The organism is Methanothrix sp. (assembly GCF_030055635.1).
GTDB lineage: Archaea > Halobacteriota > Methanosarcinia > Methanotrichales > Methanotrichaceae > Methanothrix_B.
In genome coordinates, this window is the sequence record NZ_JASFYM010000007.1 from 1 (window position 1) to 56,628 (window position 56,628).

At 55.6% G+C, this 56,628-nt stretch carries 60 protein-coding genes and 1 tRNA gene; 39 read left to right on the plus strand and 22 right to left on the minus strand.

The window, feature by feature from the left end; genetic code table 11:
• Positions 1 to 159: 159 nt before the first annotated feature.
• The 4 genes from truD to QFX31_RS04075 all read right to left on the minus strand — a co-directional run bounded on the left by truD (position 160) and on the right by QFX31_RS04075 (position 5,871).
• Positions 160 to 1,458 carry a tRNA pseudouridine(13) synthase TruD gene (truD, locus tag QFX31_RS04060; protein WP_348530852.1) on the minus strand — a complete coding sequence of 433 codons (1,299 nt, stop codon included), beginning with the start codon at positions 1,456 to 1,458 and terminating at the stop codon, positions 160 to 162.
• Complete coding sequence (locus tag QFX31_RS04065; RefSeq protein WP_348530853.1) at positions 1,459 to 3,105, minus strand: NAD-binding protein; 1,647 nt, start codon at positions 3,103 to 3,105, stop codon at positions 1,459 to 1,461.
• A 12-nt stretch (positions 3,106 to 3,117) separates the two neighbouring features.
• Positions 3,118 to 4,545: an NAD-dependent succinate-semialdehyde dehydrogenase gene (locus QFX31_RS04070; RefSeq protein ID WP_348530854.1), complete on the minus strand. Its 1,428-nt coding sequence runs from the start codon at positions 4,543 to 4,545 to the stop codon at positions 3,118 to 3,120.
• Positions 4,546 to 4,902: 357 nt separating this feature from the next.
• The gene (locus QFX31_RS04075) at positions 4,903 to 5,871 is read right to left on the minus strand and encodes a radical SAM protein (protein WP_348530855.1); all 969 of its coding nucleotides are present in this window, start codon (positions 5,869 to 5,871) and stop codon (positions 4,903 to 4,905) included.
• Between the two features lie 135 nt (positions 5,872 to 6,006).
• Between QFX31_RS04075 and QFX31_RS04080 the strand changes: the two genes are divergently transcribed.
• Genes QFX31_RS04080 through QFX31_RS04095 form a run of 4 tightly spaced genes read left to right on the plus strand, consistent with a single transcriptional unit; the run spans position 6,007 to position 8,992 of the window.
• A complete protein-coding gene (locus tag QFX31_RS04080) occupies positions 6,007 to 6,894 on the plus strand; it encodes a hypothetical protein (RefSeq protein ID WP_348530856.1) in 888 nt (295 codons plus the stop codon).
• Positions 6,872 to 7,120: a hypothetical protein gene (locus QFX31_RS04085; RefSeq protein ID WP_348530857.1), complete on the plus strand. Its 249-nt coding sequence runs from the start codon at positions 6,872 to 6,874 to the stop codon at positions 7,118 to 7,120. Before QFX31_RS04080 ends, QFX31_RS04085 begins: the two co-directional genes overlap by 23 nt.
• 56 nt (positions 7,121 to 7,176) lie before the next feature.
• A complete protein-coding gene (locus tag QFX31_RS04090; RefSeq protein ID WP_297760162.1) occupies positions 7,177 to 7,659 on the plus strand; it encodes an adenosine-specific kinase in 483 nt (160 codons plus the stop codon).
• A 34-nt stretch (positions 7,660 to 7,693) separates the two neighbouring features.
• Entirely contained in the window at positions 7,694 to 8,992 is a 1,299-nt protein-coding gene (locus tag QFX31_RS04095) for a dihydroorotase (RefSeq protein WP_348530858.1), read from the plus strand.
• An 83-nt stretch (positions 8,993 to 9,075) separates the two neighbouring features.
• Here the strand turns inward: QFX31_RS04095 and QFX31_RS04100 are convergent.
• A tRNA-Leu gene (locus tag QFX31_RS04100) sits at positions 9,076 to 9,160 on the minus strand.
• 439 nt (positions 9,161 to 9,599) lie between these two features.
• On the opposite strand from QFX31_RS04100, the gene QFX31_RS04105 reads away from it, so the two are divergent.
• Positions 9,600 to 10,346: a hypothetical protein gene (locus QFX31_RS04105; RefSeq protein WP_348530935.1), complete on the plus strand. Its 747-nt coding sequence runs from the start codon at positions 9,600 to 9,602 to the stop codon at positions 10,344 to 10,346.
• Between the two features lie 98 nt (positions 10,347 to 10,444).
• On the opposite strand, the gene QFX31_RS04110 is transcribed toward QFX31_RS04105, so the two are convergent.
• On the minus strand, positions 10,445 to 10,963 hold the full coding sequence (locus QFX31_RS04110) for a ferritin (RefSeq protein WP_348530859.1): 519 nt from the start codon (positions 10,961 to 10,963) through the stop codon (positions 10,445 to 10,447).
• 2 nt (positions 10,964 to 10,965) lie between these two features.
• Positions 10,966 to 11,124 (minus strand): rubredoxin, encoded by a 159-nt coding sequence (gene rd / locus QFX31_RS04115; RefSeq protein ID WP_348530860.1) that lies wholly within the window; start codon positions 11,122 to 11,124, stop codon positions 10,966 to 10,968.
• 488 nt (positions 11,125 to 11,612) lie between these two features.
• On the opposite strand from rd, the gene QFX31_RS04120 reads away from it, so the two are divergent.
• From QFX31_RS04120 to QFX31_RS04135, 4 genes are all read left to right on the plus strand, one after another.
• Positions 11,613 to 12,536, plus strand: a complete 924-nt coding sequence (locus QFX31_RS04120) for a hypothetical protein (protein ID WP_348530861.1) — start codon at positions 11,613 to 11,615, stop codon at positions 12,534 to 12,536.
• A complete protein-coding gene (locus QFX31_RS04125; RefSeq protein ID WP_348530862.1) occupies positions 12,529 to 12,978 on the plus strand; it encodes a hypothetical protein in 450 nt (149 codons plus the stop codon). The genes QFX31_RS04120 and QFX31_RS04125 overlap by 8 nt, the downstream gene beginning before the upstream one ends.
• Positions 12,979 to 13,087: 109 nt before the next feature.
• Positions 13,088 to 13,777: a cobalt transporter CbiM gene (cbiM, locus tag QFX31_RS04130; protein WP_348530863.1), complete on the plus strand. Its 690-nt coding sequence runs from the start codon at positions 13,088 to 13,090 to the stop codon at positions 13,775 to 13,777.
• Between the two features lie 12 nt (positions 13,778 to 13,789).
• Positions 13,790 to 14,110, plus strand: coding sequence for a PDGLE domain-containing protein (locus tag QFX31_RS04135; RefSeq protein WP_348530864.1), 321 nt, complete (start codon positions 13,790 to 13,792; stop codon positions 14,108 to 14,110).
• A gap of 99 nt (positions 14,111 to 14,209) precedes the next feature.
• Here QFX31_RS04135 and ilvC read toward each other — a convergent pair whose 3' ends face one another.
• From ilvC to QFX31_RS04155, 4 genes are read right to left on the minus strand one after another with little or no spacing between them, the layout of a single operon-like run.
• On the minus strand, positions 14,210 to 15,208 hold the full coding sequence (ilvC, locus tag QFX31_RS04140; protein WP_348530865.1) for a ketol-acid reductoisomerase: 999 nt from the start codon (positions 15,206 to 15,208) through the stop codon (positions 14,210 to 14,212).
• 12 nt (positions 15,209 to 15,220) lie between these two features.
• Positions 15,221 to 15,718: an acetolactate synthase small subunit gene (ilvN, locus tag QFX31_RS04145; RefSeq protein WP_287262453.1), complete on the minus strand. Its 498-nt coding sequence runs from the start codon at positions 15,716 to 15,718 to the stop codon at positions 15,221 to 15,223.
• Positions 15,715 to 17,388, minus strand: coding sequence for an acetolactate synthase large subunit (locus QFX31_RS04150; RefSeq protein ID WP_348530866.1), 1,674 nt, complete (start codon positions 17,386 to 17,388; stop codon positions 15,715 to 15,717). The genes ilvN and QFX31_RS04150 overlap by 4 nt, the downstream gene beginning before the upstream one ends.
• A complete protein-coding gene (locus tag QFX31_RS04155) occupies positions 17,385 to 18,857 on the minus strand; it encodes a (R)-citramalate synthase (RefSeq protein WP_348530936.1) in 1,473 nt (490 codons plus the stop codon). The genes QFX31_RS04150 and QFX31_RS04155 overlap by 4 nt, the downstream gene beginning before the upstream one ends.
• A 220-nt stretch (positions 18,858 to 19,077) precedes the next feature.
• Between QFX31_RS04155 and QFX31_RS04160 the strand changes: the two genes are divergently transcribed.
• Positions 19,078 to 19,965 (plus strand): radical SAM protein, encoded by an 888-nt coding sequence (locus QFX31_RS04160; protein WP_348530867.1) that lies wholly within the window; start codon positions 19,078 to 19,080, stop codon positions 19,963 to 19,965.
• 154 nt (positions 19,966 to 20,119) lie between these two features.
• Positions 20,120 to 20,419: a YunC family protein gene (locus QFX31_RS04165; RefSeq protein ID WP_348530868.1), complete on the plus strand. Its 300-nt coding sequence runs from the start codon at positions 20,120 to 20,122 to the stop codon at positions 20,417 to 20,419.
• A 154-nt stretch (positions 20,420 to 20,573) separates the two neighbouring features.
• Here QFX31_RS04165 and cfbD read toward each other — a convergent pair whose 3' ends face one another.
• Genes cfbD through cfbA form a run of 3 tightly spaced genes read right to left on the minus strand, consistent with a single transcriptional unit; the run spans position 20,574 to position 23,288 of the window.
• Positions 20,574 to 21,683: a Ni-sirohydrochlorin a,c-diamide reductive cyclase catalytic subunit gene (cfbD, locus tag QFX31_RS04170; RefSeq protein ID WP_348530869.1), complete on the minus strand. Its 1,110-nt coding sequence runs from the start codon at positions 21,681 to 21,683 to the stop codon at positions 20,574 to 20,576.
• Positions 21,684 to 21,687: 4 nt separating this feature from the next.
• The gene (gene cfbE / locus QFX31_RS04175) at positions 21,688 to 22,893 is read right to left on the minus strand and encodes a coenzyme F430 synthase (RefSeq protein ID WP_348530870.1); all 1,206 of its coding nucleotides are present in this window, start codon (positions 22,891 to 22,893) and stop codon (positions 21,688 to 21,690) included.
• A gap of 5 nt (positions 22,894 to 22,898) precedes the next feature.
• Positions 22,899 to 23,288 carry a sirohydrochlorin nickelochelatase gene (cfbA, locus tag QFX31_RS04180; RefSeq protein WP_348530871.1) on the minus strand — a complete coding sequence of 130 codons (390 nt, stop codon included), beginning with the start codon at positions 23,286 to 23,288 and terminating at the stop codon, positions 22,899 to 22,901.
• 133 nt (positions 23,289 to 23,421) lie between these two features.
• Here cfbA and QFX31_RS04185 point away from each other — a divergent pair, with 133 nt between their 5' ends.
• Positions 23,422 to 23,688, plus strand: coding sequence for a hypothetical protein (locus tag QFX31_RS04185; RefSeq protein WP_348530872.1), 267 nt, complete (start codon positions 23,422 to 23,424; stop codon positions 23,686 to 23,688).
• A gap of 21 nt (positions 23,689 to 23,709) precedes the next feature.
• Here QFX31_RS04185 and pscS read toward each other — a convergent pair whose 3' ends face one another.
• Positions 23,710 to 24,876 carry an O-phospho-L-seryl-tRNA:Cys-tRNA synthase gene (gene pscS / locus QFX31_RS04190; protein WP_348530873.1) on the minus strand — a complete coding sequence of 389 codons (1,167 nt, stop codon included), beginning with the start codon at positions 24,874 to 24,876 and terminating at the stop codon, positions 23,710 to 23,712.
• Between the two features lie 147 nt (positions 24,877 to 25,023).
• Here pscS and QFX31_RS04195 point away from each other — a divergent pair, with 147 nt between their 5' ends.
• The 8 genes from QFX31_RS04195 (at position 25,024) to QFX31_RS04230 (ending at position 32,539) form a co-directional block, all read left to right on the plus strand.
• Positions 25,024 to 26,013: a glycerophosphodiester phosphodiesterase family protein gene (locus QFX31_RS04195; protein ID WP_348530874.1), complete on the plus strand. Its 990-nt coding sequence runs from the start codon at positions 25,024 to 25,026 to the stop codon at positions 26,011 to 26,013.
• A 256-nt stretch (positions 26,014 to 26,269) separates the two neighbouring features.
• Positions 26,270 to 26,683 (plus strand): hypothetical protein, encoded by a 414-nt coding sequence (locus QFX31_RS04200; RefSeq protein WP_348530875.1) that lies wholly within the window; start codon positions 26,270 to 26,272, stop codon positions 26,681 to 26,683.
• A gap of 277 nt (positions 26,684 to 26,960) precedes the next feature.
• Positions 26,961 to 29,267 carry a phosphoribosylformylglycinamidine synthase subunit PurL gene (purL, locus tag QFX31_RS04205; protein ID WP_348530876.1) on the plus strand — a complete coding sequence of 769 codons (2,307 nt, stop codon included), beginning with the start codon at positions 26,961 to 26,963 and terminating at the stop codon, positions 29,265 to 29,267.
• On the plus strand, positions 29,264 to 30,052 hold the full coding sequence (gene purQ / locus QFX31_RS04210) for a phosphoribosylformylglycinamidine synthase I (RefSeq protein ID WP_348530877.1): 789 nt from the start codon (positions 29,264 to 29,266) through the stop codon (positions 30,050 to 30,052). The genes purL and purQ overlap by 4 nt, the downstream gene beginning before the upstream one ends.
• The gene (locus tag QFX31_RS04215; protein ID WP_348530878.1) at positions 30,049 to 30,525 is read left to right on the plus strand and encodes a hypothetical protein; all 477 of its coding nucleotides are present in this window, start codon (positions 30,049 to 30,051) and stop codon (positions 30,523 to 30,525) included. The genes purQ and QFX31_RS04215 overlap by 4 nt, the downstream gene beginning before the upstream one ends.
• Before the next feature lie 426 nt (positions 30,526 to 30,951).
• Positions 30,952 to 31,689 carry a TIGR04255 family protein gene (locus QFX31_RS04220; RefSeq protein ID WP_348530879.1) on the plus strand — a complete coding sequence of 246 codons (738 nt, stop codon included), beginning with the start codon at positions 30,952 to 30,954 and terminating at the stop codon, positions 31,687 to 31,689.
• Positions 31,690 to 32,163, plus strand: coding sequence for a hypothetical protein (locus QFX31_RS04225; RefSeq protein ID WP_348530880.1), 474 nt, complete (start codon positions 31,690 to 31,692; stop codon positions 32,161 to 32,163).
• 7 nt (positions 32,164 to 32,170) lie between these two features.
• Entirely contained in the window at positions 32,171 to 32,539 is a 369-nt protein-coding gene (locus QFX31_RS04230; RefSeq protein ID WP_348530881.1) for a HEPN domain-containing protein, read from the plus strand.
• Positions 32,540 to 32,557: 18 nt separating this feature from the next.
• On the opposite strand, the gene QFX31_RS04235 is transcribed toward QFX31_RS04230, so the two are convergent.
• Entirely contained in the window at positions 32,558 to 32,743 is a 186-nt protein-coding gene (locus QFX31_RS04235; protein ID WP_348530882.1) for a hypothetical protein, read from the minus strand.
• A gap of 275 nt (positions 32,744 to 33,018) precedes the next feature.
• Here QFX31_RS04235 and QFX31_RS04240 point away from each other — a divergent pair, with 275 nt between their 5' ends.
• From QFX31_RS04240 to QFX31_RS04280, 9 genes are all read left to right on the plus strand, one after another.
• Positions 33,019 to 34,227, plus strand: a complete 1,209-nt coding sequence (locus QFX31_RS04240) for an isocitrate/isopropylmalate family dehydrogenase (RefSeq protein WP_348530883.1) — start codon at positions 33,019 to 33,021, stop codon at positions 34,225 to 34,227.
• Positions 34,228 to 34,250: 23 nt separating this feature from the next.
• Entirely contained in the window at positions 34,251 to 35,114 is an 864-nt protein-coding gene (locus QFX31_RS04245) for an RIO1 family regulatory kinase/ATPase (RefSeq protein WP_348530884.1), read from the plus strand.
• A complete protein-coding gene (locus QFX31_RS04250; RefSeq protein WP_348530885.1) occupies positions 35,104 to 37,074 on the plus strand; it encodes a DUF460 domain-containing protein in 1,971 nt (656 codons plus the stop codon). The genes QFX31_RS04245 and QFX31_RS04250 overlap by 11 nt, the downstream gene beginning before the upstream one ends.
• 259 nt (positions 37,075 to 37,333) lie before the next feature.
• Positions 37,334 to 37,963, plus strand: coding sequence for a methyl-coenzyme M reductase I operon protein C (gene mcrC / locus QFX31_RS04255; protein ID WP_348530886.1), 630 nt, complete (start codon positions 37,334 to 37,336; stop codon positions 37,961 to 37,963).
• Positions 37,964 to 37,969: 6 nt separating this feature from the next.
• Positions 37,970 to 39,148 (plus strand): cofactor-independent phosphoglycerate mutase, encoded by a 1,179-nt coding sequence (locus QFX31_RS04260; protein ID WP_348530887.1) that lies wholly within the window; start codon positions 37,970 to 37,972, stop codon positions 39,146 to 39,148.
• A gap of 364 nt (positions 39,149 to 39,512) precedes the next feature.
• Positions 39,513 to 39,824 carry a translation initiation factor eIF-1A gene (eif1A, locus tag QFX31_RS04265; RefSeq protein ID WP_296609517.1) on the plus strand — a complete coding sequence of 104 codons (312 nt, stop codon included), beginning with the start codon at positions 39,513 to 39,515 and terminating at the stop codon, positions 39,822 to 39,824.
• A complete protein-coding gene (locus QFX31_RS04270; protein WP_348530888.1) occupies positions 39,821 to 40,594 on the plus strand; it encodes a serine protein kinase RIO in 774 nt (257 codons plus the stop codon). Before eif1A ends, QFX31_RS04270 begins: the two co-directional genes overlap by 4 nt.
• Positions 40,595 to 40,607: 13 nt before the next feature.
• A complete protein-coding gene (locus QFX31_RS04275; RefSeq protein WP_297758088.1) occupies positions 40,608 to 41,132 on the plus strand; it encodes a KH domain-containing protein in 525 nt (174 codons plus the stop codon).
• Entirely contained in the window at positions 41,132 to 42,688 is a 1,557-nt protein-coding gene (locus tag QFX31_RS04280) for a site-2 protease family protein (protein ID WP_348530889.1), read from the plus strand. The genes QFX31_RS04275 and QFX31_RS04280 overlap by 1 nt, the downstream gene beginning before the upstream one ends.
• Here QFX31_RS04280 and QFX31_RS04285 read toward each other — a convergent pair.
• Entirely contained in the window at positions 42,665 to 43,642 is a 978-nt protein-coding gene (locus tag QFX31_RS04285; protein WP_348530890.1) for a hydantoinase/oxoprolinase family protein, read from the minus strand. The genes QFX31_RS04280 and QFX31_RS04285 overlap by 24 nt on opposite strands.
• Before the next feature lie 69 nt (positions 43,643 to 43,711).
• On the opposite strand from QFX31_RS04285, the gene QFX31_RS04290 reads away from it, so the two are divergent.
• From QFX31_RS04290 to QFX31_RS04330, 9 genes are all read left to right on the plus strand, one after another.
• Positions 43,712 to 44,800, plus strand: a complete 1,089-nt coding sequence (locus QFX31_RS04290) for a Coenzyme F420 hydrogenase/dehydrogenase, beta subunit C-terminal domain (protein ID WP_348530891.1) — start codon at positions 43,712 to 43,714, stop codon at positions 44,798 to 44,800.
• A gap of 53 nt (positions 44,801 to 44,853) precedes the next feature.
• A complete protein-coding gene (locus QFX31_RS04295) occupies positions 44,854 to 46,026 on the plus strand; it encodes a redox-regulated ATPase YchF (RefSeq protein ID WP_348530892.1) in 1,173 nt (390 codons plus the stop codon).
• Positions 46,027 to 46,165: 139 nt separating this feature from the next.
• Positions 46,166 to 47,629 carry an argininosuccinate lyase gene (argH, locus tag QFX31_RS04300; protein WP_348530893.1) on the plus strand — a complete coding sequence of 488 codons (1,464 nt, stop codon included), beginning with the start codon at positions 46,166 to 46,168 and terminating at the stop codon, positions 47,627 to 47,629.
• A gap of 182 nt (positions 47,630 to 47,811) precedes the next feature.
• Positions 47,812 to 48,855 carry a transposase gene (locus QFX31_RS04305; protein ID WP_348530894.1) on the plus strand — a complete coding sequence of 348 codons (1,044 nt, stop codon included), beginning with the start codon at positions 47,812 to 47,814 and terminating at the stop codon, positions 48,853 to 48,855.
• A gap of 62 nt (positions 48,856 to 48,917) precedes the next feature.
• The gene (locus QFX31_RS04310) at positions 48,918 to 49,079 is read left to right on the plus strand and encodes a hypothetical protein (RefSeq protein ID WP_348530939.1); all 162 of its coding nucleotides are present in this window, start codon (positions 48,918 to 48,920) and stop codon (positions 49,077 to 49,079) included.
• A 253-nt stretch (positions 49,080 to 49,332) separates the two neighbouring features.
• Positions 49,333 to 49,932 carry an acetate uptake transporter gene (locus QFX31_RS04315; protein ID WP_348530895.1) on the plus strand — a complete coding sequence of 200 codons (600 nt, stop codon included), beginning with the start codon at positions 49,333 to 49,335 and terminating at the stop codon, positions 49,930 to 49,932.
• A 169-nt stretch (positions 49,933 to 50,101) separates the two neighbouring features.
• Complete coding sequence (locus QFX31_RS04320; RefSeq protein ID WP_348530896.1) at positions 50,102 to 50,296, plus strand: antitoxin VapB family protein; 195 nt, start codon at positions 50,102 to 50,104, stop codon at positions 50,294 to 50,296.
• A complete protein-coding gene (locus tag QFX31_RS04325) occupies positions 50,289 to 50,660 on the plus strand; it encodes a type II toxin-antitoxin system VapC family toxin (RefSeq protein WP_348530897.1) in 372 nt (123 codons plus the stop codon). The genes QFX31_RS04320 and QFX31_RS04325 overlap by 8 nt, the downstream gene beginning before the upstream one ends.
• Before the next feature lie 151 nt (positions 50,661 to 50,811).
• Positions 50,812 to 51,783: a replication factor C small subunit gene (locus QFX31_RS04330; protein WP_348530937.1), complete on the plus strand. Its 972-nt coding sequence runs from the start codon at positions 50,812 to 50,814 to the stop codon at positions 51,781 to 51,783.
• A 167-nt stretch (positions 51,784 to 51,950) separates the two neighbouring features.
• Here the strand turns inward: QFX31_RS04330 and QFX31_RS04335 are convergent, their stop codons facing one another.
• The 4 genes from QFX31_RS04335 to QFX31_RS04350 all read right to left on the minus strand — a co-directional run bounded on the left by QFX31_RS04335 (position 51,951) and on the right by QFX31_RS04350 (position 55,227).
• Positions 51,951 to 52,385 carry an ACT domain-containing protein gene (locus QFX31_RS04335; protein WP_348530898.1) on the minus strand — a complete coding sequence of 145 codons (435 nt, stop codon included), beginning with the start codon at positions 52,383 to 52,385 and terminating at the stop codon, positions 51,951 to 51,953.
• A 13-nt stretch (positions 52,386 to 52,398) separates the two neighbouring features.
• Entirely contained in the window at positions 52,399 to 53,703 is a 1,305-nt protein-coding gene (locus QFX31_RS04340) for a phenylacetate--CoA ligase (RefSeq protein WP_348530899.1), read from the minus strand.
• Between the two features lie 265 nt (positions 53,704 to 53,968).
• Positions 53,969 to 54,982, minus strand: coding sequence for a transcription initiation factor IIB (locus QFX31_RS04345; RefSeq protein WP_296610238.1), 1,014 nt, complete (start codon positions 54,980 to 54,982; stop codon positions 53,969 to 53,971).
• Positions 54,970 to 55,227, minus strand: a complete 258-nt coding sequence (locus QFX31_RS04350) for a Gar1/Naf1 family protein (protein ID WP_348530900.1) — start codon at positions 55,225 to 55,227, stop codon at positions 54,970 to 54,972. Before QFX31_RS04350 ends, QFX31_RS04345 begins: the two co-directional genes overlap by 13 nt.
• 89 nt (positions 55,228 to 55,316) lie before the next feature.
• Between QFX31_RS04350 and QFX31_RS04355 the strand changes: the two genes are divergently transcribed.
• Positions 55,317 to 56,240, plus strand: a complete 924-nt coding sequence (locus QFX31_RS04355) for an NOG1 family protein (RefSeq protein WP_348530901.1) — start codon at positions 55,317 to 55,319, stop codon at positions 56,238 to 56,240.
• On the opposite strand, the gene QFX31_RS04360 is transcribed toward QFX31_RS04355, so the two are convergent.
• Positions 56,212 to 56,619, minus strand: coding sequence for a DUF1699 family protein (locus QFX31_RS04360; protein ID WP_348530902.1), 408 nt, complete (start codon positions 56,617 to 56,619; stop codon positions 56,212 to 56,214). The genes QFX31_RS04355 and QFX31_RS04360 overlap by 29 nt on opposite strands.
• Positions 56,620 to 56,628 lie beyond the last annotated feature (9 nt).

The following is a 56,628-nucleotide window of genomic DNA, read 5'->3' on the forward strand; positions in this document are numbered from 1 at the left end:
AGCTGCCTGCAGGTCTCCAGCGTATCCTCTAGCTTTTTGATCTGAGCCTCAGTCGGATACAACCGGAACCTGTAAGCAGATCTCATCTCGATCGTTGCTCCTTCTATATTGCGTACGGGCTTACTCCAAAGATTGGAGTTTGCGCCCTGCTATTCTCTATCAGTTGCTCTCCCCGCTATCCTTCATGTACTCCCTCAGCACCACAGTTGCATAGGAGCCGGGCGGCAGGGAGAACTGGATGCAGGCGTTTCCCTCTAGAAGATCGACCCGCGGATCAACAGCCAGAAGAGCTGGCCTTCTCGCGCCGCGTGAGCCCAGATCCGGACAGATCTTCACAGAGAAGCTCTCTCTCGATATCCCCTCGGATTCCAGGATCTGGCGCTCGATCTCGCCCTGCTCGCCAGCAGCGAGCTCGGACTCGTATCCGATCAGAGGAAGGGTGACAAAAGCGCGCCCTCTCTCGGACAATCTCCTCACGGCCTCGATGTTCTCAGCTCTCACCCTCTCCGTCCTGCTCACATCCGGCATCCCGCTCCTGGAGAAGCAGACGATATCTCCCTCAACCGGCTCGAACGTGAGACATCTTCGCAGACGCATGCTGAGCATCCTGTTGAAGAGATACGACTGGTATGCGTGAACGAACATCCTTCTCAGGTTCTCGGGGAGCACCATAAGAGCGCCCGCATGATCCCCTGGATTTGAGACAAGATGGTTCAGCATCGCCAGCTCGTATGTGAGATGTCTCGGGTATCTCCTGAGCGCGGATCTCACATCCCGTGACTCCCAGAGCTCCTCCCGCGCTGCTCTCGTCTCCTCAGGCTCATCGGGGAATGGCATCGCGAGGTACGTGAAAACCGCGCGCTCCAGATCTCCTCTTACGATAGCCTCGCCGACAAGATGTGTCACAGGCCGGATCTCTCCGAACCGCTGAACTCCGAAGTAGTTCGGGACACCACCGATCTCCAGGATCTCATGGGTTATGCGCTCCAGGCGCTCCTTCGCGGAATCTGTATCAACCAGAAGATCTCTTATCACAATACTGAAGCGGTTGCCCTTCAGATCGCCAAGACCAAGAGGCCTGTTCGTTCTCCCGAGAACAGAGATCCTGAGATCCGGGATCCTCAGATCTCTCAGTGCATCCTCCTCGAGGTTCATGATCGCCATTCTCTGCCTTGTGACAGCTCTCCTGTCCTTGGTGCCCGCGAAGCTGATCCTCCTCTGGCTTATCCTGAGAGCCCTTGCGATCTCTCTTATCAGCCGGTGCGTATCCCAGTCCCGCTTCTCAACCTCGATGACGAGATACCTTCCTCCCTCGTAATGAGCATCATCGAAGATCTCCTCGACGACGAAATCATCTGGAGTTTTGCGTATGACCCCGCCGATGCCCGGAGTTCTGGTGATGTAGACATCCATCCCCAGAGCCCTGTCGCGCTCAGGCGCTGGAAGGAGGCCCTCCATCTAACCACTCCCGAAGACCCTGCTGAATCTGTCCATGGATCCCGGCGGCCCGAGGAGGATGAGCACGTCTCCAGGCAGTATCTCAGTATCTTCTGAGAGGCTCAGTACCGCATCACCTGCACGATCTATGGCCACAACACTACATCCGAAGCGCTCTATGAGCGCCAGCTCTCTCAGAGCCCTGTGGGCCATCGGCGATCTCCTGCGAACCGAATACCTCCTGAGCTCCAATCCCTCGTAGAGTATCGTCAGATCCTCGCTCTCAGGGGTGACGATGTTCAGGAGCATCTTGCTCGCGACCAGCGGCACCGATGCCACATAGTCTGCTCCCGCCCGGTAAAGCTTCTCTGTGGATATGAGATGATTTGCTCTGGATATTATGAAAGCATCAGGGTTCAGGTTCCTGGCGACAAGTGTCGAGTATATGGCGTCGTGATCGTTGTTCAGCATGACCATTATGCATGAAGCTTCCCTTATGCCGGCTTTGACAAGCACATCCTCTGAGTACCCGTCGCCTCTGATGTGCTCGAACCTGTCTGTGGCCAGATCCCGTCTGTCTACGACCACAGGCCTGATCCCGTGCTCGCAGAGGAGCCTGACCAGCCTCTGCCCCACGTCACCGTATCCTATGACGAGAAACCTCCTCTCATCTCCAGCGCCCAGCAGCCTGAGGCGCATGAGCTGCTCGGAATCCCCCACCGCAAGAACGACCGTGCCGCTGGACAGTAAAACATCCCCCGGTGGTCTGGGTGTGAACTCGCCCCGCTTCCAAATTCCGGCAACCACAGCGCCTGTCTCGATCAGGAGAGGATCTGAGACGGCCCTTCCAGCAAGGGAGCTTCCGGGAAACACGGGCACCTCAGCCAGGCTCAGGGTGCCGAAGAGCTGGACCGCTCCGGGAAAGACGCACTCGCCGCAGGATGGAGCTGAGATCTGTGCGACGAACGTACCCAGCATCGTCTTTGGCGAGAGGACCCTGGAGGCACCGGCATAGCTCAGAAACCTGGAGTGCCTCAGGTCCTCCACCATCGCGATTATCTCTACGCCTGACACCTCTCTGACCGTCAGAACTATGTCCGCATTAACTTCATCTGTGTAGTTGACCATGACCATCCTGGCAGTTGATATGTTTGCGTTTCTCAAAACCTGCACATCCGAGGGGTCGCCCCAGACGGTCGTGTACTTTTTGAAAATGCTCCTTGCAACAGACTCTCTGCTCTCAATTATCGCGAACTGTATTCCCATCTCATCGAGCCTCTCGGTCAGTCTTTCCACCATCGGCCCGTAGCCGCAGATCAAAATATGATCGCTCAGCCACTCCGGCACTCTTTCAGGAAGCTCTCGCCCCAGATGCTCAAACCATGGCGTCACAAGGCCGGGCAGAACGAAGGCGAAGACCATGACTATGCCGCTCAGGCTCACGACGATGCTGAAGATGTGCCCCACAGGGCTTCTGAAGACTATGTCCCCGTAGCCGACGGTCGTCATGGTCATTATGACCCAGTAGACCGCATTCACCGGATCTGCAAGCTCCGCCCTGCCCTCGTACCGCATCAGAATCATGTAGATGGCGCTGTATACGGCCACTATCAAGATTGCTAGTACGACAGCTCTTGCGGCGCTCCTGGCGTCGATGCTATCGGCCATTGATAAGACATTTCAGAGCCCAAGCCTTATGTGCTTTATCTCCATGTACTCGTCAAGGCCTCTGTGAGACAGCTCCCTCCCGATGCCGCTCTGCTTCCAGCCGCCGAAGGGGGCATGGTGGTCTATAACGCTTCCGACATTCACACCGACGCTTCCGGCCTCGAGCCTCTCTGCCGTTCGAACCGCTCTCCGCAGGCTGTTCGTGTAGATGTAAGCTGCAAGGCCGTATTGCGTATCGTTCGCGAGCCTTACAGCATCCTCCTCGCCACAGAACCGCATGATCGGAGCGACAGGCCCGAATGTCTCCTCTCTCATTATCCGCATCGTGTGATCGACATCTTTGAGCACCGTGGGCAGGAAGTAATAGCCCCTGGCGAATCCATCAGGCTCGCGGCCGCCGCAGAGGATCTGAGCGCCTTTATTAACAGCGTCCTCTATGTGCTCCCTCGTCTTTCTCCGCTGGGCCTCGCTCACCATCGGGCCCAGGTCCACTTCGGGATCGAGCGGGTCGCCGATCCTGAGCCCGAGCGTTCTCCTGATAACTTTCTCTGTGAAATCCTCCGCGATCGCATCATCAACATAAACCCTGTTCACGGATATGCAGACCTGGCCCATGTTCCCGAAGGCCCTTCTCACGCATGCGCTTGCGGCTGCATCGATATCCGCATCATCGAAGACGATCATGGGCGCGTGCCCGCCGAGCTCCAGGGACACCCTCTTCAGATTCCTGGCAGCAGCCTCCATGATCCATATCCCTGTGGATGTCTCTCCTGTGAAGGAGATCTTTCTCGATATCGGATTCGTCACAAGCTCAGCGCCGACTGTATCTCCCGATCCGTGGACGATGTTCAGCACACCTGGCGGAAGTCCGGCGTCGTTGATCGCCATGACGAACTCGGTGGCTGCGACCGGCGCCAGGCTGGAGGGCTTCGCCACAGCTGTGCAGCCAGCGGCGAGCGCCGGGCCGGCCTTCCAGGCGAGCAGCTCCACAGGGTAGTTCCAGGGTGTTATGAGGGAGACAACGCCGACGGGCTGCTTTATCACTATGCTCCTCGTATCGCCTGTGCTGATCCAGTCTCCGATGTTTCTCAGCCCCTCCTCTGCGAAGTAGTCCAGGGAATCAGCAGCCGAGAGAACCTCCCTCCTGGAGTCCCTGATTGGCTTCCCCATCTCCACTGTGAGAAGCTCTGCGATGCGATCCGCTCTCTCCCTCACAAGATCAGCTGCATCGTGCAGCAGGTCGCATCTTCTTTTTGGGGATACGGATGACCATCCTGGAAATGCATGCTGGGCAGCCTCAAGCGCTTTGACGGCATCGATGACATCGCCGATCGCAACCTCAGCCACAGGCTCCTGGTTCGCTGGATTATGGATTACATCAAATCTTCCGGAAGCGCCCTCAACACGCTCCCCGTTTATCAGCATCATCGAACGGTACATGAGAGGATCTCAGAGGACAACATAGAAATCATTTGGGCTCATGCCAGCTGTACCTAAGCGCAATTTTCTTTTGCGATATGGTCCATCATAAAAATCAGTGAAGCACGATGCCCCAAGACCAAATCCGGCGATTCTTCGTACATTCAGATGCTGCACATCGTGAACACACGGCGCGATGATGAGAGGGCCTGCCTGATACGGTGATGAGGATTTTGAGTCCTGAGCGCCACATATGGGATCTCATCCACCCAGTGGCCGGTCGAGTTCTGATTCCTGCGCTTGAATAGTGACGAAGCTGCCCCTCTCACATGCTGCTCATTGCAACCGCAGGAGCTTCTGCGATCAATTCCACAATCTTCACACATCGCGGTGGGGTATGAGATCGCAGCCTGTGCACGGGTAGCACATGGTCTGGGGCACATCCCCTCTGAGTCCGTTCCTGTCCAGAGCCCTCCTCAGATGCTCTGCAAGTCTGAGAATTCTTTCCGCGGATGGCCGGCGCATCTCCAGGTCGGCCAGGCGCAGAGGATGGGGGTAGACAGCGCGAAGCACAGGCATCACTCCCATCTCTGTGAGCTCATCTATTCCCTGAAGAAGAACCCTGTCGGACTCGCCCAGTCCCACTATCACATTCGTGAAGACCCTGTTTCTGCCGAAGACTTCCACAGCATCTGCGAGGGCACTCTTTATGCCCTCAAATGAAAGCCCCGGGCACACCGCCTGGAATATATCGGGATCAAGCGTCTCGAGGTTGTACTTGACCTCAATGGCGCCTGCTCTCCTCAGAATCCCGTTCGAGCGCTCCGTCGGGCAGACGGAAATGCCGATGGGAACGCCGAATGTTTTTAGGGACTGCGCTATATCTGCAATCCTCTCGACCTCATGCTCCGGCGATACCTCTACCCCGCTCGTTAGCGATATAGCCTTGAGCCTGCCGGTCATGGCCGCGTGCCTGACCATCTCGATGATCCTTTCTTTGGACTTCGTCGGGCCCATGAGCTTCGGGACCGCGCAGAACCTGCAATCGTAAATGCAGCTCTCAGACACAGTTATGTACGCCTGATCAGGGCAGTGGAGCAGCGGCTCGACGAGATGACCGCGGGCCACAACCCTGTCTCCTTCGAGTATGACATCCTCCTCTCCTTCACGCACAAGCCTGAGTGGGCTTGGAGCGATCGTGAGCCGGACGATCCTCCCGCCTGATCTGAAGAAGACCGATCCCTCGCCCGCGCTCGGTCCAGCCGTGGATGCAGGACCCTGAGGCGTCAAACCCTGAAGCTCCACAGTTCCCACGGATATCAGGTATGCCTTTGTGGCTGGATCCATCACCAGTCTTCAGCGATGTATTCGTATATAAATCCGGATGCATCAGAGGGGACGCCGCGCAGAATACACGAAGATGCTCATACTGCGCCACGCCCAGAACATGCAATTTAATAGGATGAGGTCCGTGTGTCAAACATGTACGAGGAAATCGGAGCGATTATAGGAAGGGGGTTCTCCACTTGGAGACACAATCTGGGCATATGCGTCCCCTTTGTGCTTGATGTTATCGCCATCGGGTTGCTGGTCATGATCCTCTTCGTCTCCATCATTGGAACCGTGCCCGAGGCCTTCACAAACATCGAGAATGTGCCTCCGGAAGATCTCATTCAAGCGTTCGAGCAGAAAGGGATGGTCGTAGGAGCATACATCATATTGTTCTTTGTACTTGCGCTGCTAGTCAGCTCGTTCTTTACGGCAGGAGCGACTGGCATGGCAAGGAGCGCGAACGCAACCGGCTTCTCCTCCCTTGGGGAGATGTGGTCAGCGGGAAAGAGATACTGCATCAGGCTCTTCTCAGTTTCCCTGCTGAGCCTTATCATCTACGCCATTGCAGTTCTGGTCGTCAGCGCGCTCTTCGTGCCGTTCGTATCCATGGAGTCCCTTTCGAAAATCGCTCAGGCCCCTGAGCAGGTGGACCCAGGGCTCGTAGCTCTCGTGATCGCCTGGATCCTGGCAGTGTGCCTGATACTCATAGTGATCTCCCTGGCCCTCGCTGTTGTCTCTCCCGCAATTGTGGTCGATTCCCTCGGCGCCATCTCAGGGATCAGGGCAAGCATGAGATTCTTCAGAGAGAACATCTTCGATGTGTTCCTCCTCTGGCTTGTGACCCTTGGATTATCGATGGCGTTCAGCATAATCGGGATCTTCTTTGAGGGCACCGGTCTTGAGGGGCTGTGGTCCACAGCCGGCGGCATCTTCAGCGTTCTCGTCATAGCACCCCTGACCACGATCTGGTGGACCAGGCTTTATATGAGCAGAACTGGAAAGGATCTCCACAGATATGATAGAGCATATACTGTTTAGGTTCAGGGCGCTGGCTCTTCCGTTCCAGACCCTGCTGATCGGGGCGGTCTTCTTCACCATCTACGATCTCTTCACATACTTCGGCCACGGGCTGGGCGCCGTCGAGTCCGCGATCGAGGCGCTGGTTGCGTCGCTGATATTCATGACCGCGTACTACTTCACGTCAGTTGCATTGAGATCGAGGAGCTCCGAAAGGCGCGGGAAGGGTCTGCGGAAGAAGCGTTAGTACAGGTTCCGCAACCGATAAGTCATTGGTTGAGATCTATGGTAGTGGTGATCGAAATGGAGCTGAAGACTGTGAGAATGGAGATACCCGATGGCTCAAACCTCATACTGGGCCAGAGCCACTTCATAAAGACGGCTGAGGATCTATACGAGGCGATAGCGGGAAGCGTGCCAGGCGCACGGTTCGGAATAGCATTCTCAGAGGCGAGCGGCGACTGTCTGGTAAGGCTTGAGGGGAATGATGATGCTCTGAAGGACGCTGCCAGGAGAAACTCGCTGGCGCTGGGATGCGGACACACATTTGTCATCCTGATACAGGGCGCATTCCCGATAAACGTTCTCAATGCCATCAAGAGCGTCCAGGAGGTCTGCAGCATCTTCTGCGCCACAGCAAATCCTGTGGAGGTTGTGGTGGCGACGACAGAGCAGGGCAGCGGCATACTCGGGGTGATAGACGGAAGCTCGCCAAAGGGCGTCGAGGGGCCTGAGAAGGTCGCGGAGCGGAGGAGCCTTCTCAGGAGATTCGGATACAAGCTATGAGACCGGCACGCATTCCGGTGCTGGAGAATGCTGCATGATGGATCTCCTCATAAAAGACGGCAGGGTTTACACAGGCGGCAGGCTGCTGAGCACGGATATATGGATTAAAGACGGGAGGATCGCGGCCCTCGGAGGGTACAACAAGGCCGCGGATAGGATCGACGCCAGAGGTATGATCGTAATACCGGGGGCCATCGACATGCATGTCCACTTCAGAGAGCCGGGGTACACGCACAAGGAGGACTGGGAGAGCGGCTCGATCTCCGCAGCTGCTGGCGGCGTGACGACTGTGGTCGATCAGCCCAACACGGATCCACCGGTCATGGACGCGGAGTCGTACAGGGAGAAGCTGAACCTGGCGAAGCGCAGCTCTCTCGTCGACTTCTGCCTGAACGGCGGGCCCGGAGATGTAGAATCCCTCATCAGGGCAGGGGCATCTGCGATCGGCGAGATCTTCATGTACGAGATGGGCGAGGAGCGGCTGGCCAGTGTTCTGGAGGATGTCGGGCGGCTCGGCGCGCTCGCGACGGTGCACGCGGAGGATGGAGAGGTCATACGGAGATACTCGGAGCCGCTGATGGAGAACAGAGATCCAGATGTTCATTCCAGGGCAAGACCGCCGATCGCTGAGGTCTCTGCGATAGACCGGGCCCTGAGCATATCCAGATTCAGGCTCCATATCTGTCACATCTCGACGGCCGATGGCCTGGAGCTCGTGCGGAGGAGAAGGAACAGAAGGGTGAGCTGTGAGGTCGCTCCGCACCACCTCTTTCTGAGCAGAAGGGACTACAGGAGGCTCGGAACATTTCTCAAGGTGAATCCTCCCCTGCGGAATCCTGCAGATTGCGATGCCCTCTGGGAGGGCCTGAGAAGAGGGGATATAGATGTCATAGCCTCGGATCACGCGCCCCATCTACCTGAGGAGAAGAGGGACGACATATGGCATGCACCTCCTGGCATCCCTGGAGTGGAGACAATGCTCCCCCTCATGCTCTACGCTGTGAAGAGCAACATGATAACTCTTGAGAGAGCTGTGGATGCGCTCTCAGCGAGGCCGGCATCCATACTCGGATTGAGCTCCAAGGGGGAGATAGCCATTGGAAAAGATGCGGATCTGGTGATCTTCGATCCTAAAAGGCAGGAGAAGATCGACGTCCAGAGGCTTCACAGCAGGGCAGACTGGACGCCGTATGAGGGAAAGAAAGCGATCTTTCCGGTGATGACCCTGGTCAGGGGGAGCGTTGTGTTCGATGGGGATATCGAGGTGAATCCCGGCTACGGCAGAAATATCGATATGCACAGGGATAAAAAGCTCGAGGAGCGATCCGATTAGCCGTCCTTTGCGGGCAGTCACATGGATCGACTTGAGATCAGAGCCTACGAGCAGAACACGATCTCGCTGAACGTAGATATGAGTGCGGGGGATGGGATTCGAACCCACGAACTCCTGCGAGACTGGACCCTGAATCCAGCGCCTTTGACCTGACTTGGCAACCCCCGCGTCATTCTTTATGCGAGCACATACCGCACCCGAAGGGCGGACCTCGCGGTCAGGCATCACCCTTGGTGAATCGCACGTTCTGTGCTCATCTGAAAGCAATGCATGCCACTCCGATCCACGCTCCACAGGAGTGGTGGCATGCCACAGAGAGCGTGTCTGGATGCTTTCCTGCCCGACAGCGAAGTTGACTCGCGATCAAAGAATAAAAGGATTACGCATAACAGGTCGTGTACTCGCACCACCGAATGATCCTGCTGAAATTGACAGCTCTGGAAGAGCGATCCCATGAGATGCAGCCGGGCACAAGCTTAAAATACGGATCTGTTCTATCAAGCATCGTGGATGATGGGGGAAAGGATGGCTTGGCCTGGCCTGCTGGGAGATTCAGGATGTAGGAGGTCGTGTGATCAGGCCTAAAAGCGAAAGGATCGGTATAGAGATGAGAAAAAAGCTGGTATCCCTGTTGCTGCTCCTTGTGCTTCTCACCGGATTCTGCAGTGCTGCAAACTACATGTACGAGAAGTCGGTGGTGAAGGGCGTGGGATACAGGAACCTGGAGATCGTGATATCCACGCAGTACGGGTACAGCGGAGCAAAGCTCGTCGAGAAGCAGTCGGGAAGCGGCAACGTGAACTCGAGGATAGAACTCGAGGCAGAGAGGCAGCTTAGCAGAAGCTACGATCCACTATACACTTCCTGTGACTACCCGACCGGCAGCGATTACCCGATGGACTACATCAACTTCACATCAGAGCAGGATCTCGAGTACATGCCGGTGAGCTACCAGACGGGCACATACGATCAGAAATGGATCGACAAGCTTTGCGTCCAGAACTACAGGATCGGCGCTGTTGTGACAGAGATGTATACACATGCGGAGCATCTGCAGAAGAGCACGGAGATCAAGACTAGAGCATACGGATTCGCTAACGGATACGCTGATAATCTGGACAACTGCTGCACTGGAGTGCTTGAGGCCAACATCAACAGCAACGTGATCGGCGTCGCTCACATCGGATGGATGTCAAGAGAGCCAGAGGCACAGGATATAGTCAAGGGCAGGCACGTCGAGTACGGAAGGAGCATTGAGGATCTGACAGGAGTCTTCTCGATCGAGAAGTTCATCCAGCTCTGGGGCAACTCGACATGCGGCGCGATAAGCGTCGACTGGCTGCCGTGCATCTAAAAAAGATCCCGCTTCCGCGGGGTCATGGCTTTTTCTGCTTCTGCAGCGCGAAAAAATACATGGCCAAGAGGTTTGCCGCTTCTTAGTGAGCCGCGTCATCACTCCTTCTCAGCAGGTGGTGTGAAGACCCTCTGTCCCAGCTCCTTATCGAGCATGTAAAGCAGCCCAACGCCCCTCTCGCCCTGTATGAGCCTGAGCTTCTGGACGATCTCCTCCGCGTTTGCCTCCTCCTCGACCTGCTCGTTGACGAACCACTGCAGCATGCTCTGCGTCGGATAATCCTTCACCTCGATTGCCAGGTCCAGGAGCGCATGGATGAGACCTGTGACCTTCTGCTCATGCGCATGTACCTCCTCAAATACCTTCAGCGGCGACTCCCACTCGCTCGGAGGCTCATCTATCTTCATAAGCTTCACCCTGCCGCCCCTGCTGATTATGTAGTCGTAGAACTTCATCGCATGGAAGAGCTCCTCCTGGGCCTGTGCTCTCATCCAGTTCGCAAAACCCTTCAACCCTGTGGACTCGAAGTACCCCGACATCGAGAGGTAGAAGTAGGATGAGTACAGCTCCCAGTTGACCTGTTTATTGAGAGCTTCGAGCAGCCTCTCGTTTATCATGATCACACCCTCTCAAATGCATCCTTTGTCGCCCCACACTCCGGGCAGACCCAGTCATCAGGCAGCTTCTCAAATGGCGTTCCAGGCTCCACACCGTTATCCGGATCCCCCTTCTCAGGATCGTAGACGTAACCGCAGATAGTGCATCTGTATCTGTCCAAAACAATACCTCCACGAATTTTAGCGCATGCAAACTATTTGTGGTTTCCGGCAGCGATGAATTACACCTGGAGGTTCATCTCCGCGAATTACCGGCGGTCTGGATTGAGTTGAGTTTTTGTGATCGTTATAGACCCTTTTTCCCATCAATCCACTAATTCGACGGGCTGTGACCCTCATCTATCAGACAGCCTGCACGCAGGGTGTGCCGGTTTGGCCCCGTATGATTGGTGCGATACAACCTGCCTGCATGGCGCTGAGCTGCAAGATATCCAATAGCAAGCATCAGCAGATCCAGCACTCCAGTCCGAGGTCCAGATTCCCATACCTTCGATCACAATCTGTTTATCTTCATAAGTTCAGATTGGCTCCAGCAGCAGAGGTCGTGTGTGATAAAGCGCTGAAGACCGATGGCACTTGCAGAGCATGCAGGCGGTGCCATCTCATTTACAGCACACGAGCTGCGCTGTGAAGATAAAAAGGTGTGCGCATGAAGATCATCACCAAGATACTTCTGGCTTTCACGCTTGTGGCTCTTTCAGGCTGCATCGGCCCATCTGGCGGGCCTGGAGCAGCTCCGAACTCGACCGCACTGATGGAAGATCTCCTTATGGCATCTGGTAACATCACCTCGTACAGGTTTGAGTCGTCGAAGATGACCACCGCGGAGTTTCTGAACCTGACAGAGGGACGGGCCCTGGAGGACAGGCTCTCGTATCAGCTTAAAGAGAAAGGAGAGATATCAATCGAGAAGAACTCCTCACAGAGCATGCTCAGGGTATCGCAGGAGAGCTCGATGAGCTCTGAGAAGTACAGAAACCTGAGCATGTCGGCATCCAGGGAGTACTACATAGTAAACAGCACAAGATACGAGAGGGCCAATGGCAACTGGACGCGCCTGTTCATGCCGTACCCGGAGTACGAGCTGCTGCGTGAGAACAGGCTCTATCTGCAGCTGGACATCCTAAACAGATCACGTGCAGAGGTGATCGGCTCGGAGGCTGTGGACGGAACAGACTGCTGGAAGCTGAAGGTATCTCCTGAGAACAGCACAATCCGTGCTGCCGTGATCGCTCTTGAGGTCAGCGAGGTCCTGGGGCTGCCTGCTCAGATCCTTTTGGCGATGTTCAACACCACCGAGCTGGAGAGAAACAGCAGCATAGACTGGACCGCATGGGTCTCGAAGGAAGAAAAACATCTTGTAAAAAGAGAGGGTACTGTGAAGGCCAGCATCACCCCTGAGGTGCTGGGCATATCGTCTCCAGGTGTCAGGTTCGTGATAAACGTCAATGTGGAGGAGAGCATGAGGTTCTTCGATTACGACAGACCTCTTGAGATAGAGCTTCCTGATGAGGCGAGGAGCGCGGTGATGCTGATACCTGTGGTCAACATCTCCGGTGTCTCGAATGGATGAGACCGAGAGGCTTCTCCTCAAGGAGAAGCCCTGCCAGGCTCTCCTCGCGATCCTCGAGCTCGATCAGGCCTATGCATCTCTCATCTCCAAGAGGATCGACTCGACGTTCGCCCACACGCTGCGGATACTCTCGCAGCTCGAGCAGGCAGGGCTTGTCTCCACCCGGACCGAGGGCAGGGTGAGGTACGTGGAGCTGACCGGCCCTGGAAGAAGGGCCGCTGAGGCGATCAGGATGCTCAGAGATGCGATAGAGGATGCATCAGACGTGAAGAAGCGCATCAGAAGGATACAAGAGCTCATAGATGAAGCTGAAAGAGCTCAGGGCGACAGAGAGCTCCTTGCAGGACCGCTGCGCCGCGACCTCGCTCTGCTCAGATCAAGGTCATCCAAAGCTGAAATAGATCTCCTGGAGTCGAGGATACGCAGGATCGTCTCCAGGTGAGGAAGCGGTATGAGGATTTTTGTAATATTATAAATTATTTTCATATTAGTTAGTATATCCATGCGAAATCAATTTATAACTAAAGGCGATATGACCATCTGGTGATTATATGCACATACCGGATGGCTATCTCGGGCCATACACGATCGTGGCCACATGGCTCATAATGATCCCCATCTGGGTCTACTCTGCAAGGCGGCTTGGCAGGGAGCTGAGATCCAGACAGGTCCCGTTACTGGCACTATCCGCTGCATTCTCATTTGTGATAATGATGTTCAATGTTCCCATACCCGGAGGCAGCACAGGACATGCTGTCGGCGGTGCGATAATCGGCATAGTCCTCGGTCCGTGGGCTGCTGTGATATCGATATCTGTAGCGCTTGTGCTTCAGGCACTTATGTTCGGGGACGGTGGGATAACAGCGATAGCTGCGAACTGCTTCAACATGGCTGTGCTGATGCCCTTCTCGGCGTACTATGTTTATAAGATAGTCAGTGGCAGCTCTGAAGTGACATCCGGAAGAAGGACGATCGCCGCAGCAATCGCGGGATACGTCTCGCTGACGCTGGCGGCTGCGATGACCGGATTCATGTTTGGCATACAGCCGCTTCTGCACAGGGACGCGGCAGGCTATCCGCTCTACATGCCATACGGTCTCAACGTGGCGCTTCCTGCAATGATAATAGAGCACGTTTTCGGTTTCAGCTTCCTCGAGGCGATCGTGACCGCACTGATCTTCGCCTACGTCCAGAAAGCAGACCCATCCCTGCTCTCATATGGCAGGCCCTCAAGAGCATAGGAGGAGATGATCATGGACAGGACCATAAAAAAGATGATAGCAGCGCTTGCGGTTCTCACAGTGCTGGTGCCGCTTGGGCTGCTCGCCACCGGCGAGACCTTCGGCGAGTGGGGTCCGGATGAGGTCAGGGAGAAGCTCGGCTATGTCCCGCGCGGCATCGAGTCGCTGGGCTCCCTCTGGTCTGCGCCAATACCCGACTACTCATTCCCAGGCGCTGAGACATTCGCAGAATCCGCTCTGGCTTACATCGCATCCGCGATAATAGGCGTTGTGATATGCGCAGGGCTGCTCTACATGATCGGCAAAAAGCTCACTGCAGGAAGATCTGATTGAGGCCCGAGAAATCAGCTTGATCCGGCAGTTATTTCAGCCCCAACTGCCGGCGCAGCCCAATTTTTGTTAAAAATAAAATCCCTGGCGGGATCGGTGTGTCTATTTCTTCTCGCCCAGCCAGGGCATCATAGCTCTGAGCTCTGCTCCGACCTTCTCGATCAGATGCTCCGACTCCTGCTGCTCCAGAGCCTTCTTCACAGGCAGTCCAGCCTGGGACTCGAGTATCCACTCGCGGGCGAATTTCCCTGACTGAATCTCCTCGAGTATCTCCCACATCGCCTCCCTGGACTGCTCGTTGATTATCCTGTCTCCCCTGGTCAGACCGCCGTACTCTGCTGTGTTCGATACCGAGTTCCACATCTTCATGAGGCCTCCCTCATGGATGAGATCCGTTATGAGCTTGAGCTCATGGCATGCCTCGAAGTATGCGATCTCCGGCTGGTACCCAGCCTGCACCATGATCTCGAAGGCCGCCTTTATCATCGCTGTGACTCCGCCGCAGAGATCGACCTGCTCCCCGAAGAGATCTGTCTCCGTCTCCTCTGCAAATGTGGTCTCCAAGACTCCTGCGCGTGTTCCGCCGATCCCCTTCGCATACGCCAGCGCGATCCTCTTCGCGCTCTTGGAGTAATCCTGCTTCACCGCGATGAGGCACGGAACACCCTTGCCCTCCAGGAACTGGCGGCGCACGAGATCGCCCGGGCCTTTCGGCGCGACCATCACGACATCCACATACTCAGGGGGTATGATCTGGTTGAAGTGTATGTTAAAGCCATGAGAGAATCCCAGTATGTTGCCCTCCTCGAGGTATGGCGCTATCTGCTCCCTGTAGATCTTCGGCTGGAGCTCGTCAGGAAGCAGTATCTGTATGAAATCCGCCTCCTTCGCCGCCTCTGGCACGGTCATGACCCTGATGCCATCTTTCTCAGCCCTCTTCCACGCGGGCGAGTCCTTCAGATCCGCGGCTATGACATCTAGCCCGGAATCCTTGAGATTTGCTCCCTGTGCATGCCCCTGATTGCCGTAGCCTATTATGGCTATCGTCTTGTCCTTCAGGACTCTAAGATCCGCATCCTTATCACGATATATTGTTGCCAAAACAACTCCTCCTTATGGTCCAGCCTGGACCACCTTGCTTCCTCTGACCATGGAGACCTTGCCTGTCCTGGCCATCTCCTTGATCCCGAACTGGCGGAGCATCTGCTGCAGCGCATCGACCTTCTTCTCGTCCCCCGTGACCTCTATGATGAGGGATCTCGGGGAGACATCGATTATTCTGGCTCTGAATACAGAGACGATCTGCATTATCTCCGATCGCGTATCCTTGTTCGCGCTGACCTTTATGATCGCAAGCTCGCGCTCCACCGACTCCTCAGGATCGAGCCTGCTCACCCTTATGACATTGATCAGCTTGCTGAGCTGCTTCACGACCTGCTCCAGAACGACATCATCGCCCTCGACGGAGATGGTCATCCTGGAGTAGGCGGGATTGTCAGTGGCACCAACCGAGAGGCTCTCTATGTTGAAGCCCCTCCTGCTGAACAGCCCGGAGATTCTGGTGAGAACCCCGGGCTTGTTCTCGACGATGACTGCGATGGTGTGCTTCATGAATCCAGCTCCAGTATCTCGCTAAGTGATGCTCCCGCCGGCACCATCGGCGATACCTTCTCGTCCCTGTGGACTATGAAGTCCATGACCGTGGGCCTGTCCGACGCAAGCCCCTCTTTGAGCACATCCTCGACCTCAGAGGGTTTCGTGGCTCGGAGACCGAGAGCGCCATATGCCTCAGCGACCTTGACGAAGTCGGGCACATCGCCGAGCGTCGTGTGCGAGTATCTCTTTCCGAAGAAGAGGGTCTGCCACTGCCTGACCATGCCCAGCACGCCGTTGTTCAGTATCGCGATCTTCACAGGTATATCATTGACAACAGCGGTCGCGAGCTCCTGGATGTTCATCTGGAAGCTCCCATCTCCGGCGATGTCGATAACCTCGCACTCCGGCCTCCCGATCTTCGCGCCGATCGCAGCCGGGAACCCGTAACCCATCGTGCCAAGCCCGCCGGAGGTTATGAACTTCCTGGGATCCCTGTGTTTGAAGAACTGCGCTGCCCACATCTGGTTCTGCCCGACCTCTGTAACTATTATCGCATCCGGGCACAGCTCGCATATCTTCTCGACAACAAACTGCGGCTTTATAACATTCTCGTCCCTGGTGTACCGCAGCGGGTACTCTCGCTTCCACATGAGGATCTTCTCGTTCCACTCCCCCCAGGGTTTCTGCTGAACATGCTTCAGAAGCTCTGCAAGAGCGATCCTGGCATCGCCGACTACCGGTATATCAACCCTCACGTTCTTGCCGATCTCAGCCGCATCCACATCGATGTGTATTATCCTGGCCTTTGGTGCGAAGCTGGCGATCTTACCTGTGACGCGATCATCGAACCGTGCCCCAACCGCCAGAAGAACATCTGCCTCCTGGACTGCGAGGTTCGCGTACTTTGTGCCGTGCATCCCGAGCATTCCCAGGGATAGAGGATGATCCGTCGGGAAGCATCCCAGGCCCATGAGTGTTGTTGTAACAGGAGCGTTCAGGCGCGTGGCGAGCTGGAAGAGCTCCTCGTGCGCGTTCGCATACCTCACGCCCCCTCCGGCGTATATCACAGGCCGCTCCGCAGCCATCAGCGCCTCTGCGGCCCTTCTTATCTGGAGCTGGTGGACTTTCGTTGAGGGATTGTAGCCTGGAAGGTTTATCTCCGGATAATCGAACTCCAGCTCATCCACTGTTATGTCTCTTGGCAGATCTATCAGGACCGGCCCCGGCCTGCCGGTCCTCGCTATGTAGAATGCCTCTCTGAATACTCTTGGTATATCCCTGGAGCTCTTGATCAGGTAGTTGTGCTTTGTTATCGGCATGGTTATGCCGGTGATATCCGCCTCCTGGAACGCATCCTTTCCGATGAGGCCTGTGTTCACCTGTCCGGTCATTGCGACGATCGGCACCGAGTCCATGTAGGCTGTGGCTATGCCTGTGACGAGGTTGGTTGCGCCAGGACCAGAGGTGGCCAGGCATACGCCTACCCTGCCAGTAGCCCTAGCGTACCCATCAGCTGCATGCGCAGCTGCCTGCTCATGCCTGACCAGTATGTGTCTCAGATCTGAGCTGTACAGCGCATCGTACAGCGGAAGCAGAACTCCGCCGGGAAGGCCGAATATCACCTCTACGCCCTCCCGCCTGAGACACTCTATTATCGCCTCTGCTCCTGTCATCCTGACCATCATCTATCCTCCAAAAGCATCAGCCTGTTTATACCTTCCAGAACAGCCTCGACAGAGGCCATTATTATATCGGCCCCCGCGCCCCTGGCTGTTATGCTCCTATCTCCTATAGCCATCGTCACCCATACCTCGACCAGGGCATTTGTTCCGCCTGTTATGGCATCCACATGGTACTCCTCAAGCCGAATATCTGTTACGCCCGATATAGCCCTTCTGACGGCATTCACAGCAGCGTCCACAGGCCCGACCCCTGCGCCAGCCTCCAGCGTCTCCCTTCCATCCAGGATGAGCTTCACGCTCGCTGTGGGCGTCACCCTGTTCCCGCTGACCACTGTCAGCTCCTCCAGGATGACCCTGGGCTTCAGCTCTCTTGAGAGCACCGTATCGGCTATCGACTGCAGATCCGCATCCGAGACCCGCTTGCCCTTATCGCCCAGCTCCTTGACCCTGCTCACGATCTCGTTCAGCTGGTCCTCGTTCACTGCGATCCCGAACTCCCGGAGGGCAAGCTCGACCGCTGCTCTTCCGGACATCTTCCCGAGGACGATCCTCCTCTTCCTGCCGACCTGCTCCGGGCGCATCGGCTCATATGTGGATGTGTCCGCGATCAGACCGTGGACGTGTATGCCTGCCTCGTGCGTGAATGCGTTCTCCCCGACGATTGCCTTGTTCGGCGCCACAGGTATGCCGGTCTTCTTCGAGACAACTCTGGAGATCTGATATAAAAGATTGCACTTTATGCCCGTCCTTATACCGTAAAGGTTCTCCAGGCACATCACGACCTCCTCCAGGCTGGTGTTGCCCGCGCGCTCGCCGATGCCGTTGATGGTGACATGCGCCTGCGCAGCGCCGTTCCTTAGAGCTGCCACAGTGTTCGCGGTGGCCATCCCGAAGTCGTCGTGGCAGTGGATGCTTATGGGTTTGCCCAGAGACCTCAGGCGCTGAAATATCTCAGCAGTTCTCTCAGGGAGAAGCACTCCCACAGTGTCGCAGAAGCAAAGCCTGTCTGCTCCAGCCTCGATTGTGGCTCTGTAAATTGACTCAAGGTAATCGAGATCGGCTCTGCTCGCGTCCTCGCCGCTGAGCTCGACGATCAGTCCATGTGCCTTCGCGTACTCGGTGGCCTCAACAGCCTTTCTGAGCACTGATTCCCTGTCGGATCTCAGCTTCCTCTCGATGTGAAGATCCGATACCGGAACGACAAGGTGCAGGGAATCGATATCGCAATCAAGCGCAGCGTCGATGTCCTTTTGGTTTGCACGCGCAAAAGAGCAGATCTCGGCTTTAAGCCCTGCAGACGCGATGGCACGGATCGATTCGCGCTCCCCATCAGAGGTTATTGCGGATCCTGCCTCGATCACATCAACGCCCAGTTCGTCCAAAAGCTGCGCGATGTGAAGCTTGTCATCTGCGCTCAGGGAGACCCCAGGTGTCTGTTCGCCATCACGCAGTGTGGTGTCGAGGAATCTTATCTCACCAGATAAAGCGATCCCACGCGTTCATCTCTTTCACCCTCAAGTGCGGTTCAGCTACGTTGATGATGCACATTGATAAATCTGACGGTTTAGGTGGTCCCGGATATGGAGGCGCATCGATGGACCCGCTGAGGAACTCTGAGCCGCGGTTGGAGCCGTCTGAGAAGGCGATCCTCTCAAAACATAGATATAATGAGATCCGCATCTCCCTTACGGGATGCGGTACATCTTCGGGCCTGTCCTCTCAAGGAGGCTCGGCCTCTCGATGGGCGTGGATCTTCTGCCCCTCAAGACGTGCAGCATGGACTGCTGCTACTGCGAGATAGGCGCCACGACATGTCTCACAATGAGGAGGGATCGCTACGTCCCTGAGGAGGTTGTTATCAGGGAGATCTCCAGGGTATCAGATATCGATTTTGACTACCTGACTTTCGCGGGATCGGGAGAGCCGACGCTGCACTCGGGCCTTGGGGAGATCATACGTGCTGCGAGGAAGCTGATCGACAGGCCGATCGCGGTCATCACGAACAGCAGTCTGTTCTCCGAAAGGCACGTCAGGGAGGAGGTGGCCCAGGCGGATCTTGTCCTTCCCTCTCTGGATGCGGCAACGCAGGAGACCTTCGAGAGGATCAACAGGCCGGCTGCAGGGTTGAGGATAGATGATATCATCGAGGGGCTGCGGGCCTTCAGATCAGAGTTCGGAGGAGAGATATGGCTCGAGGTGATGCTTGTCCGGGGCATAAACGAGATCGATGCACCGATGATAGCCAGGGCTGCGGAGGAGATCGAGCCGGACAGGATACAGCTCAACACCGTGGTCAGGCCGCCAGCAGAGCCCGTGCTGCCGCTGAGCAGGGATGAGATGCTCAGGATGCTCCGGATCTTCAAGGGCGCCGAGCTGATACCGGACTGGGACTGGAGGGTTCCGGATGATGCTGAGGAGAGGATCGCAGAGCTGCTTCACGAGCCCATGACACTGGAGGATCTGCAGAGCGAATCAGGCCTGCGCTACGAGGATGCTGTGAAGTACCTGAAGATACTTGAGGATGATGGCAGGATTGCACGCAGCGTCCGCGATGGGAAGATATACTTTCAGAGATGTTAGGGATGGAGGTCATGGGCCCGAATCAACGATGGGGGTGTCGGGAATCCGCATCATCTGGCATGACACAAACCCTCATGTCTGGGGGTCGATTGCTGTTATCTTAACGATAGGTGCTGCTCAAAGTCAAAATGGAAAATGAAGGAGGCAGGGTCGATTGATTCATGAGATCATACAGCTGAGCAGGAAGGTTGCAGACGGTTACGTGATAAGTCTTGGATATCTCAAGCTTGTCTGCGCGGTCACCGACCGTGGGATGGTGGGATGCGGCGCATATGATGTCGGCGCCCTCGATCGGCACGGCTATCCGGCAGCGAGGGTGAGGTCGAGCACCGGCGGGCTGATAACAACAGTGGATGACCTCCTAAGGGGAGAGGTGTTTGAGGCGAACAGCGCGGCCAGAAGGCTCGGCATAAAGGAGGGCATGTCCGGACGCGAGGCTCTGGAGCTTCTGTAGCGCATGCTCCGAGAACGCTTAAGGCCCGGTAGATCAGCTCTGAAGGGCGGATCAGCTGTTCAACACGACGAACCATATGAGCGCATGAAGTGATGTGGCCTGATGGTATCAAACCATGCGCATACAAACCGTACATCCAGATGCGGCTCTGCCTTTACAGTATATTTCTCCTCCTTGCGACCTCCCTGAGAGTGGCGCCGAACTCCGACTCGACGATTGTGCTGACGCCCATGGTCTTGGGATGGAGATCTATCTCCACAACAACGTGATGATGGCCCATATCCCTCAGGGGCCTGACCTGGCGGGGGCCGTTGGTTATCGAGAAGAGCTCCATTCCGCGCAGCGCATCGATCGGTATCGCATGCGGAACGCCTGATATCAAGGCGAAGTCGTACTTCTCCCCTTCAATCATATCTGCAATGCGCTCTCCCGCCACAGGATATTCATCAAGACCTCCCGTGAGCTCGAACTTCACGCCCTTCTCCTTCAGAGCATCTGCTATGTTCCTCGCATCCCCTCTCACCTTTGGCAGGCCCACATTGGAGTCGAGGTTCGCAAGCGTTCTTATTTTATCCTCACAGCCGAGAGCCCTGGCAACCTCTATGAGGGAGAGGTTGATGTCTGCGAACATGTAGGCCGTCTCCTTCTTCGCGTTGAGTATGTTGAGACCCCGTTTGCCGTCCATGAGAAACTCAAGGAGCCTTGAGGCCACAACGAACTTGACATCCCCCCTCTCCGGCGGCAGGTACTCGCTGCTCGCGGCACCGTAGAGCCGCTCGATCTCGGTCGCCTTTTCCAGGAGCCTCTTCTGTCGATTGAGCTCGAGATCATCTATTATGCCGGCATCCCTCGCAGCCTCGAGCGTTATGATCACACCCTTTGTGTTGTCCCTGTACCCGGCATGGACCTCAGCCTCGATGACAGGAACCTCGATGCTCGCTTCCACCACGGCCTTGTGCAGATCCTCTCCTATGATCATGCTGCTGCACGTTCCAGCGACAGCTATGATCTTCGGATCGAAGAGCTCCACAGCTCTTCTCAGGAGCCTCACAAGCTGCTCCTGCCCTCCGAAGACGAAGCCCTTCTCATCGAGGCCTGTGGTCAGAACCCTTACGCCATCCTCCTCCAGGAGCCTCGCGTGCTTGAAGCAGCATCCGCTGGGGCCGTGGAGTATGATCACATCCACGCCGAGATCCCGCAGAGTGTAAAGGGCAGCCACTATCGAGCTGGGGCGTGGGTGAATAACCTGAACCTCTGTACTCATGATATCACCTGAAGCATTTAACACATAAAACCAAACAATCTCCTGCGGAGGTGTGCCTGCGGGCAACCTCGAGCCCATCCTGGAAGTTGTTCGCCACATACCCCCTGAGCCGCTGTGCATACGGCTCGAGCCTCCTCCCGACCAGGATGAGCTCATCTATCTCACCCCTTCTGGACTCGATCATCTTCACAAGCGCATCGATATCAAGACCCTCGCAGACGCTCTCCGCGTCCTCTCCCGCAACGAGACATATGCGACCACCAGAGGCGAGATCGAGCGCTCTCTCGATGCCGGATACCTTCAGCCCCGAGTTCGAGTTGTCGATGACACTCACACCATCAATCTGATATCTCGACATCCTGCCCTGGAAGCCCCCGAAGCCCTCGAGCGCCTCCAGAGCATCCTGAACATCCACACCCATCGAGGTGGCGGCTGCCAGCGCACCTGCGATCCCATCGAAATATGTGGGGTCCAGCGCTTCGTCCAGGAAGAGAGGAAACGATTCTCCCATGATCTCAACAGATCTCCCGGAGAGCCTCACGTCACCGCCATCGCCAAATGTGATATCAGCGGATAGCTTCGCATCTGTGTTCGCCACTATCCTGGCATTCGTTTTCGAGAGAGCGAGCATCTGGAGCTTGGCAGTGCTCGCCCACATCGATCCACCTGCTATGAGGTAGTCTCCTGCGAGACTTGTTATCACGCCCACATCAAACGCTCCGGTGCCGCCGAGCGAGACCTCTGAGACGAGGACATCGGCTCTTTCATGTGATGCAACCTGATGAGCGGCTATGAGATTTCCAGGCGTGATGCTCATGCCGGATCTGATGAGCGATCTCCTCCCGCAGTCCCAGAGCTCGATGCCGCTGGTGGTGTGTGAGACCACGCGCATATCATGCGAGAGCATCAGCGCCAGCAGGAGGGCTGTGGTCGTCTTCCCTCTCGTCCCCGTAATCTCGACAGCCCTGAACTCCCTCTCGCCCAGGATGATCCCCACGGCTCTGTGATGAGATATCACCCTCTTTCCGAGCCGCCTGGCATCTGAGAGTGATCTGTTCTGCGGAGAGAGGTGCACAGGGGCCACAACCAGCGAGAACCTCTCCATCTCGTGATTATTGTGGTAGACCTCGAGCGCCTCTGCATCGATGCCGAGCTCTCCCAGCCTCGCTGCTATGATCCCTGCGCCATGGATCGAGTCGAGGACGGCCACCGGCCCTAGAAGCTCTCCCGGGCCCTCCGATAGGCGAGATCCGCAATGCATTCATCGACGCCGAGCGGCTCGGCGCATGTCACCTCCACATCCCTGCCATCTATTTTGACAAAACCAACGCGCTCGCCCTTCGGGATCCCCAGCTCCCTGGGGATGTCCTCCAGGGTGTGCACCCCGGCTGCGAGGAAGAGCGGGATTGCCACGATTCTCCTCACGTTGGTGCCGGCGAAGCTCATGAGACCCTCAGGTATCTTCGGATCGTTGGCGTTGAGATAAGCAGTTCTCACCGGACCAGGATGCCTTCTTTTTATCATCCCTGCCAGCTCCTCCACCAGCGCCTTGTTGTAGGGCAACGTGCTGCCGTGCCCGAGCACAAGAAGTCCTATGTCCTCCATCCTCAAAGCTCCATTTGTTACTTTTAGCTGTTTCAGTGTTAATGCAGCTCTATCTCATGTGTAATAAATCTACCCCATGGTATTCTACCGAAAAAATTATGGGTTGTGGCGTTGATACGTGGCTGGCTGAGCTATGGGGGAATTCAGTTCAAGGGTCGCTGAAAGGGCGCTGATGCACCTTAAGGCGATCGAGTGCGCACATGGTTTGACGATCACAAACAAGAGCGAGATCGCTTCAGAGATAGCTTCCAGGATCGCTGATGGGAGATCTGTTCTCACGATATGCACATCGCTCAACACATGGGTCGCCATGAACAGGATCGGCAAGAGCATTTTCATACCGAGAGATGTGCTGGAGCCGCTCATCGAGCTCGCCGAGATAAGGGAGAGGTGTGCGTGAAGATGCACCGCCTTGCTTGGTTTATTCCGCCTGCACCTTTGAGCCCATGTTGACGATATCCTGAAATGCTGAGATCACACGCTCCAGATCCTCCCTCGGGATGAGGTACGTGCTCAGCTTGAACTGCCTTGTGAGGCCGGGCTTGATCCCGCATATCCCGCGATCCTTGAGCTCATGGTACAGGAAGTAGCGGCCCTTCCTGGCGCTCTTCGAGATCTCGTAGAGCCTCTCGGATTTGAAGAACATCAGGTCGTGGTTGTGAGGCTTCTCGCCCTGCTGCTCTATTCCCAGATCCTCGAGCTGTGATGAGAACCAGCGCGCCTTATCGACCTCCTCCTGCCATCTTCCGATGCGCTCCACGACATGCGGGAAGCTCGCCATCATGGTCAGAAGCCCGGCGCCGCGGACGGTGCACCCGAGGAGCTCGACCTCCTTGTTCTTCTTGCTCTTCGAGCGCCTGAATATGATATCCGCATACTCCTGCTTCGCGCCCAGGACCCCTATTGGACCTGAGGATGCCATGGACTTGTGGCCGCTCCCCACGACTATATCAGCGTTGAGATCTCGGGCGCTCACAGGCATCCTTCCTATGGAGTACGCGCCGTTCAGGAGGAGCGGCACGCCCTCCTCGTGGCATATCTCCGCAACCCTTCTCGCATCCACAAGATTCCCGTAGTTGCCATCGGGGTATGTGAGCACCGCCATGCTCACCCTGTAACCCTGGTCTGTGACATCCCTTATGGCGCCCCTGTATCCCTCTGGGTTTATGGTGTACTCAGGCTCCCCGCTGTTTTCGACATATGATATCTCGAGGCCTGCACGCTCTGCCGCGAGAACTGTGGTGTAGTGCGCATTCCCATCTGCCACGATGTAATCGCCTGCGTCGCAGAGTGAATGCATCGCAGCGTACATACCCTCCCTGGCTCCGTGGGTTATGCGCACCTCATCCACATCCAGAAACTGTGGGAGGATCTCATGAACGAACTCCTCCACGGGAGGATTCCTCACCCTGTCGAGCATACCCTCGCAGAAGTCGCAGACCGAGTAACCATCGCCCCACTCGACGAGAGCCGCCCGTGCCTCCGGGGTGAGAATACCGCCCCTCTGGAGCGGGTCGAGGTTTATCTCCGAGATGCTCCTCTTCATGCACCTGAACTTATCGAGCTTTGATGTGATACTGGATGGCATCAGAGTTCTGCTCATTTGCATTCATGATAACTTTTTCCATCTCCTCAATGAAAACACCTCTCCATTAGGATGCTCACCTCTCCATTAGGATGCTGAGCGTGCTCCTCTCCAAAAATGGAATATACATGTCTCCACCATACTCGATCGATGGCCGCGCTTATAGGGCATCGTGGTGCTCCTGCTCTGGCTCCCGAGAACACGCTGCAGGGGATAAGAGTGGCGCATTCATGCGGAGCCGAGATGGTCGAGATGGACGTGCGTCTCTCCTCGGACGGCGTTCTGGTCCTGATGCACGATGAGACCGTCGACAGGACAACAAACGGCTCAGGCATGGTCGAGGATCTGAGCATCCGGGAGCTCAGGTGCCTGGACGCAGGCGGCGAGCCTGTGCCGACGCTGCGGGAGGCTCTGAGGCTCGTGGAGTCATTAGGAATCCAGCCGGTCGTTGAGATGAAGGAGGAGGGCCTGGAGGAGCTTGTTCTCGAGGAGCTCGTTGGATATAAAGCCATAGTGACATCGTTTTACCACAGAAGTGTGCTTGAGCTCGGCGAGCTTCTCAGGGAGAGGGAGGACGCGGATGGGATAAAAACCGGCATCATAATATCGTCACTGCCTGTTAACCCCGTGGATTTAGCTCTGGATGCGCATGCAGATGCGATATTCCCAAAGAGGGTGAGCCCGAACATCTTCAAGACCGCACACAGAAAGGGCATACGGGTCTACCCCTGGACGGTCAACACCCCTGAGAGGGCGGCATGGCTGCTCAGGCTCGGGGCGGATGGTCTTGTAACAGACGATCCATGCGCGATAAGGGATGTGCTGAAAGCTGCTCCGATGAACACGGGCCGGGAGAACTGCAAGTACTATCCATGCCATCACTTCGAGGGGCAGGACTGCACCCACTGCTTCTGTCCTCTATACCCATGCAAGGACCCGGAGCTGGGGAGGTTTGTGAGAACAAAAAGAGGCAAGAGGTTCTGGTCGTGCATCGACTGCGTCCTGGTCCACATACCGGAGATCGCCAGGTATCTCGAGGAGAATCCGGATGCTGGAACCGAGGATCTGAAGAGCTTTCTTGGGACTACCAGAAGAGCATGCTTCCGCAGAGCCGAGCGTGCTGGCAAGGGGAGCGGCTGATGTGCTGAAGATCCAGCAGCATGTCATGAGCCCGGATAGAGGAATGGCTCTGCATGAATCGACTGCCTCCTGGGTGGATATTTCAGTGTCTGGAAGGATTGAGCGCTGCGGGCTTCGATTATACGAACAATACGATACACCCGATTCGCGGGCATGGGCCATTCGGGATGCTCATCCGCTCTGAGATGGCGCCCTGCGCACTTCGGCGGTCGACGACAGAAAGCTTTATCCGCATTACCGTAGTATCGCGGGAATCATGAGAGAGATCATAGCACTCACAGTTGCTTTGTTGATGCTGATCCCGGTTATGGGGGTTGATGTGAGCTATCTATCCCCAGAGTCAGAGATCCTGACCACAGAGTCGATGGCAGCATTTCTCAATGACAGCTGGGCTCCAAGCACATTCATGCCCATAAACGATACAGCGGTATGGCAGGATAAGAACAAGACACTAGCAAACAGCACAGCAAACATCTACAGCGTTCTGAAGGACAACTGGACGCCAAGCAAGTTCGAGGCTCCGGTGGACTACGCAGTCTGGCAGAACAAGGACAAGCAGCTTCTCGCCGCTGGGTACGCCATCTACGATTTCCTCAGAGAGGACTGGACGCCAACGGATCCGGTCCCGATCGTCCAGACCGGGCTCTACAAGCTCCATCAGATGAACTGAAGGCCGCATTCACATGCGGCATATTTTTGATATTGATCGGCCATGCGTAGCCCGCGGGCTATCCTCTTCCATATTTTGATGTATCCCCCAGCCTGGACGCTGGCTGTGTCGGTGCATGCTCCGATGCGCCATCTGTTTTAGATTGGTATCCTGTGCTGCATCTCAGACCAGGGGTTGCAGCTCCCCATACATCTGAACAGCCCCCTGGAATCCATCCGTGCATCGATATCTTCATAAGCGGCCCTGACCCGAGAGCTCACATCCGAGGTGTGGTCCATTGAAGGTAATCGGTCTTGCCGATAGCGAGCTCGAATCCAGCTTGCGGAGAGCGGGAATCGGCATGTCTGTATCAGAGGCGCGTTCCATAGCCTCGATCCTGGGAAGGGATCCGACGCTGGCCGAGCTTTTCTGCTACGATGCCATGTGGTCCGAGCACTGCTCGTACAAGAGCAGCAGGGCCGTGCTGAGGGAGTTCCTGCCGACGGAGGGCCCGAACGTTGTTCTCGGCCCTGTCGAGGACTCCGGTATTGTGAGCATAGATGATGAATGGTGCGTGGTGATATCCCACGAGAGCCACAACCACCCGAGCCAGATACTCCCGAACGAGGGGGCGGCAACCGGCATCGGCGGAATCGTGCGCGATGTGAACTGCATGGGCGCCAGGGTCGTCGCGACCGCAGATCCCCTCCGCTTTGGAGATCCGTATGGACGGGAGTCGAACAGGGTGCGCTGGGTTGCGGAGGGCGTGGTCGATGGGATCTGGCAGTACGGCAATGCACTGGGTGTGCCGGTCATAGCTGGAGATGTCGTTTTCAGCAGATGCTTCGACTACAACTGTCTCGTCAACGTGGTTGCGATTGGTGTTGTCAGAAGAGACGAGATCATAAGGTCGCGCGCGCCTCCAGGTTCTGGCGAGAGGGGCTATGATGTCATCCTTGTCGGAAAGCCGACAGACTCCTCAGGCTTTGGTGGAGTGGTATTCGCATCAGACACGCTCAGGGAGGAAGAGGAGGAGACGAACCGCGGAGCGGTACAGATCCCGGATCCCTTCCTCAAGAACGTTCTCTTCAAGGCCAATGACGATCTCTTCAGGCTCGTGCGCGAGGATGGCGTCGAGATAGGATTCAAGGATCTGGGCGGTGGGGGGCTCACCTGTGCATCATCAGAGATGGGAGCGGCCGGTGGCTACGGAATGGAGATCGATCTCGACATGCTCCACGTCGCGGGCGATTTTCCGCCTGAGGTTCTGTGCATAGCCGAGACACAGGAGAGGTTCCTGATAATAGCTCCCAGGGAACTCCGCGAGAGGATTCTCAGGATATACAACGAGGACTGGGACCTGCCGAACGTGTATGAGGGCGCCAGGGCGAGCGTGATAGGCAGGATGGCAGCCCACGACAGATACATCGTCCGTCACAGAGGGAGAGAGGTTGTGAATGTACCCATAAAGCACCTCACGGGAGGAATAAGGTACGAGAGGGCCTGGCGGCCCAGGATCAGGAACCTCGTCGAGCCTGATGTGAGAATGCCGGAGGATATCAACAGAGTGATGCTTGAGCTGCTCTCCTCCCCGAACATAGCCTCAAGGGAGCACATCTACAGGTACTACGATACAGAGGTTCAGGGGAACACAGTGATACGGCCTGGAGAGGCGGATGCAGGCCTCATCGCCCCGATCAGGGGAAGGGACTTCGGGATCGCGCTGTCCGTGGATTCAAACCCGTTTTACGGAAGGATAAGCCCGTACTGGGGAGGGGCCACGGCGGTCGCTGAGGCGATGAGGAACGTTGCAGCCATAGGCGCAACCCCCTCGACACTCACAGACTGCCTGAACTTCGGCAACCCGGAGAAGCCCGAGGCCTTCTGGGAGTTCAGGGAATCTGTTCGCGGTCTGGCCGATGCTGCCAGGAACCTATGGCTCAAGGGTTATCCGGGGCAGCCAGTACCCATAGTCTCGGGGAACGTGAGCTTCTACAACGAGTCCCCGGAGGGGGCTGTAGACCCATCGCCTGTCATAGCATGTGTCGGTATAATGAAGGACATCAGCAAGGCGATCACGATGTCCTTGAAGGAAGATGGTGACGGATTGTACCTTCTCGGTCCCAGGTTCGATGAGCTCGGCGGCTCAGAGTACTACCGCGTCATCTGGGGAGTCACAGGGGCGAACGTGCCTGTTGTCAGGTTCCCGCTGGAGAGATCCATGATCTACACAGTCGTAGATGCTGTGGACCGTGAGATACTGCGGGCAGCTCACGACATATCGAACGGCGGGATGGCGATAACAGCGGCCGAGATGTGCATGCTCTCCGATCATGGAATCTCCATCGACATATCCGATCTGGGTGATATGCGATCCGACAGGATCCTCTTCTCAGAGTCCTCAGGATTCGTGGTGGAGGTTGTGGATGGAGCGGAGGAGGAGTTCGTAAGCATAGCCAGGAGTCACAACCTCAATCCCGTGAGGCTCGGCACTGTCTCGACCGGCAGCATGGAGATTGTGAGGGATGGAAAGGTGCTTGTGAGGCTCGATCCGGAGGACGCAAGGGAGGCCTGGAGCTCTGGCCTGAGGGAGGCGATGAGATGAGGATCGCTGTGATGCAGTTCCCGGGCACGAACTGCGAGCATGAGACGCTTGTGGCTGTAAAGGAGTGCGGCATGGATGGGGAGATCTTCAGATGGAACCGGCCCGAGCAGGAGCTCTGCGGGTTCGATGGGTATGTGATACCAGGAGGCTTCTCGTACCAGGACAGGGTGCGCGCTGGGGTTATAGCGTCCAAGGAGCCAGTCATGGCCACACTGAGGGAGGAAGCGGAGAGGGGAAAGCCGATCATAGGGATATGCAACGGATTTCAGATACTCGTGGAGTCAGGAATACTCCCGTTCGGGGATGGGGTGAGGCTGGCGCTCGCGCAGAACGTCATGATCCGAGGGGGAGAGATAGTGCGCCGCGGATACTACTGCGCCTGGACGATGCTCAGGCATGATGCTGAGGAGAGGAGATGCAGCGGATCCTACATTCTGAGGAGAGGGGATATCCTGAGCATACCGATCGCGCACGCTGAGGGGAACCTTGTTGCAGCTGATAAAAAAATCATCGAGAGGCTCATCGATAACGACCAGATCGTTTTCAGGTACTGCAGCGAGCGGGGGGAGGTAATCAACGAGTTTCCAGTTAATGTGAACGGTTCCACGGAGAACATCGCCGGCATATGCAACCCCGAGGGCAACGTCCTTGGGATGATGCCCCATCCAGAGAGAGCGTTCTTCGCATGGCAGCTCCCGCGGAAGCACCCCAGGGCGCTGGGATACGGCCCGGGGAGGCTGATCTTTGAATCGATGAAGAGATACATAGAGGAGAGGAGATCATGATCATCAATCTCAGAGTATGGCTCAAGATACCCGACGCCGAGGCTGCCACCGTGAAGAACACCCTCCTGAGGCGCATGGGCTACCAGGGCATCGTCAGGGATGTCAAACGCGAAAGACTGCTGAGCATAGAGGCAGATGATGTGAGCGATCCAGACTCCCTGATAAAACAGCTCACAAGGGAGCTGGTCAACGAGAACAAGGAGAGCTTCGCGGTCTCTGTGGACTCCCTCGAGCTGAGCAACGGCTGTGTTCCTGTGAAGGTGAGCCTCTGGATCGAGGACGGCGAGGCCATATCGATAAGAGATCGCCTCGTGAAGAGACTGGGGCTGAAGATGATCAGATCTGTGGAGCGGGCCAACATCTGGAAGCTCTACATAGATGGGGATGATCCGGAGGCTGTGGCCAGGAGGATCGCAGAGGAGCTCCTGGTCAACCCGAACAAAGACAGGTATGAGATTATTAAATTGAGCTGATGTCAGGTCCGGACATCCCGGAATTCATTTTGTTTTCGCTCTTGGCTCATCTCCGCGAATTATCGGAAAGCCGGATTGATCCGGATTTTCGGCATCTGTGAAGCCTCATTTTTCGCCATTCTCACCAATCCGCTAATTCACCTCGATGAGCCTCGCTCTTTTTGTGGTTTGTAAATTGCTGGCCATGCAGGCTGTCTGCAGGGCTGTCTGCAGAAAGCACTTATAGAAACTTCGGGGGTGTAGGGGTAGCGGATACCCCGCGCCTCAGGGCAGGTAGGAGCGTACCAACCCCAGTAAGATTTATCTTCTGTACAGAATACTCTCCTGAGATGCCTTCAGGCCTGACAAGACTCTCAGCATGAAAAGTGATCAACCCGGCGTATGAACTGGTAAGGATGGTAAACTCAGAAAAGGAGGCAACGTGTCGTGAGTAAAAGATATGCTGCTCCCCCTATTGTAGAGGCGGTTTGTGAATTCAGGCTAACCCCGGATACAACCTGGGACCTGGTAGTACCTGGCTTGTTCTACGAAAAGGTGAAGGGCACGTTTCCTAAGAGGGAACAGCGGATAGTTCAGCAGATTGATCTCACGCCGGGGCCGACGGGTTTACAACAGCAGATCCGGACGAGCGAACGGATCCTGTTCTTCACGGAAGACATGAAGAAGATCGCTCAGATCGGACCTCGCTTGTTAGTGATTAATGTGCTCAAGCCTTATCCTTCCTGGGATGGTTTTAAACCTCTAATTGAGATTGGCTGGAGCAGTTTAAAGGATGTCGCAGAAATTAGGGGTATCGAACGTATTGGTCTGCGTTATATCAATCGGGTAGAACTACCTGCTCAAAATGTAGATTTATCCAAGTACTTTGAGTTCTATCCGTTCGTGGGGCGAAGGCTTCCTCAACAAATGATATCTTTCCTCACGGGAGCAGAATTCTCTTACGCCGATGATAGAGACCATTGCCGTGTGCAGCTTGCTCCCGCACCAGGAGCGGAGGGCAAAAGCATCTTCATGCTGGATATAGATTACTTCCTGACCCGTCCGCGCGGCATAGAAATTGCAGATGCTATAGATTGGGTCGAGGAAGCCCATAAAAGAGTGGAGGAAATTTTCGAGGGGTGTATCTCAAATACACTAAGAGAGATGTTTAAGGAGGTGAAGTAAATGGCGACCAGCGTAATGCTGCGTGGCAATTTATGGGGGATACCCCCCGAAACGTCCCTCTTAGTCCGGACTGCTTCCCAAGAGTTCTCACAAGAACCCGCCGAATCAAAAACAGAGTTAATCGTAACAGAGTCTATCGTTATTGAGTTACTTCGAAATGTGGAAACGCAAGGAGTTCTCTTAACTCACCCCGAAGAGATTTACGACTACATCTTGCGGTTTCCAGATTTGATAGGGGTTATTGATAAGGTGGTGTTGATAGCTCGTACTTATCTCCAGGATGCGCAGCTTTGCCTGGAGGTTTATCACGATCCAGAGAGCAACGATGAGCATCTAGTGCTTTATGCGAGATGGAGGGTGTACGATGAGCAGACTATGGACCGGATCAGATTTGTCAGAGACCAGTACCGGCATTTGCTTGCCGGTAAATCAGGATGGTTAATTCTAACAACTGACTTTCGGCAGCCGGTGTAGATGAGGAATGCCTTTCGACTGGGTGGAGTTTCTAGCTCTTGCGCGCGATTTGCAGGGCTGCTCAGGCCAATCTTACTCAGAACAGGCAGCAAGCCGGTCATCCGTCAGCAGGGCATACTATGCCGCATTTTGTCACACACGCAACTATGCTGAAAGAAATCTGGGCTTTAAGCGCACAAGGACGGGACGAGACCATAGATCTCTCAGAGATCATTTGAGAAACCTTGGGCAACCCTGGGATGAGATTGCTGAAGATCTGGAAGACCTCCAAAAATGGCGTAACATGTGTGATTATGATGATGTAGTTCTGAACCTCAAGTACATTGTACAAGATGCTCTTAAAACTGCTGAGAAGGTAATAAAAGATTGCAGCTGATGCTACCTTTGACACCGATTAGCGCTCGTCTCTTTCCACGATCCTGATCTCCTCCTCGGTCAGCCCGTACAGCTCGTAGACGAGCCTGTCGATCTCTATGTCAGTGGCGTCGATCTGGCGCTGGATCACGTCACGCTCGTGAGAGGTGCGGGCGTCTCGCACCCTCTTATGCAGCGAGAGCATCTGCTCGACCAGCGCCACCATCCGATCATGACGGGCGACATCCGCAGGGTCGGAGAAGTCGATTTGACGGATTGGGATTTTTTCGATGGCTCATCTGGTGAATCAGCGGACTGCCAGAGGATGATGGGAAATATACTCCAACTATCCCTAAAGACTCGAGCTGCATCCCTGATATCTCGCGGAGATGCGCCAGCACATGGAAGCCACCCCCCCGATGGCCATCTCAACAATAGCAGACCGCCAGAGATGCTCGACGACGAAAAGCTTGATCTGATATCGCATAGTAGTCTTTTGGTATGAACCAGAAAGAGGCTATAGATAGGGCGAAGGAGCATTTCGGCAGGCTTCTGGAGGAGCAGCTTGCGAGGGTGGAGCAGATGAAGGCTGCCGGCGGCTGGGTGGACTACAGCAGCCTGAAGCCACTGATCATAGGATACGTCGATGGCGATGGGATAGGCCCGTACATAACAGCCGAGGCCATAAGGGTTCTCCAGAGCCTCCTCAGAGATGAGATCGAGAGGGGAGATGTGGAGCTCAGAAAGATCGGGGGGCTCAGCATAGAGGAGCGGGCAAGGGCGATGAAGGCCCTTCCCGATGATGCTCTTGAGGCCCTGAAGAAGTGCCATGTGATCCTAAAGGGCCCGCTCACAACTCCGAAGAAGGGCGACCCCTGGCCGAACCTGGAGAGCGCAAACGTGGCGATGCGCCGCGAGCTGGATCTCTTCGCAAACGTGAGGCCTGTCTCCATACCCTCAGAGGGGATAGACTGGGTCTTCTTCAGGGAGAACACCGAGGGCGAGTATGTCCTCGGAAGCAAGGGCCTCAACGTCACTGAAGATCTGGCGGTCGACTTCAAGGTTATAACCACACAGGGCTCTGAGCGGATAATACGCCTCGCCTTCGATTATGCGAGGAGGAACAACATCAACAGGGTATCTGTGGTGACAAAGGCAAATGTCGTGAAAACAACAGACGGGAAGTTCCTCGAGATCGCGAGATCCATCGCTAAAGAGTACCCTGAGATAACCTTCGACGACTGGTTTGTCGACATAATGGCGGCGAAGCTCGTGGATACAAAGAGGAGACGGGATTTCAGGGTGATAGTCCTCCCGAACCTCTATGGGGACATACTCACTGATGAGGCTGCAGAGTTCCAGGGAGGCGTGGGGACAGCAGGAAGCGCGAACATAGGCAAGAGATACGCCATGTTCGAGGCGATACACGGCTCGGCTCCAAGGATGGTCCAGGAGGGGAGGGCGCAGTACGCGGATCCATCGAGCATCATGCGCGCCTCGACGATGCTGCTCCGCCATGTCGGGATGGTTGACAAGGCGAGAAAGCTCGAGATGGCTCTTGACATCTGCGGTCAGTTCGAGAGGAAACTTGTGATGACCGGCAGGCCTGGAGGTGCCACCGGCAGGGAGTTCGCGGATTATGTTATAGAGACGATGAACTCTGAGGATCTCGAGAGCAGATGGCTCTCCTACACAGGCAAAGGGATTTAGCCTGAGAGAGCGAGATTACCAGCGTGATACAGCTCGCAGAGCGTTTTCTCAGCCTCAGATCAGAGGATGTGATCCTGCTGAGAGCCATCGAGGCCGGAATGCGCCGGAGGGAGTGGGTGCCCCTCGAGGAGATCTCGGCCATCTCCGGCATACCGGCCTCGAAGGCTGAGTACCATCTCAGGCTGCTTTCGGGAAGAAAGCTCGTCACCTACACGAAGGTGCCATACGAGGGGTACCAGATCGAGTTTGCTGCATACGATCTTCTCGCCCTTCACGATCTCGTAAGAAGGGGTTTTGTGGCATCGCTTGGCGACAGGCTGGGCGTAGGCAAGGAGTCTGTCGTCTACGAGGCCCTCGATGATATTCCGATGGTTATAAAGTTCCACAGGGAGGGCAGGACGAGCTTCTCAAGGGTTAGAAGGGTCAGGGACTATCTCAGGGACAGGCCGAAGGTTGCATGGATATACGCCGCGGCTCTTGCAGCCAGAACCGAGTTCGAGGTGATGAGGAGGCTTTACCCCTCTGTCTCAGTTCCGAAACCGATTGCAAGAAGCAGGCATGCCGTGGCCATGGAGAGGGTCACGGGAGTGCTTCTCACAAAGACAGAGCTTGACGATCCTGAATTCTGTATAAACAGAATCCTCGAGGAGATCGGGAAGGCCTACAGGCTCGGAGTGATACACGCAGACCTGAGCGAGTACAACGTCATCGTGGGGGATGACATAACAATAATCGACTGGCCGCAGGCTGTCGGGAGGGATCACGAGAGCGCGGAGGAGCTTCTCTCGAGGGATGTCTCCAACATACTGAAATACTTTAAGCGCAAATATAAAATAAATCTGAATCCCGGAGATGTTCTCCGAAAGATAAAGGTTGATGATGGATAGCAGGATATTCGGTGTGGACATCGCCAGCGGCTCCCCAAGAAGCAGGAGCCAGCCGAGCTACGCCCTTTTTGTTATAGATGGAGAGAGCAGCTACTGCTATGAGATGGTAAGCAGGCAGAAGCTCATCCGGATTGTGAGAGAGAAGAGGCCGGATATCATAGCTGTGGATAACATCTACGAGCTCGCAGCGGACAGGAACGAGCTCACAGCCCTCATGAGGCTGTTCCCTCCAAACACGAGAATCGTCCAGGTGACCGGAGGGGATCATCCAGAGCCGCTCGTCAAGGTGGCGAGATGGCACGGAATCGTCTTCGACAGATTGAATCCGATGCATGAGGCTGAGGCGTGTGCACGCCTTGCCGCAAAGGGCATCGGCTGTGCTGTCTCCGTCTTCGAGGACAGGACATGGATAAAGGTGAGCCGGAGGCGCTCTCCTGGAAGGGGTGGGTGGAGCCAGAACAGGTACTCCAGGAAGATACACGGAAACGTGAAGCTTCTCTCCAGAGAGATCGAGCACCATCTCAAGGAGAGCGGGCTCGAGTTCACGATGAAGGCCGTTGAGGGGCTCGGCGGTTACATCAGGTGCGAGTTCGTGGTCGAGGCGCCCAGGGAGAGGGTGCCTGTGCACACCAGCTCGAGGGGAGATGTGCAGATACGTGTAGCTCCGATCCCGCGGCAGCATTTGCAGTTCGTGCCCCTGCAGCAGCGGAGGGACTACATCATCGTTGGCATAGATCCGGGAACCACGACAGGTCTCGCTGCCCTCAATCTCAAGGGCGAGCTCGTCGATATCGTCTCAGCCAGAACCATGTCCTCCTCAGATGTCATCGAGTGGATAGCAGCCCGCGGCAGACCTCTGATAGTGGCCACGGACGTCTCGCCAGCCCCAGGAGCTGTGGAGAAGATCAAGCGGGCGTTCAATGCGGTTCTCTTCTCACCCTCAGAGGATCTGGCCGCTGAGGATAAGATCCTGCTCGCCAGACCGTTCAACTACAGGAACGATCACGAGAGGGATGCGCTTGCTGCTGCCATGAGCGCATTCAAAAAGTACAGAAACAAGTTCAGCCAGGTTGAGAAGAAGATCTCGAGGGATGTGAATCCGGACGAGGTGAAGGCGCTTGTGGTGAGGGGTTACTCCATCGAGAAGGCGATGGCTGAGCTTCTTGAGTCTGATGAGGCGCCTGTGCAGCCGTCTGGAGAGCCTCCGCAGATCCCGCAGCCCAAACCTGAGGAGCTGAGGCTCCTTACAGAGCAGGTCAAAAATCTCAGGGAGTACGTGGAGGACCTCAGGGCTGAGATTTCCTCCAAGGATAAAGAGATCTCAGAGCTGAAGAGGCAGCTGGAGAAGATGCAGGACAGAGACTACAGGGATATGAAGCGCGACCACGAGATCCGGATAAGGGATAAGGAGATCGAGCGGCTCAGAAATCTTCTGAGAGCTGAGAGGAAACGCCTGCGGAGGCTCAGATCAGAGGCGCAGAAAATCAGGAAGGCAGAGCGCATAGAGGAGATGGCGGGGTACAGGAAGCTGAAGCCTGTTCCCGTCTTCTCGAAGGAGGCCATCCTCTCTGCGAGGAGCAGGTGGTCCATAGGCGAGGGGGATCTAATCCTCCTCCAGGATCCGTCTGGCGGTGGCCCGAACACAGCCGATCTGATCGCAGATCTTGGGGTTGAGGCTGTGGTTGTCATGAAGGAGATGCCCCAGAGGATGAGGGAGTACTTCATGGAGAAATCTGTTCCTGTTCTCAGCGCAGATGATGTCTCCGTGAGGACTATAGACGGAATATCATTCGTGGACCCTGAGATGCTGAAGGCTGCGAAGGAGAGATGGGAGGAGCAGAGAAAGGCATACGAGGCAGAGAAGCGGGCCGAGCGGCTGAGAAGCATCATCGAGGAGTACAGGGCTGAGAGGCTCAGGGAGGAGAGGCTCGAGGCCAAGCGAAGATCACAGCCACTCTGAGATGCGCTACGCGCTGTGCCCGTTGATCCAAAGCGTGCCCGCTCTGCAGGCTTATGAGCAGTCGGTATCCTTTGCTCAGCTGATGCCGGAACTTGTAATGCTGTACGGCTCGAAAATACATCCCGTGATTTTCATGCCTGTGCATCGGCCGCCGAGCGTGATATGGAGTGCAGCGCAAACTCAGGTCTTCAGGCCGGAGAGCATCTCACAACCTCCACAAGGCAAAGAATATATCAGCATTGAGCTCAGAGTCTGATGCATGATCGGCAGGCAGACCCAGGTCGTGGACTGCAGGGAGAGCATGGGGCTGGCCAAGGGCGGTGGGCTCGCGCAGAGGGGCACCCTGTCAGAGGCGGCGAGGCCGGATGTCATAGCGATTGCGATGTCCCCCGGAAGGAGGCACATAACCAAGCCCGTCTGCGAGATAACCTACGGTCTGAGAAGGGAGGGCATACAGACGAGCGTTCTGGTTCTCGAGGCCGGGACAGGCGTCCCGGAGTCGTTTCCCCAGGCTTCGAGGGGCTACGGCCCCACATTCGGTTTGACCCCGAAGGAGATAGAGCAGATACAGAGGCACAAGATAGCCGTGATACATCTCGGCAACGTGAAGTCGCATGTCATCTATAAAACAAGAGATATACTCGCGTTTGTGGATATCCCTGCTGTCGTCGTTTCTCAGTGCCCCGTGGACTTCGAGGACTTCGCAAAGGAGGGCGTGAAGACGCGGGTCGTCATGCCACCGAAGAGCAAGCAGGTCACAAAGGGTACTGTGGTGGACATAGTCACCGGGGTGACGAGGGGCGCGACATGCGGCAGGAGCAAGCTCAACACGCTTGCCAAGGTCCTGAACAGGCATCTCGCTGAGATGGAATCAAAGAAAACCGAGTGACCCTGCTTGAAGTACGTTGTGCTTCTCGGAGATGGGATGGCCGACTGGCCTCTGGAATCTCTGGGCGGGAGAACGCCCCTGCAGGCCGCACGCAAGCCGAACATGGATCTCATCGCTCGCACCGGGCGTTGCGGTCTCGCCAGGACGGTGCCTGATGGCATGACCCCCGGAAGCGATGTCGCAAACCTCTCGATAATGGGCTATGATCCGAGGAGGTACTACACAGGGAGGGCACCCCTTGAGGCTGCCGCTATGCGGATACCTCTCGGGGAGAACGAGATCGCGTTCAGATGCAATTTCGTCACTGTGATTGATGGCATCATGGACGACTACAGCGCCGGTCACATCACATCTGAGGAGGGCGCTGAGATAGCTAAATCCCTGAAAGAGGTTGTACCCGGTGGCAGGATATATCCTGGGGTGAGCTACAGGAACATAGTCGTTTTAACGGAATGCAGGGATGCGGTTTGCACTCCGCCTCATGATATAATGGGCAAACCCGTATCAGATCATCTACCGAGGGGGGATGATGCGCACATCCTGATGGACATCATGGAGAGGGCAAGGCCCATACTCGAGAACCATCCTATCAATCGCAGGCGTGTAAGCAGGGGTTTGAAGCCCGCAAACATGATCTGGCTCTGGGGGCAGGGGCCTGCGCCGTCGATGCCGAGGTTTCATGAGATTTACGGGCTTAATGGAGCTGTGATCTCAGCGGTGGATCTTCTCAAGGGGCTGGGCGTCTACGCTGGCTGGCGCGTGATCGATGTTCCGGGGGCAACGGGCACCATCGATACAGACTACGCCGGCAAGGTCAGGGCCGCGCTCGAGGCTCTTGAATCAGTGGACATAGTGTATCTTCATATAGAGGCGCCGGACGAGGCCGCGCACTCCGGGGATGTGGAACAGAAAATGAGAGCGATAGAGCTCTTCGATGAGAGGGTGGTCGGCCCGATGATCTGCGGTTTGAAGAGATCTGGAGGGGCGTGGCGTGTGCTTCTTCTCCCGGATCACCCCACGCCCATAAAGATAAGAACACACTCCACAGACCCTGTGCCATTCGCGATAGCCGGCTCCGGAATAGATGCTGATTCTGTCGATTCGTTCGACGAGATCTCAGCGTCCAGGGGATACTATGGAAGGATCGAGGGAAGGGAGCTCATCAGGCTGCTCATCGCGGGATGAGCAGCGCTGCTACATTCAGAGGCAGATCGAGATGAGGGAGCTCAGATGCTGCCTCAGAAGGAGGGTATCCCTCAGAGGCGGATTGTGAGCCCAAAACTGTTCAGCATGTCTTTTTAATTGCATGTGCTGTTTAAGTGTCAGAAGCGCCCCACCGATCATGCAAGATCAACATGCTCTACTAGGGGCTGGAAGCTACATTAACACAGAGAAGGACGGACACAATCATAAGTCGAAAAGCGGAGACCTTCAGGGCCCACATCAAGGCGCATCTAAACTATTTATATAGGATATCCCGATACACGATGTAGGCTGATGGACGATATAAATCTGCTCAGCAAATTAAAAACATGTTTGAGGTGATAGGCTGCATCAGAAAGATGTTGACGAGGCTGTTGTAACGAGGGTACGGGTCCCTCGCAAGCAGAACAGGGAGGTATTCGGGTACGTGGAGAGCCTCCTGGGCTCCAACCGTATCAAGGTAAGGTGCATGGACGGTCAGACCAGGATCGCCAGGATACCGGGAAAGATGAAGAAGCGGATATGGATCCGCGAGGGAGATGTTGTCATAGTGGTTCCCTGGGAGTTCCAGGACGACAAGGCGGATGTGATATGGAGATACACCGGCCCGCAGGTCGACTGGCTTGAGCGCAAGGGATACCTCAAATCAACACCATGAAGCGAAGGGACGAGGAGGAGCTCGACGCGCGTATCGATCTCTTCCGCAGGCGCATAAAGGACGCAAACGATTTGAAGGTAAGGGATGACGTTTTTGATACGCGCACCCTCATGAACCTCTACTACCTCTCCAAGAAGGGCTACGTCGAGGCCCTGGGGGGCTCGATCAGCCGTGGGAAGGAGGCAAATATATTCCACGCGCTCGGCCGGGGAGGCAAGCACCTCGCCCTGAAGATCTACAGGGTCGCGACAAGCGATTTCAAGGCGATGCAGGACTACATCCTGGGGGATCCGAGGTTCAGGAGCGTTAAGGGAAACAAGCGCAGCCTGGTGAACGCCTGGACCAGGAAGGAGTACAGGAACCTGCTCAGGGCAGAGGATGTCGGCGTGCGTGTACCCCACCCCTACGCTGTGAGGGAGAACATCCTGGTCATGGATCTCGTCGGCACTGATGGCGTCGCCGCACCGCTCCTCAAGGAGGTTGAGCTTGAGAAAGAGGAGGCGGAGCGCATTTACAGGAAGATCGCTGATTACGTTGTTCTCCTCCACAACCGCGCGGGGCTCGTACACGCGGATCTTAGCGAGTTCAACATACTCTACGATGGGGAGCCGGTGCTGATAGACATGGGCCAGGCTGTGACGCTAGACCATCCGAACGCGATGGAGTTCCTGAAAAGAGATATATCCAATCTGGTGAGGTTCTTCAGGGAACGCTATGGCATAGGATCTGAGGATGAGATCTGGAGCAGGATAGAATCAGATGATGAATGATAGAGGTTCTTAGATGAATATCAAGATTCCCGGCGACAGGATCGGCGCGGTGATAGGCCCGAACGGAGAGACGAAGAGGTACCTGGAGGAGAGGTGCAGGGTATCGCTGGACATAGACAGCGAGAGCGGTGTTGTCACCGTGACCTCTCAGGGGGATGCTCTGGATGCCATGAAGGCCATGGATGTTCTCAGGGCCATAGCGAGGGGATTCTCGCCGGAGCGGGCGTTCGCGCTGCTGGACGATGACATGCTGATGCTCGACGTCATGGATCTCTCGAGCCTGGCCGCGACGAAGAACGACATGATCAGGATAAAGGGAAGGATCATAGGCAAGGACGGCAAGACCAGGGAGCTGATGGAGAGCCTGACAGGGGCGAGGATCTCTGTATACGGAAAGACCGTCTCCATCATCGGGTACCCCGAGCAGATAAAGGTCGTGCGCTCAGCCCTCGAGATGCTGATCGACGGCGCGCCCCATGGCAACGTTTACAGCTTCCTCGAGAGGAAGCGGAGAGATCTCCTGGAGATGGAGCTCTGATGGATTTCAGCAGCGAGCAGTGGCTCATTCTGATCGTGCTGGCTCTTGGACTGCTCTCCCTCCTCGGGACAGCGCTTGGCGGTGAGAGGGGGATCAGCAGCTGGGGGCCCGTGATTTTTGTGAGAACAACCAAGGGGCTGGGCCTCCTCGACAGGCTTGCGGGTGCTAGGCGTCTCTGGCGTTTAACAACGACACTCTGCATGCCCCTCGTCCTTGCGGGGATGATCTACTTTCTGCTCCTGCTTCTTCTGATGGTGTATGTGATGTGGAGGGCGCCACCCGAGCCCGGGAGCTACAGCTCTCCGCGGAACGTTCTGCTCATACCGGGGGTCAATCAGTACATACCGCTCATCTGGGGATGGATCGCTCTATGCGTCACGATAGTGGTCCACGAGCTCTCACACGGAATCCTGTGCAGGGTCGAGGGAATACGGGTAAAATCGATGGGCCTGGTATTCCTGCTCTTCCCGATAGGCGCATTCGTCGAGCCTGATGATTCCGAGCTCTTCGGGGACGAGAAAAATCCCCCAAAGGCGACACGGCATGCAAGGATGAGGATACTGTCCGCAGGGGTCATCGCGAACTTTGTGGTGGCTGCGTTGGCGCTGTCCCTCTTCTTCGGTCCTGTCATAAGCGCGTTATCGCCGGTCGACAGGGTCATCGTTGTGGATGTCGAGCATGAAAGCAGATTTGCAGGCGACGTCCGCGCGGGAATGGTTGCATCAGGCGCAAGCAGCATTGAGGAGCTTTACAGGATAGCATCTGAGAGAAGATCCGTGGAGCTTTTCGATGAAACCTCCAGAAAAGCTATCTCCGGAGAGCCGGTCCTGGGGGTGCTCGTAGTCGATATCTTCGAGGGATCGCCGGCGGAGGATGCCGGAATGCCTGAGAGGTTCGTGATCACAGAGATCAATGAAACCAGAATCGAATCCCTCGAGAGCTTCAGAGATTACATGAACTCCACATCCCCCGGACAGGTTCTGAGAATAAACACCACAGGTGGATCTTACAGCGTGAGGCTTGCGCCCAAGGGCGATGGCACTGGCATGATAGGGGTCGCGATCTCAGGCACCGCACTCTACCTTGATGGTGTTATCCTCCAGGAGTTCCAGGCGGAGCGGTTCCTCGCGCTCATGAGATCGATCCCATCAAGCGGGTTGAGGGGGTTCAACACGCTCATGGGACTGCCGTTTACGGGCATCGGTGGGTTCACATCTGACGGCTTCCAGGGCTTCAGCGGAGCGATGCTCTACCTCTTCGAGCCAGCCGGATGGGCGGAGCCGCTGGGTGGTAAGATATTCTGGATCGCCAACCTCCTGCTCTGGATAGGCTGGATAAACATGTACGCCGGTCTGTTCAACTGCCTGCCGACGATACCGCTCGACGGAGGCCACATAGTTCGTGATCTTATCCAAACGCTCCTCGACAGGGTGATGAGCGAGAGGAGCGCCGAGCGTTTCACCAGGGGCATAGTGGCCGCGCTATCATGGCTCGTGATATCCTCACTGATCTTCACAGTTCTCGGACCGTATCTAGCTCACGGGATACCGCTCTGAGAGCAGGCGGGCCACAGCGAACGCGGGGAAGACATCGGACAGCCTCTCGGTATATATCTCCGAGAGCCGGATGCATTCCAGAGCTGCACGCTCGCATGCAGCCTCCACAACGAACTCGCCAATGCCGGCTGCAACAACCCGCCGGATGTTATGCCTCTCGGCTACTCTGGATATGCCATTGGATATTACCGATATCTGCCGTGATCTCGTCTGGGCCGCGATCGACAGCGCTCCATCCTCCCCGAGCTCATCCAGATCCGAGCACACAGTCCTCGCGAGTCTTCTGAGAGCTCCCTCACGGCTCTTCGGCCCGCCGTCAGGCGTCTCGCATGAATATTCATCCGGTTCTATATCCCCCAGCGCGAGGTAAGCATCTGCTGTTATCGAGAATAGCTCGGAGGAGAGAGGCGCAGAACCGCCTGATAGATCGACGCACGGCAGCAGCGCTGCGAGGTTCGTGCGCAGCAGTCCTGTGTATATAAGCTCACCGCGCATCAGTCTCTTCAGATCCGTGAAGCCGGAAAGCGGCCGGTCCACCACCGGTACTATATCAGTGGTTGTAGAACCCATATCGACGAAGATGCACTCCCCGATATCTCTCAGGAGGAGACGGACGGATGCTGACCAGTTTGCAGCAGCCAGATCCATGGCATTATCTCTTGAAACGCTCTCATGAAATCCGCTCAGCCCCCAGAAGCGCACCGGGCAGTCGAACGTTTCTTCGACAGCGGCTGCTATGAACCTCACCCCTTCCATCTTGCTCTCAAAGCAGTCCGCCAGCTCGCCTGTCATGACCACGCCCACAGCATCGGGCTTCAACCTGGAGCTCAGATCAGCAAGATGCTCTTCCAGCGGACATCTCTTCCAGAGTGGGAGGTAGACGATCTCCGCAAACCGCCCGTCGGAGCTCGCAGCCTTTGTGTTCGCCCCGCCAATGTCGACTCCGAGAATCACAGTTCTGGAGGCAAATCCTTACCATAAAAGCTTTAGGTATGAAGCCCATGGAGTTTCCGGAGATTCATCATGGCTGCTAAGGAGATGTACCCTGAGCCCACCTTTCTGGAGTGCGGGTTCGCCGATCTGGATTACAGTGTAGTCCAGCGGGGGATCTGCTGTCTGTGCGGCACCTGTATAGCCCTCTGTCCCAGGATCGGGCAGCAGAATCGAAAGCCAACACTTATGGAGTACGATCCCCTCTGTGGTTTATGCTATGCATACTGCCCGAGAAGCTTCTTCGACATGCCATTCTTCGAGAGGAAGCTCTTCGGGAGATCGAGAGGCTCTGATGAAGCCCTGGGGATATACCGGAGCGCGATGGCCGCCCGGGCGACGCCAGTTCGCGGCAGGGTTCAGGATGGTGGGGTTGTTACTGCTCTTCTCGTCCATGCGCTGGAGAAAGGCGTGATCGACTGCGCCGTTGTGACCGACAGAAACTCGAGGTGGCAGACGGTACCCAAGGTCGCGAGCACTCCGGAGGAGATCATCGCAGCTGCAGGCACCAAGTACACCATAACGCCGAGCATAGTCGGCGTTCAGATGGCCATAGACAAGGGCTTCACTAAGATAGGGTTCACGGGAACGCCCTGCCAGATTCAGGCGCTTCGCAAGGCCCAGCTTCTCGAGGAGCCATACCAGTTCGGCCAGGATAAGATCGCTCTGCTTGTGGGTCTCTTCTGCATGGAGAACTTCGATTACCAGAGGCTCATGACCGGCCTGGTGAAGGAGAAGATGAACCTGCAGCCAACAGATATCGAGAGGTTTGAGATACAGAGAGGCATGTTCAGGGTCATCTCTAAGGAGGGCGTGAAGGAGGTTCCCCTCAATGAGACGGATGAGTTCACCTGGGCCGGATGCGGTCCATGCTTCGACTTCACGGCAGAACTTGCGGATGTGTCTGTGGGGAGCGTTGGATCGCCAGCCGGCTGGTCCACAGTGCTCGTGAGAACAGATGCCGGCGAGAGAATATACAGATCCGCGATCTCCGCAGGCGTGATCGAGGAGAAGGCTCTGACCGATAAAGGCGTGGCTCTCATGAAGAGGCTTGCATCCGAGAAGGTCTCGAGGTTCGAGGATTACGCATCCAGATGCAAGCTGAACATAAAGAGGATCTGAAAAGCTTGTTTGCTGGCGAAGAGGCGCGAAAGAATCAGGGTTGATGGGAACGTATGCTGTCAATAGGGCTTGCTGGAAAGCCGAACGCGGGTAAATCGACGTTCTTCAAGGCAGCCACTCTTGCAGATGTGGAGATAGCGAACTATCCGTTCACGACCATCGATGCCAACCACGGCGTCTCATACGTGAGGGTGAGGTGTCCCTGCGTCGATCTCGGGATCGAGGGCGGATGTGGCAGATGCATCAACGGCAACAGGTTCGTGCCCGTGGAGCTCATAGATGTTGCAGGTCTGGTGCCAGATGCTCACCTCGGGAGGGGCCTGGGGAATGAGTTCCTGGACAGCCTGCGACTGGCTGAGGCTGTGATACACGTCCTGGATGCATCGGGCTCGACGGATGCTGAGGGTAACCCGGTCGGAGTCGGAAACTACGATCCCCTGAGGGATGTGGAGTTTCTCAAGCACGAGATAAGCATGTGGCTCTTCGGGATACTTGAGAGGAACTGGGCAAAGCTGATGCGCCAGTACACCTCGGAGAAGGCGAAGCCGGAGCAGATCATATACGAGCAGCTCGGCGGCGCGGGCGTATCTGATAAGGATGTCCGCTGGGCACTCGCCCGCATGGAGTCTGATCCTGCAACATGGAGCAAGGATGATCTCAAGAGGTTCGCAGAGCTTCTCAGGCAGTCCAGCAAGCCCATGATCATAGCAGCCAACAAAATAGATCTCGCGCCCAGGGAGAACATCCAGAGGCTAATGGAGCTCGACGATATCGTGGTGCCTGTAAGTGGAGCTGCGGAGATCGCACTGAGGATGGCGGACAAGGCAGGAGTCATAAAATACCTGCCCGGAGATCCGGATTTCGAGGTTGTGGGCGAGCTGAACAGGGCTCAGAAGGCCGGCCTGGACAGGATAAGAGCTCTCCTGAAGGAGTACGGCTCCACAGGGGTGCAGGAGTGCATCAACCGCGCGGTCTTCGATCTCCTCGACTACATAACAGTCTACCCTGTTGAGGACGAGAACAAGTTCACCGACAGAAACGGTGTGGTCCTGCCTGATGCCTACCTCATGAAGAGAGGATCCACAGCGCGCGATCTCGCTTACAGGGTGCACACAGACCTCGGCGAGAGCTTTCTCTTCGCTATAGATGCGCGCAGGAAGCTGCGCGTTGGGGAGAAGTACGAGCTGAAGGACGGGGACGTTATAAAAATTGTGGCAACCAAATGACTCCATTCAGTGCTGCAGATGATATCGTTATACCCGTACCAGCAGTGTGGAGGCTTTCTGTTAAATGACCAGAGCCAGCAGCGCTGGTGTTGTACGAACAGAACAGTGCAGCTTCAACAGATGCTGAGGAAAACCGGACATGCTGCTGAGAGGATCGAGGCTGGGAGATATCTCCGGCGAGGTGCTTGATTTCATCTCCTCCAGGGATGCGGATCTGTGGATAGCAGAGGCCGACGTTCTTGTGGATATGGCGCACCTTCTGATGCTTTACGAGAGAGGGCTGATACAGCGAGAGGACTGCGCTGAAATACTCAAAGCGCTGAAGGAGCTGCTCGCAGAGGGGTTCGGCGTTCTCGGAGAGGGAGAGGACATACACGAGGCGATTGAAGCCTACATCATAGAGCGCGTGGGGCCGGCCGGCGGCAGGATGCACACAGCGCGATCAAGGAACGATGAGGTGGCCACATGCATCCGGATCGCTCTTAGAGAGCAGATGCTCGGCCTCATGGAAGAGCTTCTGCAGATGATCGATGCGCTGGTGCGGATCGCAGATGAGACCAGGGAGCGCATCATTCCTGGTTACACACATCTGCAACATGCTCAGCCCACGACTCTCGCGCATCATCTCCTTGCACACGCAGACGCTCTGATAAGAGATCTCGAGAGGTTCGAGGATGCCTACGACAGGGTCAACCTCAGCCCGCTGGGCGCAGCGGCCTTCGCATCCACCGGATTTGATATAGACAGGTACATGACATGCGAGCTTCTCGGCTTCTCCGGGATTGTGGAGAACAGCATGGACGCTGTGTCCGGCAGAGACTTTGCGCTGGAGGTTCTTTCGGACACATCGATACTGATGATAAACCTGAGCAGGATCGCGGAGGAGATCATACTCTGGTCGACCTGTGAGTTTGGATACCTGGAGGTAAACGATCTCTTTGCATCGACGAGCTCGATAATGCCGCAGAAGAAGAACCCTGACACGGCTGAGCTCGTGAGGGCGAAGAGCGGTACTGCCATCGGCTCCCTCGTAGGAGCGCTGAGCATAGCCAAGGCGCTCCCGATGAGCTACAACAGGGATCTCCAGGAGCTCACGCCCCACATATGGCGCGGGATTGGAGCTGCAAGATCATCGCTCAGGGTCATGAAGGGCTGTGTGTCAACGCTCAGGTTCGACTTTGAGAGACTCGAGAGATCATCAGCTGAAGGATTCACGACAGCCACCGAGCTTGCTGATTCAATGGTAAGAATTACAGGCATCCCGTTCAGAACTGCTCACCAGATTGTAGGGAGGATTGCACGCCTTCCAGGGAAACCCAGCCTGGAGGATCTCGACAGGATAGCCATGGAGGTGGCAGATCTGCGGCTGAGCCAGATGGGGTTCACGGCTGAGGATCTCGAGAGAGCCCTCGATGTGAGGACAAACGTCTCGATGCGCTCCAGACCTGGCGGTCCTGCGCCGGAGGAGGTCTCAAGGATGCTGGATGCCAGGAAAAAGTACATGGAATCAGCATCCTCCAGGATAGCGGAGAGGCGCTCAAGTGTCGACGCAGCCATAAAACGCCTGATGGAGCTTGTCGATCGCACGGTGGCGTCTTCATGAATGGGGTCTCTCTGTAAGCTGCGTCCCGATTATAGTATAAATTGATATAATATTGTATGTTACATAGAATCATCTATGAAGTACGGGTTAGTGTGCAGATTTTAAATTGATAGAGAGTAACAGGGCGCAAACTCCAATCTTTGGAGTAAGCCCGTACGCAATATAGAGGAGCAACGATCGAGATGAGATCTGCCTACAAGTTCCGGCTGTATCCGACTCGGGCTCAGATCAAAAAGCTGGAGGACACGCTGGAGACATGCAGGCAGCTCTACAACGATGCTCTGGCAGCGAAGAAGGAAGCATGGGAGGATGACCGCTACAATCTGACGTACTATGAGATGGCAAGGCAGCTATCAGCGAACCGCAAGAGGAACACCTCTCTCAAAGCTGTATATGCCCATGTACTTCAGGACGTTCTCAGACGTGTTGACAAAGCGTTTCAGAACTTCTTCAGGCGGGTTAAGAACGGAGAGAAACCAGGATATCCACGATTCAAGGGCAGGGGATGGTACAAGTCGTTCACCTATCCAGATGCCGGTATCGGCTACAAAATCGAAGGATCGAAGCTCATTCTGTCTGGTATAGGTGCCATCCGGATCTTCAAGCATCGAGAGATCGAGGGCAAAATCAAGACATGCACCATAAAGCGCGACAGCACCGGTGCATGGTATGCGATCTTCTCCGTCGATACAGAAGAGGAACCGCCCAGGGTGGATCCAAGAACTGCTGTAGGTGTTGATGTAGGTCTGAAGAATGCTGTGACGCTCTCGACTGGCGAGACGTTCAGCTATCCGAGGTACCTCATACAGATGGAAAAGAAGCTAGCAGCAGCACAACGGAGACTCTCCAGGAAGATCAAGGGCTCGAAGAACTGGATCAAGCAGAAGCTCAAGGTTGCCAGGATCCACAGAAAGATCAGGAATCTCAGAGACGAGTTCCTGCATCAGATCTCGAAGAAGATTGTAGACAAAGCGGATCTCATAGTGTTTGAGAACCTGAACATCAAGAGCATGGTCAGGAACCACAACCTCGCGAAACACATCTTAGATCACTCCTGGGGTCGATTGATTCAATACGCAACTTACAAGGCTGCAAGGGCTGGTAAGTCTGTTGAGCTGGTCGATTCCAGGTATAAGTGGCTACTTATAGTAGCCACTGCTTCTACGTCAGTAGAAGCACGTCACAGAGATGTTCAGGTTGTGGTACCATCGTACCGAAAACACTGAAGGATCGAGTCCACGAATGCCCGAAATGCGGGCTCAAGCTGGACAGAGATCATAACGCTGCATTGAACATAATCACCCTCGGACTGAGGGGTAGAGCCTGTGGAGAAGCGGCTACTGAAGTAGCCGCTGCTTCTACTTTAGTAGAAGCATACTGGATGAAACAGATCGATGAGGCAGGAAGCTCCGGCCTTCAGGCCGGAGAGGAAGTCACTTATATGAAGTGACGCAAAGGACAGTGGGTTCCGCCATCCAAATGCTGAAACACTGCCATCCAGCAGCGTGAGCCAGCGGCGAATATCGCGATGTTCGACCCCTGAAATAGAGCATTTGAAATAATTTATCGTTCTGTTTTGTCAATCTACTATTTAAACACACCATAAACTGAACAAATAGCATTATTTTTAATTTATATCTTTAGGGTAACAAATTAATATTATGATTCCGCCAGAGAGCACAAACGAAGGAGGGATTTATAACTTGGCGACGAATAAGCCGCTGGACTCCACCATCAAGGTGCTCGACACCACTGCGAATCCGGCCCCACTCGGGCTCATGGGCTTCGGCATGACCACAGTACTCCTGAACCTGCACAACGCGGGTTACTTCGAGCTCAGCGCAATGATACTGGCCATGGGTATCTTCTATGGAGGCATAGCACAGATAATAGCCGGGATCATGGAGTGGAAGAAGGGGAACACATTCGGAACCACAGCCTTCACCTCTTACGGCCTCTTCTGGCTCACGCTGGTCGGCCTGATACTCATGCCCGGCATGAATCTCGGAGAGAAGGCATCTCTTCCCGCAATGACCGCATACCTCTTCATGTGGGGGCTGTTCACAGCAGTGATGTTCTTCGGGACGCTGAGAGCGAACAGGGCCCTGCAGTTCGTCTTCCTCTCGCTGGCGATCCTGTTCTTCCTGCTCGCGGCCAGAGATGCAACAGGCAGCGCTGCTATAGGGACGCTGGCCGGCTACGAGGGAATCATCTGCGGCCTCTCCGCGATATACACAGCCCTGGCTCAGGTTCTGAACGAGGCTCACGGAAGGGTCATACTCCCGCTCGGACAGGTGAAGTGATCACGCTGTCCTCTTTTTTGACTGTACACTATGACGATCACTGTAGCATTCGATAAACAATTATTTATTAGATCGTATTGATGCATTCGCTTTCCGGGAATGATGGTCAACATCTGGATCAGCCGAACCAGCCAGATTTATATACATATAGCTATATAACATTATAAACATGCCGACCACGATCCAGGTGCAGGACGATGTATACAGGATGCTGAAACTCCTGAAAAGGGAGATAGATGCAGAATCTTATAACGAGGTGCTCAAATATCTGTTCAGGAAGGCCAAGAGAATGGACGAATCCGAGTTCGGAAGCATGCCAGGAATAGAGCCGTTCCAGAGGGAGGAGATTGATCGTTTTGATTGATTCCTGGGCGTGGGTGGAGTTCTTCGCCGGCACCCCGAAAGGAGAGCTGGTCAGGAGCTACGTGATGAATGAGGACCAAGAGATAATCATAAGCAGCATCAACCTGGCTGAGATATACCGCATCGCGCTCGACCGGTTTGGTGAGGCCGCAGCAGAGAAGCGACGCAGGGCCATGACCTCAAGGTGCTACCTGATTCCTGTTGATGAAGAGATCGCTATCATGGGCGCCAGATTTAGACATGAGCGGGACTGGGGCCTTGGTGATGCGCTGATTTATGCCACTGCGATTCGGGAGGGGGCAAGGGTCCTGACCGGAGAACCTCACTTCAAAGGGCTGAACGATGTGATATTCATAGGAGATTAGGCTGCAGGATTTGAAGGCGAAAGAAATAATCAGACGATGATGATATAGAGCAGCAGGGCGTAAACTCCCCTCCCCGGAGAGGAGGTCACGCATGCACAGTGTGGGAATCTTGATATATCGATCTGCGGAATGTGCTCTTGGAGGGGTTCCGATCAAAGAGGAGATATGGATTGAGAAGTACAGGCCCACAAGCCTGGATGAGATCGTGGGCCAGCCTGAGATAGTCAGGCGCCTCAAGTCATACGTGGCCACGAGAAACCTGCCCCATCTCCTCTTCTCAGGGCCACCGGGTGTCGGAAAGACTGCAGCCGCGATCAGCATAGTGCGAGAGATATTCGGCGAGAGCTGGAGGGATAACTTCATCGAGCTCAATGCATCTGACGAGCGCGGCATAGATGTCGTTCGCACAAAGGTCAAGGACTTCGCCCGGATGGCGCCGCTGGGAGGGGCTGAGTTCAAGGTTATATTTCTGGATGAGGCGGACGCGCTGACAAGCGATGCTCAATCTGCTCTCAGGAGAACCATGGAGAGGTACAGCGCGACCTGCAGGTTCATACTCTCCTGCAACTACTCTTCGAAGATCATAGAGCCGATACAGTCGAGGTGTGCGGTTTACCGGTTCAGGGCTCTGACTCCAGAGGCCATCGAGAAGAGGATACGGTACATCGCGGAGCAGGAGGGCGTTGAGGTGACAGAAGACGGCATCGCGGCCATAAACTACGTCGCAAGGGGAGACATGCGGAAGGCGATAAACGCGCTCCAGGCCGCGGCTCTGATAAGCGACAGGGTGGATATGAACACAATCTACCAGATAACATCAATGGCGAGGCCGGAGCAGATCAGGAATCTGATAAAAATGGCGATGTCCGGGGATTTTGCAGGCGCGAGAAACGAGCTCGACGATCTTCTCCTCGTACAGGGGCTCTCAGGCCAGGATGTGGTGGTGCAGATCCATCGCGAGATGCTCGACCTGGATGTGCCTGATGCGGATAAGGCCAGGATGATCAACCGGATAGGAGAGATAGACTTCAGGATCACAGAGGGGGCGAACGAGAGGATTCAGCTCGAGGCCCTTATCGCCTACATGGCCCTCACAGGGCTGTCAAAATCGACAGCCGCATGATCTCCAGGAATTCCACACAGAAATCGCGTTCTGAACATGACTTTATACGCCACGCGTCTCCACAGCGGGATCTCAAAAAACATATGACCTGCACAGATCGGTGTCTGCACAGGTCTCGCCGCGCACCGGATCTTCCCGGATCCTGTCCTCTCGTTTTCGGATGCTCCTCAGATCTTCTGTATCTCCTCAGGTGTTGCTATCTTGACGCCCCTGGCGCTCAGGGTTCTCCGTGCGGCCTCAATATCATCTACGCGCATTATCAGCATCGCCTTCTCCGATTTCGCGGTGACGAATGCATATGCGTAATCGATGTTGATGTTGTTCTCCCCCAGAGCGCTGACAATCTCATATAGACCTCCGGGCGTATCACGCATCTCAACCGCCAGCACATCCGTCATCGAGACCGTGAACCCGGAGTTGCGCAGAACCTCATAACCCTTCTGCGGGTCGTCAACGACCATCCTTATAACACCAAAATCGCCGGCCTCTGCGATGGTCATCGCTCTTATGTTGACTCCAGCATCTGAAAGAGTCTTCGAGACCTTGGCCATCCTGCCGGGCCTGTTCTCCACAAAAAGTGATATCTGCTTTATCTCGCTCATCAAAACCACTCCCTTAGACCTTACGGGTATCTATGACCCTCTTTGCCTTTCCCTCCGAGCGCGGTATGACGCCCGGCTCCACCAGCTCAACCTCTGCAGATATGTTGAGAACATTCTTCAGCTCCTTGGATATCCTCCTGTTCAATGCCATGAGATCTCCTATTCTGTCGCTGAAGCCCCTGTCGGTGAGCTCGACCCTTACCTTCATAACGTCAAGCGCGCCCTCTCTGCTGACAATGATCTGGTAGTGCGGCCCGACCTCTGGTATGTTCATGAGCACGGATTCGATCTGGCTCGGGAAGACGTTTATGCCGCGGATGACCAGCATGTCATCCGTTCTCCCGAGAATTCTCATTATCCTCGGGTGTGTGCGACCGCACTCACATGGCTCGGATTCCTTGATAGTGAGATCCCCAATCCTGTATCTTATGAGAGGCATCGCCCACTTGTTCAGCGTGGTCACAACCAGCTCTCCTCTCTCCCCATCCTCGACCTGCTCCCCTGTCTTCGGGTCGATGATCTCTATGAGGAACATATCAGCCCAGACATGGATCCCGTTCTGGTGCTGGCACTCCGTGAAGAGCGGCCCGCTTATCTCGCTCGTCCCGTATATGTCGTAGGCCTTGATGCCTGTTGTCTCCTCTATTCTCTTCCTCGTCTCGAGAGACCATGGCTCTGCGCCGAAGATGCCTGCCCTGAGCTTTGTGTCCTCTCTGATGGAAATGCCCATCCTCTCAGCGACCTCTGCTATGTGCAGGAAGTACGATGGTGTGCATGCTATCGCTGTGCTCTCAAGGTCCTGCATGAGCTCGATCTGGCGCTCGGTGTTGCCGGTGCTTGTGGGAAGCACTGCGGCACCGATCCTCTCCGCCCCGTAGTGGAGACCGAGACCGCCTGTGAAGAGCCCGTAGCCATAGCCGACCTGGATTACATCGTTCCTGCCCAGCCCGATGGACGTCAGGGCTCTTGCGAGCGACTCCGTCCAGGTCTCGATGTCGCCCTTCGTGTATCCGACAACCGTCGGCTTGCCGGTTGTGCCGCTAGAGACGTGGTATCTCACGACCCAGTTCCTCGGAAGGCAGAACATTCCAGTCGGATATGTGTTTCTCAGATCGACCTTTCTTGTGAACGGAAGCTTTGTTATGTCATCAAGCTCCTTCACATCGTCAGGCGTGACGCCTGCCTCAGCGAAGCGCTGCCTGTAAAAGGACGAGTGATCGTAGACATATCTCGTTATGGCCTTCAGACGGTCAAGCTGGAGCGCTTTAAGATCCTCAGCTGGCATGCGCTCCATATGCGGATCCCAGTATCCAGACATCGGTATCTACCCGTGTGCTATGATGTGGCATCTATGATAAAAAAGAATCGATGAGCTGATAATCCGCGCTCTCATGTGTTTATCAGCATGTGAGGGAGTCTAGAAGTGTTATGCCAAAGAAGCTGGTTCCCGACAGGCTTCTCTGATTTGATCCAGTGATCGTAAGCAGGATCTGGAAGCAGCGGAAGTTTGTCAGCGTGGTATACAAATTGTTCATTATCGGGGCGCGTCTTCCCGGACCGAAGGCCGGGATATCAGCTGCCCCTCACAGGATGATCTCTATGTTCAGCTCCTCTGCGAGCTCCTTGTACCTGTTCCTTATGGTGACCTCTGTCACTCCAGCGACGTCAGCCACCTCTCTCTGAGTCCTTCTGTCGTTGCACAGTATAGAGGCTATGTATATGGCTGCCGCCGCGACACCGGTCGGGCCTCGTCCGGAGGTGAGCTCCTTCTCCGCGGCCTGCCGCAGGATCTCTATGCCCTTCGCCTGGACATCGCCCTTGAGGTTGAGACCTGAGCAGAATCTGGGTATGTAATCGATCGGGCTCGTCGGCATGAGCTTGAGCGAGAGCTCGCGCGAGACGAACCTGTAGGTCCTTCCGATCTCCTTCCTGCTTACCCTGGAGACCTCAGCGATCTCATCGAGCGTTCTCGGCACGTTGCACTGCCTGCACGCAGCATAGAGCGCAGCAGCCGCGACGCCCTCTATGCTCCTTCCGCGGATCAGGTTCTTCTCGACCGCTCTCCTGTAGATCACGGCAGCGGTCTCCCTCACGTTTCTGGAGAGGCCAAGGGCGGATGCCATCCTGTCGAGCTCTGAAAGGGCGAATGCGAGGTTGCGCTCTGTTGCGTTGCTGACCCTTATGCGCCTCTGCCACTTCCTCAGGCGGTAGAGCTGCGCGCGGTTCTTCGAGGATATGGTCTTACCGTAGGAGTCCCTGTTCCTCCAGTCGATCATCGTTGAGAGTCCCTTGTCATGGATCGTGTAGGTCATCGGGGCGCCGACCCTCGACCGCTTCATCCTCTGATCGTGATCGAAGGCCCTCCACTCAGGGCCCTGATCGATGAAGTTCTCGTCTATGACCAGGCCGCAATCAGAGCATACAAGCTCCGCTCTCTCATAGTCCCTGACCAGAGCACGACTTCCACACTCGGGACACTCTACAGTATACTTATCAAGCTCCTCTTCCTTCTCCTTCTCGCGCTGGAGCTTGATGCGCTCTTTTATCTTCTCCTGCTCTGTGCGCTCTATCTCTCTAATTCTCTCTATCTCTTCCACTTACCATCTCTCCTGGGAGATTCCACATAGAGCATGCTTCCGACGTGAACCGTCGCGTTGACTCCTCTGGCGGGTCTGACGATAACATACGGCCTCTCCAGAGGACCGAAGATATCAGAGACCTTACCGATCTTTGTGCTCTTTCGATCAACAACCACAGATCCGATCTTTGGAGGATCGGCTGCATCCCTGCGAACAATAAGTTTATTCTGAACCACATGGAGTGCTGTTCCCAGCCTCTTCAATAGTTCACCTCAGCAAGGATAGAGCATCACTAGTATATAAAGATTTCGAAAACCATTTATCCCATTAGGTCAACCTCCTGGCACCAGGAATGTTCGAAAGATTGTCTACGGTTCCGGATGCACAGGAGCTCATCGACAGGGCCTTCAGGCGCGGCTCTAAGGCTGTCAAGGCTGCGGGGAATGATGCAGCCTTTGTCGGCACGGCTGGAGGCGTCCTGGCCACCGCTCTATCATCAATCGTCAGGAGGTTTCCAACGTTCGAGAAGCTGCCTGAGTTCTACTACGATCTCGTGGATGCGGTGGTTGGCGTGGATCAGCTGCGCATATCGCTCTCAAGGGTGGGATGGGCCTCAAAGCAGATACAAAGAATAGCAAGAGACTACATGCGGGGCCCGAGGGGCGGTGAGGAGATGAGATCCGCTTTGGGGAGAATGGCGTCCGTCCTCAAATCGATCGATGAAGATCTCGTGTTTCTGAACGAGGCATCAGCGCGTCTGAGGGAGATCCCAGGCATAGATCCCTCACTCCCCACGATCATAATCGCCGGCTATCCGAATGTGGGGAAGTCAAGCTTTCTCGCAATGGTCACCAGGGCCAGGCCTGAGATCGCCAGCTATCCCTTCACAACCCAGGGCCTGATCGTCGGTCACATCACCAGGAATGATCAGAGGTATCAGATTGTGGATACACCAGGGCTTCTTGACAGGCCGCTTTCGGAGAGAAACGAGATCGAGAGGCAGGCGATCGCTGCCATGCGGCATCTCAAAGGTGTCGTGCTCTTCCTCATAGATCCAACAGGCCACTGCGGCTACCCGCTCGACTCCCAGCTCAGGCTTCTTGATGAGATACGGAGCTGGCTGGAGCTGCCAGTCGTCGTGGCGTACAACAAGTCAGACATACCATCTGAGCATAATCCAGCAGATGGCATCAGGATATCAACGCTCACAGGGGAGGGTGTGCAGGAGACGCTTGATATCTGTCTGTCTATGATGAGCGAAGAGTCTCGCCTATAAACCTCACCAGTCCGGGTGAGACCTTCAGATCCTCTGAGAGGCTCTCTGCGATATCCTCAGGGCTCATACCCGAGCTCGTGAGCTCTGATATCCTCTGCAGATCCTGCTCATCTATTACCAGGTACTCGCTCAGATCCTTCCTGTGGCCCCATACATCTCCTTCTATCAGTGAGATCCCGTGGATCTGCAGAAACATCTTGCCGGCCTGTGAGAGCGTTCGATAGTAAGATGCAGGCACCTGTATCGCCTTGAGCTGGGGGCACCTCTGGAGAAGCCTGAAGATGTCCGCATTCGATGCCCTGAACGCAAGGTGCACGAACAGCTCATCCCTGTTCAGCCGTTCTATCTCGCTCTTTGAGCTTACCACTCTTATCCTCAATGTGGCTCA

Excerpts from the sequence above, each read along its gene's own strand:
- pscS (WP_348530873.1), bottom strand. The coding sequence starts at position 24,876 with ATGCCATCCAGTATCACATCAAAGCTCGATAAGTTCAGGTGCATGAAG.
- cfbA (WP_348530871.1), bottom strand. The coding sequence starts at position 23,288 with ATGGAGGACATAGGACTTCTTGTGCTCGGGCACGGCAGCACGTTGCCC.
- QFX31_RS04095 (WP_348530858.1), top strand. The coding sequence starts at position 7,694 with ATGATGGATCTCCTCATAAAAGACGGCAGGGTTTACACAGGCGGCAGG.
- QFX31_RS04080 (WP_348530856.1), top strand. The coding sequence starts at position 6,007 with ATGTACGAGGAAATCGGAGCGATTATAGGAAGGGGGTTCTCCACTTGG.
- QFX31_RS04295 (WP_348530892.1), top strand. The coding sequence starts at position 44,854 with ATGCTGTCAATAGGGCTTGCTGGAAAGCCGAACGCGGGTAAATCGACG.
- QFX31_RS04195 (WP_348530874.1), top strand. The coding sequence starts at position 25,024 with ATGGCCGCGCTTATAGGGCATCGTGGTGCTCCTGCTCTGGCTCCCGAG.
- QFX31_RS04305 (WP_348530894.1), top strand. The coding sequence starts at position 47,812 with ATGAGATCTGCCTACAAGTTCCGGCTGTATCCGACTCGGGCTCAGATC.
- QFX31_RS04200 (WP_348530875.1), top strand. The coding sequence starts at position 26,270 with ATGAGAGAGATCATAGCACTCACAGTTGCTTTGTTGATGCTGATCCCG.
- QFX31_RS04340 (WP_348530899.1), bottom strand. The coding sequence starts at position 53,703 with ATGTCTGGATACTGGGATCCGCATATGGAGCGCATGCCAGCTGAGGAT.
- QFX31_RS04335 (WP_348530898.1), bottom strand. The coding sequence starts at position 52,385 with ATGAGCGAGATAAAGCAGATATCACTTTTTGTGGAGAACAGGCCCGGC.
- QFX31_RS04150 (WP_348530866.1), bottom strand. The coding sequence starts at position 17,388 with ATGATGGTCAGGATGACAGGAGCAGAGGCGATAATAGAGTGTCTCAGG.
- QFX31_RS04355 (WP_348530901.1), top strand. The coding sequence starts at position 55,317 with ATGTTCGAAAGATTGTCTACGGTTCCGGATGCACAGGAGCTCATCGAC.
- QFX31_RS04085 (WP_348530857.1), top strand. The coding sequence starts at position 6,872 with ATGATAGAGCATATACTGTTTAGGTTCAGGGCGCTGGCTCTTCCGTTC.
- QFX31_RS04275 (WP_297758088.1), top strand. The coding sequence starts at position 40,608 with ATGAATATCAAGATTCCCGGCGACAGGATCGGCGCGGTGATAGGCCCG.
- QFX31_RS04290 (WP_348530891.1), top strand. The coding sequence starts at position 43,712 with ATGGCTGCTAAGGAGATGTACCCTGAGCCCACCTTTCTGGAGTGCGGG.
- QFX31_RS04110 (WP_348530859.1), bottom strand. The coding sequence starts at position 10,963 with ATGATAAACGAGAGGCTGCTCGAAGCTCTCAATAAACAGGTCAACTGG.
- QFX31_RS04230 (WP_348530881.1), top strand. The coding sequence starts at position 32,171 with ATGCCTTTCGACTGGGTGGAGTTTCTAGCTCTTGCGCGCGATTTGCAG.
- mcrC (WP_348530886.1), top strand. The coding sequence starts at position 37,334 with ATGATCGGCAGGCAGACCCAGGTCGTGGACTGCAGGGAGAGCATGGGG.
- cfbD (WP_348530869.1), bottom strand. The coding sequence starts at position 21,683 with ATGAGTACAGAGGTTCAGGTTATTCACCCACGCCCCAGCTCGATAGTG.
- QFX31_RS04240 (WP_348530883.1), top strand. The coding sequence starts at position 33,019 with ATGAACCAGAAAGAGGCTATAGATAGGGCGAAGGAGCATTTCGGCAGG.
- QFX31_RS04320 (WP_348530896.1), top strand. The coding sequence starts at position 50,102 with ATGCCGACCACGATCCAGGTGCAGGACGATGTATACAGGATGCTGAAA.
- QFX31_RS04250 (WP_348530885.1), top strand. The coding sequence starts at position 35,104 with ATGATGGATAGCAGGATATTCGGTGTGGACATCGCCAGCGGCTCCCCA.
- QFX31_RS04185 (WP_348530872.1), top strand. The coding sequence starts at position 23,422 with ATGGGGGAATTCAGTTCAAGGGTCGCTGAAAGGGCGCTGATGCACCTT.
- QFX31_RS04225 (WP_348530880.1), top strand. The coding sequence starts at position 31,690 with ATGGCGACCAGCGTAATGCTGCGTGGCAATTTATGGGGGATACCCCCC.
- QFX31_RS04075 (WP_348530855.1), bottom strand. The coding sequence starts at position 5,871 with ATGGATCCAGCCACAAAGGCATACCTGATATCCGTGGGAACTGTGGAG.
- ilvN (WP_287262453.1), bottom strand. The coding sequence starts at position 15,718 with ATGAAGCACACCATCGCAGTCATCGTCGAGAACAAGCCCGGGGTTCTC.
- QFX31_RS04270 (WP_348530888.1), top strand. The coding sequence starts at position 39,821 with ATGAAGCGAAGGGACGAGGAGGAGCTCGACGCGCGTATCGATCTCTTC.
- QFX31_RS04215 (WP_348530878.1), top strand. The coding sequence starts at position 30,049 with ATGATCATCAATCTCAGAGTATGGCTCAAGATACCCGACGCCGAGGCT.
- QFX31_RS04125 (WP_348530862.1), top strand. The coding sequence starts at position 12,529 with ATGGATGAGACCGAGAGGCTTCTCCTCAAGGAGAAGCCCTGCCAGGCT.
- QFX31_RS04105 (WP_348530935.1), top strand. The coding sequence starts at position 9,600 with ATGAGAAAAAAGCTGGTATCCCTGTTGCTGCTCCTTGTGCTTCTCACC.
- QFX31_RS04120 (WP_348530861.1), top strand. The coding sequence starts at position 11,613 with ATGAAGATCATCACCAAGATACTTCTGGCTTTCACGCTTGTGGCTCTT.
- QFX31_RS04160 (WP_348530867.1), top strand. The coding sequence starts at position 19,078 with ATGCGGTACATCTTCGGGCCTGTCCTCTCAAGGAGGCTCGGCCTCTCG.
- QFX31_RS04235 (WP_348530882.1), bottom strand. The coding sequence starts at position 32,743 with ATGGTGGCGCTGGTCGAGCAGATGCTCTCGCTGCATAAGAGGGTGCGA.
- QFX31_RS04070 (WP_348530854.1), bottom strand. The coding sequence starts at position 4,545 with ATGTACCGTTCGATGATGCTGATAAACGGGGAGCGTGTTGAGGGCGCT.
- cbiM (WP_348530863.1), top strand. The coding sequence starts at position 13,088 with ATGCACATACCGGATGGCTATCTCGGGCCATACACGATCGTGGCCACA.
- QFX31_RS04135 (WP_348530864.1), top strand. The coding sequence starts at position 13,790 with ATGGACAGGACCATAAAAAAGATGATAGCAGCGCTTGCGGTTCTCACA.
- argH (WP_348530893.1), top strand. The coding sequence starts at position 46,166 with ATGCTGCTGAGAGGATCGAGGCTGGGAGATATCTCCGGCGAGGTGCTT.
- QFX31_RS04090 (WP_297760162.1), top strand. The coding sequence starts at position 7,177 with ATGGAGCTGAAGACTGTGAGAATGGAGATACCCGATGGCTCAAACCTC.
- truD (WP_348530852.1), bottom strand. The coding sequence starts at position 1,458 with ATGGAGGGCCTCCTTCCAGCGCCTGAGCGCGACAGGGCTCTGGGGATG.
- QFX31_RS04065 (WP_348530853.1), bottom strand. The coding sequence starts at position 3,105 with ATGGCCGATAGCATCGACGCCAGGAGCGCCGCAAGAGCTGTCGTACTA.
- purQ (WP_348530877.1), top strand. The coding sequence starts at position 29,264 with ATGAGGATCGCTGTGATGCAGTTCCCGGGCACGAACTGCGAGCATGAG.
- QFX31_RS04280 (WP_348530889.1), top strand. The coding sequence starts at position 41,132 with ATGGATTTCAGCAGCGAGCAGTGGCTCATTCTGATCGTGCTGGCTCTT.